Raw genomic sequence first — 57,671 nt, 5'->3', positions numbered from 1 at the left:
ATATATTACTTTAGGCTTAATACTTAGGTCAATTTTTATTATATAATACAAACAAACTACATAAGGTTAATTAACTATATTATTGTTACACAATGAAAGGATTTGAAATAAAATGAAAAGAAGTTCAGTAATAAAAGGAACAATAATATTGACTGTAGCAGCGCTAATTACTAGAGTATTAGGATTTGCTAATAGAATCTATTTAAGTAATCTGATTGGTGCTGAAGGTATGGGACTCTATCAACTTGTGTTTCCTATATATATGATATGCTATACTATATGTTGTTCGGGTATCTTTACAGCAGTTTCAAAACTTGTAGCAGAAGAAAAAGCTAAAAATAATTATTCTAACCTTAAAAGAATTATTCGTACATCTTCAACCATTGCTTTTACTTTGGCTGTTGCCCTAATGTTTGTACTCATATTCAATGCTGAGTTAATTAGTACAAAACTTATCAATGAACCAAGAACAGCACTAGCAATCAAAATTATGGCAATATCAATACCCTTTACCGCTATTATGTCATGTATTAAAGGTTATTTTTACGGGCTGAAATATCCCACTGTACCAGCTATTTCCCAGATAATAGAACAAATTACTAGAATATCGATCATATATTTCTTATCATCATTATTTATACCAAAAGGGCTTACATACGCTTGTGCAATGGCTATAATTGGTATGGTAGGAGGAGAAATAGTTTCTTTTGCAATAGTAGTAATAGCCTACAAATTTAATACATTGAAAGATAGATCCCATTTACCACAAAGTTATTTTATAATACTCAAAAAGATATCCGCTATTGCCGTCCCAATAACTTCAAATAGATTAATTACTACTATACTAACTAGTATTGAAACCATCCTTATCCCTACACAATTACAATTATTCGGCTTATCCCATTCCAGTGCTTTAGGTATATATGGTATTTTAACCGGGATGGCTTTACCTCTGATCCTCTTTCCTACTGTTTTTACTAATTCTATATCTCTCATGTTACTACCAACAGTTTCCGCAGCTTCAGCTAACAAAAATAAATCTATGATTAATTTTACTACCACTAAAACAATGAAATTTACAATTCTTATTGGTATTATAAGTACATTTTTATTTTTGTCATTTGGTAAGACCTTGGGAGTTATAGTCTATCGAGAAGAATATGTGGGAGTTCTATTAACTATTCTTGCTTGGTTATGTCCATTCATCTATCTACAAACAACTCTAGGAAGTATATTGAATGGACTTAATAAGCAATTGATTGTTTTCCGCAACAATATAATTGGGCTTAGCATTAGAATTGCTTTTATCTTCTTATTAATTCCTATCTATGGATTAAAAGGATATCTGTGGGGATTACTTTGTAGTTTTGTCCTTGTTTCTACACTTAACATAATACATCTTGTGAGAATAACATCTATTAATTTCAAAGTTGGCAACTGGTTACTCAAACCAATCTTAGTATGCTTAGCATCTATTTCATCAATTGAATTATTGAGTAGATACATTACTTTACCATTTTCGTTATTAGTAAATACATTAATCAATATTTGCTTATTCATAATAATATTGATTCCACTCCTGCTATTAACAGGTAGTATCAGTTTTAATGAGGTTAATTTTATACTGAATAGGAAAAAGAAGTAATAGGTAAGATTATTTCTTCAAGTAATAAGTCGATTATAAACAACGGTTATATATTAAAACCATAGATAGTGATAATACTCTCGTTATTATCACTATCTATGGTTTATTTATGTTTTGCCACGCTTAAGACAGTTAAAAGAGTAGCTTTAGCCTATAAATGTTTAATTCGTTTTAATGGATTTCGTAGGAACTTTGTAGGGTAATATGTTTACCTGTATTAGATGAATCGTGGAAAGCGTGCATTATATCTAGAACATGGTATATTAAATCTCCGTTGGCTCTATGTTCATGGTTATCTATGATGCTATTTGCCATATCTGATATACCTAATCCTCTGCTATTGTCAGTATATTTTTTATTTATGACAACTTCATGGAATTCTTTGTCATAACTTTTTTTAATATTTACTGGACCTGAGAATGTATTTGGATCGGGGACACTTAGTGTTCCTTTGGTACCGTATATCTCCATAATTGGTAGATTGCTGCCCCATACGTCAAAACTGGTGATAATTGTACCAACAGCACCGTTTTCAAAATCTAATAATCCTGACACATGTGTTGGTACATCTACTTTAATCATTTCACCTTTTTTAGGCTCACTTGTAATCATTCTTTCAGGAAAAGATATTTTTGTTGAACCTGATACACGTTTGACAGCGCCTAGCATTGTAATTAGTGCTGTTAAATAATATGGTCCCATATCAAACATGGGTCCCCCGCCTATCTTGTAATAAAACTCAGGGTCTGGGTGCCAACTCTCATGTCCATGACAAGTCATAAAAGCTGTGGCTCCAATAGGAACACCGATCTCTCCGTTATTAATGAGTTCAATACAAGTTTGGATGCCTCCACCTAAAAATGTGTCAGGAGCACCTCCTATTTTCAGGCCTTTTTCCTTAGCTTTATTAATTAATGCCTTACCGTCTTCTCGTGTTAAGGAAAGAGGTTTTTCCATATATGTATGTTTACCAGCTTCTAGTGCTGCCATAGAAACTTCTTTATGTGCCTTAGGTATTGTTAGATTTACTATGATTTCGATGTCTTTATGATTAATTAATTCGTCAATGGAATATGCTTTTATATTATATTGTTTTGCTTTTTCTTCTGCACGTTCTGCTATAATATCTGCACAACCAACCACTTCTATATTATCAAAGATTTCTGTACAATTCTTTAAATAGATATCACTTATATTACCACAACCCACTATACCAATCTTAACTTTTCTCATTAGCTACACCTCACAATTCTTACTATTTTTTGTACATATATCTTTGCCCTCAGCTACCCACATAAAACCTCTTTTCATCAATTCTATGGCTTCAGGAATATTGAAGATATCTGACTGGTGTCCTAGAGAATTGTAAAAGACTCTACCCTTTCCCCATTTTTTTGTCCATATCACTGGCATATCAACGTATCCATTCAAGGAATGCAACCCATCTGCAATAGGAAAACGAGTGGTTGCTAATACCTCAATAGCTGGATCCACATGCAAATAATATTGTTCACTCGTAACGCTGAAATCCTTAATACCCTCAACTATTTTGCTTGAACTGTTCTTGATGTTAACTTCATATTGTACTAGATCACCACCTGGATGTGATACCCAATTTCCACCTGTCATGAATTGCCAATCAACATTATCTCTAAATGCATCACACATTCCTCCATGACAACCTGCTAGACCAACTCCATCAGCAACTGCCTCAGATATAGATTTCATTTGCTTATCAGTTATTTTCCCCATAGTCCAGATAGGTATTATCAAATGATATGTTTTTAATTGTTCCGTATCCATGAGAATATCCAGTGTATCAGAAACCTCTACTTCAAAATCACAAGTAATTAAGGTATCTTCAAACACCTTAGCTATACCAACTGGGTCATGACCTTCCCAACCTCCATAAATAATTAATGCTTTCTTCATAAAGAACTACCTCCATTTATTATGATAGCTTCATTCTACATAATCATGAATAGATAATCCTGTCATATGTTGCTTAATACTTCTCAAAAATTGCTGTTTTCTATTTCCATCTGTTTCTTTCTATATTCAGAAGGAGTCATTCCTGTATAGTCTTTGAATACTCTATTATATGTCTTTATATTATCAAATCCACTCAACATAGCCACTTCAATTATTTTCTCTGATGACGTTTCTAATAGTTTTTTAGATTTTTCCACTCGATATAGATGAAGGTATTTCAAGAACGTAATACCTGTACTCTTTTTGAAAAATCTAGTAAAATGATAAGTACTAAAATTAGCCACTTTAGCTATTTGTTCAAGAGAGATATTCTCAGCATAATGATCTTCAACATACTTATATATTTTGCTCAACAACATAATTTGTTGATTCTGCTTAGTTTTTTCCCCTTTTGAATAATATTCAACAGGTGTAAATCTAAGCATTACTGCAATTATTCTATATAAACCAGCCATGAGATTCAATTTATAGGCAGGTTTCTTTTGAATGAATTCTTGTTCTAATTCTAAAATTTGTCGTTCTAATTCCATCCTATAATGTTCATCTGATATATTATTACTATCAAAAACAGGAACCATATATTTAAGGTTATTCAAATCATTATATATGTTACTTACCAAGCTCAAATCAAACTGAATAAATATCTTTTTACTCTTCTTGTTATTTGAAAAATGATGTATTTCTTTGCTACCTATCACTATCAGATTACCTTTGTTCAATTTATATAGTGTATTATTCAACCATACTTCACATTCACCCTCCAACATATATATAAGTTCAATTTCATCATGCCAATGGGGAGGAAATATGATGTTATCATTATGATAAAATAATAAGAAAGGAAAATCTTTATCTACAATATGTTCTTGACGAAATGCTCCCATATACTTAACTCCTTACATTCAATTATTTATTATATAACATATATTATAGCATCATTATTAATTTAATTATTTTTTTTATTGAATTTAATTGATATAGTGGTATAATTTAATTACGAAAATAAGTGTAATCCGTTACATTTTATATTTCCAATACTAAAAATATCTACATAAATAATTATTTTATTATTAATTATAGGAGGATTATTAAAGATGAACTTAGGAATTATTGCAGATCCTACACAAGAAAATTTTATAATGGCTAAGAACAAAGGTCTGAATTTCATTGAATTATGTATTAATATCAATGTAGATGTAGACCGATTCATAAGCAGTGTGGATCAAATCAAAGAATGGATTAATACCTATAATGTTGATATTGGTTCGATAGGACGCTGGGGTTCTAACCGCATTGATGAAAAAGGTAATATTTGTCAAGATGAATTAGAAAAAGAATATAAACTAATTGATGCTTGTAAAAAATTAGGTTGTGAAGTATATGTATGTGGATGTAATGAGCAGAAAAGTCTAAGTTACTTAGAAAATTGTCAAGCTGCAATCAGTTTTTTTGAAAAGCTTATAGAGTATGGTAAAGAACGTGGAATCAAGATAGCTACATATAATTGCCGTTGGAATAATTTTGTTTACAGTGAAAAAGCTTGGAATATTATTCATGGACAGTTAGATGAACTAGGAATCAAATATGATGCGTCTCACAGTTATTATGATAATAATGATAATTATTTGAGCGAAATTGTAAAATGGGGTAATCGTTTTTATCATTTCCATATTAAAGGAGCTCTAAAAGTTGATAATCAACGTTATGACGACCCACCTGCTGGAATGGATCAATTGGATTGGCATTCTATCATGGCAATCCTATACAAAGTAGGTTATGAAGGTAATCTAAGTATTGAACCTCATTCAGCTACGTGGAAAGATGAACTAGGTAATAAGGGAGTAGATTATACTATTAAGTATATGAAGAATTTAATTTTATAACAACAAACGAGCTCTCAAGCTCGTTTGTTATTCTCCAACTACCAATAACATAAGGTGTCTGTTGGCATACCTTGTCAATTATTCTAGTTAAATCGTAAGTCTATCAGCTTTCTTAATTTCCCTGTACGCTTATTATAATCTAACTCACTATTAGTACACCATATGATTTTAACAGGTTGAATCATTTTTTTATTTAAGGTATCAGTTAAAAAAGGACACTGACACTTCAGTTCATTAACAACCTGTTCTGTAATATTAGCATTAGATGCAATTTTAATTGTTAATCTATCAAGACCATCTTCCTTAGTAAGTAAAACTTGAAAATTACTATCTCCAAGATTAAGTTTCTTAAGTATTTGCTTAATTTCTTCAATATGTATTGAAACGAAACTAATCCTGGCAACCTCTTCATTTCTTCCCACAAGTTTAAATTTTCTATTAGGTTTACCAGCTGGTTCACTATACATACCCATATCACCAATGGGATAACGAATAAGTGGCATAAGTAATCTATATAAAGAAGTAATACAGATTTTTCCTGGACGGTTTTCTTCAGTTATTACTTCATTGGTATCTGGATCAATTAATTCAAAAATACAGAATTTATCAGATATTCTATGTTCGTTAATACCACAGTCGTCACTAAAATAACCTACAATACCGTAATCATTACCAGCTAACCCAAAAGAACGAAATTCTATATCTCTATGGAGCTTCTTACAGATTAGAGAACGTTGCTCCTTCTGAAGACTTTCCCCAGCAAAGCATATAGTCTCAATATTAAACCCATCAACCTTGTTATCATATACATAATCAATAATCTTTAATATTACTGAGGGTAAACCTGCTAACGCATTAGCATTAGCACTTACTATTGAATCAACAATATCATTAACAGGATTATGCCCACCTATATTTAATAATAAGAATTCTTGTGGACAAAAATAATGCATCATAGTTACATAATCATAACTAGCATATAGATTACCAGCATAGAAGGTATTAGCTATAATATCACCATGTCTGATTGAACTATCAGCTAAATAAAAAGCTGATCCTTCACACATTGTCTCCCACTCACTAGTAGTATAAGGTGAATACTTAGGATGACCAGTTGTACCCCCACTTTTAAAAACTCTACCTTCTATTTGCTTACCTGTAAGAATATTTTGTTTGTCATCCTCCATTGCTTTCCAAAAAGTATTTTGATCAACAATAGGTAGTTCTGTAAAATCCATATTATTGGAAAAATCCCTATATAGATTTTTATAAAATGGCGAATTAGATTTCGCATAATCAATTATATAATCAAGTGGATATACTCTCATAATTTATCAGTTCCTTTCATTAAATAATCTAATGTATTCTAATAAGTTTTTATAATCATACTCTGCTTTTATTACTTCATAATCAATGGAGTGATTAAGCATGTGCTGAACTATAATATAATCACCATTGTCACTTAAAGGCTTAATTCCCGAAAAAATAAAACCTTTGTCAATGGCGGTTTTATAACCATAATTGCAGCTAGGATTTTTCATGTTGATATACATAACTATCATTTCCATTTTATTTACTTTACACGCATCAATTACAGTATCTATCAGATTACTGATGTCTTTACCAACCCAATTAGAAATAATAGTACATATACCCATATTATTGTTAAAACTATAATCAAAATCACTACAAGACTCGATTAACCTATATCTGGATATTTCACATTTTATACCTAGTTTTTTATAAATATTTTTAATAAAATATACATGTTCTTCTGGTGGATATATTTTTGTAACATACTTTTTATTAAGGGGTTTTACACATAAGGCTAAATCAAGTCTTCGTTCTTCACTGAATAATTCAGTTACCTCTTCATTGAGATAATGGAATAGAAAACCGCATGCAACAAATCCTCTATCATAAAAAATTTTTTGACTAATAGAATGAAAAACTACTGGTTGAGCACATAGCCCATTTATTCTTAATCTATTAGCTACTTTTAGAATCCCATCAAGTAATAGGCAAGATAGTTTCAGACCTCTAAAAGCTGGTTTAACAACTATCATAGTAACCTCAGGAAGCAAACGAAAACTATCACTTTTTACTAACGCAGCATGTCCACCTATTTGACCGTGTTCATTTATAATTAATAAGGATTTAATTCTACCTTTATCAATAAGTCTCATGAACTTAACAGGATAGTAAAAAGTTCTATAAGAATAACGATAGCCATATACAGAATATATACACTTAATAGCTTTTATGATATCACTATAATTACTATTAACAATTTTATACTTGAAATTACTATCTAGAATTTGAGTATTTAGTACAGAATTCTTTGATTGATTCATTGTCAAAGGTAAATATATCTGAAAAAACTGCATATCTTTAGTCGATCTCACCAAACTATAATTATCTGGTGATTTTTCTATGTATTCATCATCATTATTATTAATTTTCTTTTCATATATAACTGATCTTTTCATATGTCATTATTATCCTCCGTTTAAAAAAGTATAATATTCAGCTCTACGCAATATCATCTTTTATGTTTATAACTGTTCTATTAAGACCATAAAAAATACTATTTTCATATTTATCTATTCTAATAGTTGATGGAACAGATACTTCATTATCTATATTAAGTACTTTACTATCATTACTTATAACAACAGTTAAATCATCACTTTTATTATTTATGAATATTTTTAATGTATTGTTTCTAGCTAATTGATTAATACTTACGTCTATTATACTAAGGATGTAATTAGTTAAGTTCGTAGATAAGTTTTCTTTAAGGATATATTTTTTTATAATTTTTTTGGTATCTTTATTATAGTTGGTACTATTCGTTTCAACAGATAAACTCAATTCAGATGGAGCATCTGTAAAAAAAATAGATTTACTAGCTTTCTTATTTTTATAATGATTAGCTATTGCTATCCACATAATAAAAGTTAAAATCTCTGCAAAAACAAAACCAAACCAGATACCATTAAGTTTAAATAAAAGTCCGAATATTAATACACCAATAAAAAGAGAAACTAAATTTCTAGATAAAACAATTATTGCTGCAAATTTTTCTTTACCAGTGGACTGGTAATAATAACTCATAATTACATTAATAGTCATCAATACAATCCCTAAAGCATAAATACGAATTGCATATATAGAACTTGTGATAATGCTACTATCTTCTATACCAAACAATGAGATTAAAGCTTGTGGAAAAAGCTCCAAAAGGGCAATAACAATAAAACTAAATATAATACCAGTTTTCAGACCTTTCTTAATAATAATCTCGATATCAGAACTATTTTGTTCTCCATAACTGAAACTGACTAAAGGCTGTATAGTCTGACTTATACCTTCAAAAAGTGTCAAAGAAAGCAATGAGATATTATAAATAACAGTGTATGTAGCCATTCCTATAGTTCCCGATAATGTGAAAATAACATTATTAAGTACAAATAAAGCTATTGATTGATATATAAATGTTGTAGATGTACCAATACCAGTTTTAAATATTTTAATCAAATCTTTAACAGATAAGTAGAACTTTAATTTTAGTGTATTACTAGCAGTCCAGAAATGTGTGGACATAATTATAATACTAACTACTTGAGATAGCACAAGGGCAAGCGAAGCTCCTGCAACTCCCATTTCTAGAGGTCCTACAAATAATAGATCTAATATTATATTTAGTGCTATAGAAGTAAGCATTCCTGCCATTGCAAGCTTAGGCTTACCATCCATTCTTATAAAAAATGCAAAAATAACATTAATCAAAAACACTATTATACCTGCAATTATTATGACTCCATATGCCTTAGTATAATTGAACACCTCTCCTCTTGAACCTAACGCATACATAATATCATCAATAAAAAATAATCCAAGAGAAGTCATTATAAATCCAATAAAAATAACAGAGGATATTACAAGACTAAAAATCTTGCATGAAGATTCCTTATTGCCACTACCTAAATATTGTCCCATCAGTGTAGTTCCTCCAACAGCAAAAATAGCTGCTATTGTGTTAATGATGGTGAAAAGGGGAGCATTAAAAGTCATAGCGACAAGAGCATTTTCTCCTATCATATTACCCAAAATTATAGTATCAGCAAAGGAACCTACTGATGAAACTAAATTAGTCAACATCGTAGGTATCAGTAGCTTGTAATATGCCTTAGAAATTAGTACATCATTTTTCATTAATATTTCTCCTATCAACAACTAATCTTATTTTTCCACCATGCTCGCTTAAAATAAAATCTTTCTTAATGCAATATTTCACAAATATAGTGCCTATCTTTGACTTAATAACATCATCAATCTCATAGTAATTTTCTCTTAAAATACTAATTATATTAGTTATATCCAGACTATTATTAACACATATTGTCATCTTAGGTATACCATCAATACACTCTAGAATTATTTGAAGTTCTCCAGTATAGCTTGACTCTTTATATAAGATATCTTTAATTTTTCTGGCATTAATATAACTAGTAGCAAACCTAAATATATCACCATATCTTCCTAGTAATTCAAATTTTGGGGTTAATCTACCACATTTACAAGGTTCAGTAATTAATCTAGCTAAATCTCCAATCTCATATCTATATATATTAAGGGATTCATCTGATGAACTAATTATGACTCTTCCTATTTCTCCATTCTCAGCAGGCTCATCACAATCCATTTTTATAATCTCAAGATACTTGGAATCAGAATTCAAATGATGTTCATTATTATTACAAAACTCACAAGAATACCCGATAGTACCTAATTCGTTGCAACCGTAAACTAATGATTTAATTAGCTTGATACCGAATTTTTCTTTTAAAAGTTTAACTTGCTGTGGATAGAAATGTTCACCTGCATAAAAGATCTTCTTGATATTATTGTATTTAATTAATCTCTCACCCTGTTCGTCAAACAACCTCATTAAATAGGTAGGCATACCAACAAGAACATCTACATTATTATTAATGATTTCATCAACTACTGAATCTAAATCATCTATAGCAGTCATTGGTAACTGTGTAACTCCTAAATATTTTAATGATTCATATATACTTATAAATCCACCATATAGATAACCTGAGTAGAATAAATTCATGCATATATCTTTCTTAGGATCTAATCCAGCTACAAACATAGCATTTCCACCAGTTATATATGTAGTTTCTGCATCTTCATATTTATGAGGAGCATAGATAGATTTACCTGAGCTACCACCACTCTTTAACAATATATACCCTGGTTGTCCTTGGTAATCTGGATGAGAAAAATCTTCTTTATTCAAAATAGGTGTACCCTCGCAGAAAGGTCTGCTATCTTGCGATGTAATCTCGGAGAAACTCATCATTGCTTTTGGTAATACATTAGATTCAATGCTTACTCTCTTAACATATTGTGAAAGAGCATATACTCCATCATGAGGCTCACCAATATAACCATCAAGCATAGAACCTGGGTTTTTAATGCGGGTAACACCAGCTTTTAATAGTTTATTAGTTAATGTAACTATATCCTCCCGATCACAAGACAAGGCTACTGATTGCATGTATGAACGATATGGTCTTAAAGTTTTAACAATATCTTCTCTACCTAAAGGTTTAACAATAACTGTTCTATATAAAGGTGAAGCTGTAAGGTTATTATCAAAATCCACAAAAATCCTAAAATCATTATCTGGAGAAACAAATACTTTCTTATCACCCATAATCTCACTCATTTTTTCAAGTACCGTTACAGATGTGATTTCCGCAATATTTATATCTGAAATATCGCTAATAATGTATTGGGGTGATACAATTTCAAGAGCATTATATAATTTCTCTGCATAAGATATAAGTTCTTGTCTATCATTAGTATCAAAATAGACTACTTGTGGAGAAGAACACGCTTGTTGATCATTGATGCATATATCAACACATAAATCTTCTAATGCCTTTTTAGTTGCTCCATCCTTAGTAAAATATGCCATACTAATACGATGACCCCATTCAATAATTTTAGTACTACTAGATGCCATTGACTTAACACCATCTATAGCCTTATCAGATCCCCATACAGCAATTCCATCACAGAAAGAAAATACAGTTTTAAGAGATTCCTTTTCTTTAGATGATAATGGTAAAACATAATAATAAGGACTTAGCTCATGCTCTATTTCACATATAATTTCTACTAGCTTCATAACTATTGTCCCTGTATTATTAGCAGGTTTTATAATATTGATGTTACCTGTTATAAGTCCTTCAACAGAACTAAAAAAAGGTAATAGGGCATCATTAGAGCTTGTCACATGACCTAATACTCCAAGTGGCTGCCATCTTTCAAAAACATTTTCATTAGAGCTTATCCTTTTGGTTATACCAAATTTATTTCCTAATTCTCTTGAAATTTTAAGGTTAATAGATTCCTTATTCAAGATAGAATAAGCTTCTTTTTTAGTTAATACAGCTTGTTCTTCACTAAGTCCATATTCCAGAAGCTCTGGCATCAATAGCTGGCTATCGGTAACTAACATTGATCCTAGCTTATCTAAAGCATCAATAATTGTTGAGTACTTCACATTACATCTATCTAAATCTTCTATAAGATAATTATCTACTTTGCTTAAAACATCTGCTATATTACAGTTTCTTTCTAATTTACCTCTTATAATAAAGTCCATTATTTCACTCCTATCTTTTTAATAATTCACTAGCAGTAATGGCACAGCTTTTTGCAACACTAGTACCAGCTCTACCCAAAATTTCCATATAAGGTGTATTAATACCACAACCACAATCTTCTGCTGGATGCATTACAGCCCTATCTCCCATTAGAACAGAAATAGCCGGAACACTTAGTAAATGTGGGGTGATGAAATTAGCAAATCCTACTTCACCAAAGGGAAGTGGTTCTAGAGTTTTGAAGTCACGAATAAACATTCTACTATAAATAGGAATATGAAAATGATGATTTTTACATTCAAAATATGGAACAGAATGTTCAGTTGAACCATAACCATCTCTACAATTTTCTTGTGGTACACCAAGCATTTTTTCACACAAATTATATAATTCATATTTTCCTATCTGCTTATCAGCATATCCTTTCCAGCCGCCACCAAGCATCATTATTGATCTAGTATTAAGCTTAAGAGGTCTCATGTTAAGATCTTGCATTTGTTTAAGTGTAAAATATAAGAACGATGGGAAACCGAATATTCTAACAGGAAGCCCCTGTTTTTCATACTCATATAGCTTGTTAATAACTCCAAAAACGTCAAAATCATGTCCATGTCCGTTATACTTAAGGGCAAAGAATTTATCATTAACAGGCGCATACTGCATAAGTCCCTCATCAGTTTTCGCAGTTCCTAACTTACTCCCCTTAGTTGGCTCATATGTATAAAGAATATAATTTGTTTTTTCATTAGATAAAAACCCATAATATTTAATCATATTTCTAATCATAGACTGTCCAAAATCCCAGCTAGGTTTATCAAAGAACATCTGACTCTTTTGTCCTGCTGTTCCCGAACTTGTTACATGAACAAAAATTTTATCTTTATCAACTGACAGAGATTCATAAGTTTTGAAGAAATTTGCTGGAATACACGGAATTTTTATTAAATCTTCTTCAGTTTTAATATCAGAAGGTTTGAAATTGTTTTCGTCTAATAATTTTTTAAAAAATTTGTTGTTTTGTTCATGATGTTCTAAAACCTCTATTATTGCGTTAATAAAGGTTTTACTTGTTCCATTTTGATCATATACTTTTTCATAAAATTCTAACCTTTCTCTATTAATCATAATATCCTCCATATAAAGTTGTTTTGTATACAATAATATTTTCAATTAATTTACATTCATACATAAAATATAATAGTATAAATAATTAAAAATATATGAATATAATACTACATTATAGAATAAAAAGCTATTAATTATCGTTATAAATTATACGAAACACAATATATCGACATTTATTTTATAGAAAGGGGCTAGATAATTAATTTATTAAAGTTTTTAATGCATTTTAATTAATTTATTATAGCAAAATAATATATTAAGAATTAATAATTATATCACTTTATATTTTAGGTTAATAACACAAAAAAATTAAGCGAGTAATCTATCTCATAGTTATACTATGGCAAATGATTTTAAGAGAAGACAACAGATTTTTGTATAAATTTAATTTTTTTTACATAATTACTGGAATTATAATCCATAAATCATGTATAATAAGAATATAAAGTATTATATAATTATTTTATATGCGAGTGAGTTGTTTATTAAACTTCTCGATAAATTAGAATTTGGAGGTTAATCATGAAAAAATGGTATGATGAGGAGTACAAATTTGAAATTGAGGTAACTGGATTTCTTCGCAGTGACCATACAGAACGGTACTGCCGAAACGGTGAGGAAGTGGGAGATAAGTATACCTGCACCTATGGCTGTCCCACAAATAAGGATGGACAGGGTATCTGTTCCAAGGTTATGATGATTATGTTCCCAATCATGGAATCAGTAAGAAGTGGCGGAGATTTAGAGAATATTGGTGGCAATGGTAAATATAGCAAGAACATCGTATGTCCAGATGGCTGCGTCATATTCAAGGTAACGGCAATGAAACTTGGCAATGAGAATTTTTTTAAGGGGAAGTTTTTTGATTAGTTTTGTCTTTAGTTCTTATTCAAACTCAACTTGAATAGGATATATTTGGGACCACGTAATATGGGTAGCTAACTCTTTCTTTAATGGTGCCATTTTAGCAATCTGCGTATCCTTTACAAAAGCTGTTAGATACTCTCTTGTTTTATCCAAATCTAATCCTATAAATTTCTGCACATAATCAAGTCCTGCTTCATAATAGAGATTTGCTCTAATATACTTGACTCCTGGTAATCTCATAAGATCTGCCATTTTTACGAGCTTTGTTACACAATCTACTGAAACTCCAACTTCTTCTGCCAGTTTCTTTCTATCTTCTTTTGTTTTTCCTATCAGAAGAATCTGATCTGTTTTTTTATAACCTTTATTCAAAAACTTATCAATCTCTTCCTTACTTAAACTCTCTATTTTTTTTATGGGAAATGGTTTGTATTGATTAAATGCTAGTAATTTTGTTAAAGATTGCAGATAAGTGAATGGAATGCTAGTCTTTTGGCATAATTCTTCCATTTTGTTAAGATTGATTTGAATGTCAAATAATTGATGGGTATATTTATAGCCTAATTCATCAAGTTTATTACAGTAATTTACTGCGTTTTCTATTAAATGATAATAACTTTGTGGTATCGTAAGTTCTGTCAATACTATAGGCATCTCTTTGATTGAAAAATTATTAATAATCATAAGTTTGTCGCTTAATAAATCAAGCTGTAATCCCTTCATTTTACCACCTTATTAATAAAATCAATTTCGTACTTCTGTTCACCGTATTTATTTTCGTGGTCAATAATGGTACCTTCTGTGAGGGTTATACGCAGAACAATTGAGTTTGGATTGTCCTCGTCGCCAACCTCATCGAACCAGTCGAAGATTTTTTTGAACTCTGCTCTGATTTTCGCATTCTTCTCGTCCTTGACCCAACCGAGATTTTCAGCCCTGCCCTGGAAAGCATACCAATCCAACCCGCCGACGGAAACTTCGTTATTCTTCTCAATTTGCAAGGTTTTATTTTTTTCTGCGTCCGTGGAAACATAAAATACACCATCTTCATAATAAGCGCAAACCATACGTACAGCAGGACGGGGATTACCGGCAACGTTCGCAGATAATGATATTGTCGCAAGGGCAATAATTACTTCTTTACCGTTTCCGCAACGCTCTTCCATTAGTTTGATTGCATCGTCGTATTTGCTCATCTTTAAAATCCTCCAATATTATTATTTTTCCTTTATCCTAAATTCCATGTCATATTAAATTCGTCATCTTAGCGGTTAACCTACGAGAATTTAGGAACGCTCTTCTATATTGTATCATTTTCATCACACTCTTTCCATAAAATAAGCAAATATTTTTTATGAATTCTCAATATTTCGTATAGTAAACAGACCTCTTAAAATATACTGAAGTCAATACAATATTCTAATTGACCAGAAAAAGTTTATGGCGGTGAAACCTTTCCTGATTCAAAGATTTTCTAATAACTATTGATTTTATTCTTCAAGTAGGTTATTTAAATAATTGTTTATATCAGAATATCTAATATTTAGTTTATAATATCTATTTTTAAACTTGCAATATGCTATCTCTTCGTCTTCTAAGAACCCTAGTATAGATTTATTATCATCTGAATAATACAGTATCATATAAAATGATGGTGCCAATTCTAAACGCCAGTTTCTAACAGTTTTCCATTCTTCAATATTTAAGCAATTAATTATATCTTTTATTACACTTTCATCTCCAACAGTAAATGATTCTGGTCCGTATTCTATAGTTATTTCTTGAATTTCATCACTTTTTAATATTTGTACATCGTTTATTATATTATGGAAATATAAAAATGCTAGTATAATTATTAATAACAAGACTCCTACATAAATATGTTTAATTTTCATCATCCACCTCACCTAACCTATAAATTTGTCTTATTAACCCATTCTTTGACACTTATTTTGTAGTCTATTTGTCATCCAAGTTACTTTTCACATATAATTCCGCTTAATAATTGCCTCCATTTAGTACTATCTTTACCTCCAAATTTGAGCCAAAAGTTATGATAACTTACTATACTTTATGACACTTAGAAAATCTAGCCCCCCCGTAAACCCTAGCTTTCCTCACCAATTTTTTTTCATTAGGTATGGTGTTTGCTGATCTACATACTTAGAATGTAGATCTTTTAATAACTCTCTCGCCTTGGTTTTCCTATTCCTAAATATGTACAGAATTCTTCTAAATTTAACAATATTTTGTCTGTCTCCTTTATCTTCCTCTTCTTCTCCAGCCCCTTCATTCAAATCACAGTCACAGTTACGATTTATTATAAAGATTAATACAATAAATAGTCCTGCTGCGATAGCATGATTACTAAAAATTTTATATGATGTTTACTCATGTTCTGATTTAATCTTATTTAGTCTATTTGCTTTCCCTTCTGAAAATATATTATTTTAGGCTCGCTATACCTATTTTGGTTGACATAAAATTTAATAAAAATGCCGTATTCATAGTGAAGATTATTTTCAGTGCTTGTATAAGCCTTTAATTTTTCAAAGTCATAGTTTTCATTTACTCTACTCGAAGACTTTTTTATCTCAATTGCAATGAGATTCTTATCGTTTCTTCCTCTTTTATGTACAATAATATCTGGTATGACACTTTTTTCTATAAGAATATCTGCATCCTCTATTATATCTTCATTACGGTTAATACTTCTGTGATACTCTCTCCATATACCTTCAAGTATCATTATTTTTTTGCTACCACTTACTTGTTCAATATCTTTATTATATTCACAATCTACATTAAACTCTTTTCCAAATGTATTCTCTAGGTATAGTGCTAATCTATGAGCGATACTTCTTTCACTGACATCATTTTTAAGAAGGTAATTATCATTTACCCTAAGAGTATCCAGTGCAATTTTTATACGTCTTTCTATTTGGTATTTTTTCATGATTTACTCCAATCTGTTGGAAATTATCTCTTATAATTACATGATCTTAATCTTAGAACAAAATTTCAACAATTACCTATTATCAACAAATATCCATCTTCCCAACTCATCCTTACATCCTGTTAATACTATTTTTTCTTTGACAAGTAACTCTATTACATTCTCAATATACACTTTTACCTCTGGATAAAAACTATAAATGATTTCTTTTTCGGTATCACTTAATTCATACCAATCATTTGAAGAAAATTTGCTTGGTGGTACAATACATGCTAGACCATAAGTTATACCTAGCTCATCTAAGAAAGTATATCCTTTGCAATACATATAATAAAATTCTTGGTATATATGAGCTAACTGATCAAAGTTCAAATTTTTATCTAAGCATTTTTCTAGCAATCTTATTAAGTTAATTGATTCATAAACTCCATAATCTACATATTGGTCAATAATTCTAAGTAGATTTCCTCTCGCATATTTATCTATATAGTCATCATAATATACGTATGTCATTATATTATCGTTATAGTAAATCCAATCTTCAAATTTATAAATACTGTTATTATTATAAATAAGATCGTATATCCATTGCTGAAGTTCATTTAGTTCTAATCTCATGTTAGTTATCTCCGTTAAATTTGAATTTTCGTTGTACAATATAGAATAAATGGTTTATAGTAATTTTTTTCTACTTCAACTAGTTAAATTGCTTATGCAATTTTTCATAATCTATTATATTCTCATTCTCACATATCCTAATAAGTTCATCCCTTACTTCCATTAAGGCAAAACCTAATAAATTTTGTCCCTTCCATAACACAGGATTATTTGCATTATCATGGTCTGCGGATAGACCTATCCCCCATATCTTATCATATGGACTTGCTTCTACAAGAATCTTATCCTTTGTTTCCATTAAGAATTGTTTTAGATTTCCATCTTGTAGAAACTTTGCTAGGTTACCATTTAATATAATACTTGGACTGTATTTTTCCCATTTGGTATTATCAAAACCCCTTACTTGTCTTCCAAGTTCTTTTATTTGCTTAGGATTTTTGTTGTTTAATATCTTATCTAATATTTCATGGTCATTAAATAATCTAGCCTTTTCTGCCATCATATATTGCTCCATACAACAATATGTATCTGTTTCAATCGTAAATGAACTTTTCCACCATTGGCTCATGCAACTCTTTATAATTTTTCCATCTGTAGAAGGCTGATGCCCCCAGAAAAAGATATATTTAAGCTTTTTACCTTTTCTAAAATCTTTCTGTATTCGCTGAAGAGTATATTTTAATTTACAATCCTTATCCCATAAAAGTATGTTGTTATCATAAACATCTTCATGTGTATCATTGTACCAACCAAGCCATCCCTTTGGTTCTGGAAACATATTTTCATACTTATTTTGTTCAATATCACTTAAGCTTGTATACCACTGATAAAAGTTATAAGCATAATCTTCACCATATCCCATACGCCATCCTATACTGTATCTGCTTATATGTGGATACATAAACCATAGTGGTGGCATTGGGTTATTTAAGCTATATATTTGTTTCATTGTCTTGCTCTCCTTTTCTCAACTAAAAGAGGACATATTGCTTTAACTTTGTCTATCTAATTATCAATTTTTCCTCCATTATATATCCTCATTGATTCTTAATCTAACTCAATTACAACAATTCCCTTATGAAATTTTAATAAACTAATAGATATTTCTACTCATTTCTATCACTCGCACATCTATAACCATATATTAGAAATGCCCCATCTTGTTCATGATAAAATATATTTAATTTATGTAATAATGCAATGAAATCTTTCGTTTCATCAATTATCTGATCCTCTACATATTTACCAATTTTCTTAGTATATCTCGGTCTAACTTTTACCCATTCAATAGCATGATATGGTCTCATTGTCTCTTCACTCCAGTCACCCCAATACCATACATCACTATTAAATATCTATTATGCATTTCATTAATCTAACTGAACATAATATAAATATTAGATAACACATCTTATCAGCTATAATCAATTGTATAATAGAACAAGACAATATCCAATAAATATTATTATAATAGAACTGACTTGTTTACGCAATTCATCCTTAATCATTATGACGACTTATTAATTCTAGTATTATTTTTTACATATCTCTAATATAAACTTATTGATTATTTTTTGTTGACAGGCTAGTATTGATATATTTGATATATTGAATTTACTATTCACTAAAATTCCTATAGATTAATTGCCATATCTCATGTATCTCATTTTTGATGGGCTGAATATCAATATTAGATAGTTTCCCTTGATGTGCCAAGATCAGGACTTGATTTAAGTTCGTTCCTATCTTTGATAGTTGATGGGTATGCTCCTTTAAGCCCTCATAAATAGTAAAGGCTTGGAGGGATACATATTGGCTCATATTTTGCTTGTAAATTGTGATTGGTAATAGTACCACCTAATTTCAATTTGTAGGAATAATCCTTATGTGTCAATTGACACACAATGATATCAGCATAGAGCAAATATCATAACTTATTATTACTACATGAAACAGCGAACTTACATCACTCTATAAAGTTCTTGATTTTTTCAATAAGGTATTCAGACAATTCAAGTGGGATTATATGAGCAGCTTCTACAGTTTCCTCATGATAATTTTTTATGTTTTCTCTAAAAACTTTACTTGACTCAAAAACATCCTCATAATCCTGATTCCCTATCATGTGATATATTTCATTTTCGAGTTTTGACAGCTGCACATTCACAGGTGGATCAATAAATTTAGGCATCTTATAATTGACTGACTTAGTCAGATTATGTTCTGTTATACTCATAAATAAGTCAATTTTATCTTTTGAAATTTTCTCAAAGCTTCTATTCTCACCTATCAACCACATTTTTGTCCATTCTTCAGATGCCCTTTTGATATCACCACTATATAAAGCATTTTGAAACTTTTCCATTCTATGAAATTTTCTTTCATCTTCCTTTACTCCAAATAAACCTGTTGAAATCAAAAATAATTTATCCACTTTATCAGGATATTGAATCGCAAATTCTAATGCTGTGTACCCACCTGCCGAGAGTCCTAAAAGATTAACTTTCTCAAACTTCATTTCCTCAACCAACATGTGTAAATCTTCATATAAGCTATAGTCTGAATCATTTTGTTCAGTTCTCCCTGAGAATCTAAAATCAAATTGTATAACTTGGTAATGAGTTGACAAATCGTTTGCTAGTAAGTTCCATATTCTTAAATCCAAAAATGCTGGATTCAATAGAATAATTGGCTTTCCTTCTCCCGTTATTGTATAATGTAATTTCAATCCTTCTTTTTCTATAAATTTAGCTATACTTTTTTTCATAACAAATCTCCTTTGACTATTTCGGGCTATTTTATTAACATATTCATTCTACCAATAGAAAAAGGACATCTAGTATGTCCTAATTATAAATTTTATTCATTTTTTTCATCTTATTTCTTACATGTTCCTTTAGAATTTCTGGTTCAATAACTTTTACATCATCTCCAAATGAAAGAATCATAGAGATTAACCACGAATCTATCTTTAAGTATGTCACTACAGTTACATTTTCTTCTGTAATCTCAGTAACTTCATCAACATTAAAAATATCAACTACTCGATAATAAGCTTCTTTATTAAATCTGAGCACTTTCTTTACACCATCTCTCCTTGTAGATTCAACCCTTTGAAGAGATTTATAATCTCTCAAATCAAAATGTCGGTTAGTAATTTCCATAGTTGAAATTCTGTTCACTTTAAATGTTCTTATATCTTTTTTTTGCAGACAATATGAAAACATATACCATCTACCATGTCGCAGAACTAACTCATACGGTTCAATCTCTCTTGAAAGGCACTCCCCATTACTATTGTAATACTCAATACTCAATATTCGAGATTGTCCAATTGCATCTGAAATTAGATTAATTTTTTCTTGAAGTTTTTCATCCTTATTCCATGGGGTAATGTCCACTTTCACTTTCGCATATTCAGAGTTAGCAACAGTGATTAGTGCCGATTCAAGCTTCTCCCACAGACTTTCTAATGACTTATTACTATATACACTACTTAAACTATCTAGCATAGATTTAAGCAGATTAACTTCTTGCGTAGACAACAATTTAGTATCAAATTTATATGAATCAAGTATTCCATAACCTCCCTTTATACCCTTCTTCGAAAAAACAGGAACACCTGCCATATTTAGGGTTTCTATATCCCTTTGAATTGTTTTAATCGACACTTCGTGCTTCTCTGCTAAATATTTAGCTGTTACTAACTCTTTATTTAGCATTATATTTATAATCGATAACAATCTATAAATCTTCATAAACTCTCCTTTCAATGTGAAAATATCTCCATCAAATATCATTGTTGAGTACTTAGAGATCCACTTTCTAAGTAGATATGAACGATATTTTCTTATATATTATTAAAAAACGAGAGCAGCTGATAATTACCAGAAGTTCTCGTTTTCACTTTTAATTTTACTTAAAATCCATTATAAGTCCTGTAAAACCTAGCTTTCCTCACCAATTTCTTCCATTTGGTATGGTGTTTGCTGATATACATAATAATTCAACCAGTTTGAATATATAAGATGAGCATGTGCTCTCCAAGATACCATAGGATATTGATTTTCATCATCATATGGGAAATAATTCTTAGGCAACCTAACATCTACCCCTTTTTCCTTATCTCTAAAATACTCTTGTTTTAGAGTTAATGGATCATATTCTGAATGTCCTGTAACAAATACTTGTTTTTTATCCTTGGACATTACAATATATACCCCTGATTCATTAGATTCAGATAAAAGTTCTAGATTAGAATTATTAATGATATCTTCTCTTCTAACTTCTGTATATCTTGAGTGAGGAACAAAAAAATCATCATTGAACCCTCGTAACAATTTATAATTGGGCTTTAGTACATTATGTTTAAATATACCAAACATTTTATTAGTAAGCAGATGTTTGTTGACACCATAATGATAATAAAGACCTGCTTGTGCTCCCCAACATATGTGAAAAGTTGATGTTACATTAGTTTTGGTCCATTCCATTATCTCTTTCAATTCACTCCAATATCCTACTTGTTCAAAGTCCATATGTTCAACTGGTGCACCAGTTATTATCATACCATCAAATTTTCTATGTTTTATCTCCTTGAAGATTGTATAAAAACTTAGTAAATGCTGATGTGATGTGTTTTTTGACTTATAGGACTCAGGATGCAATAGAGTAATCTCAACCTGTAAAGGTGTATTACTGAGCAAACGTAAAAGCTGAGTCTCCGTAGCTTGTTTTAATGGCATTAAATTAAGTATAGCAATCTGTAAAGGACGTATATCTTGACGCATCGCTCTATCTTCATCCATCACAAATATATTCTCTTGCCTCAGTACTTGTTTTGCTGGTAAATTATTATCAACTTTAATTGGCATTTTCAATCACCTTTTCTAGTAGTAGTAATATAATCATTAATATTAAATTAATATAATGAAGTCAAAATCATTTATTAATTCAATATTATACTACAATAGGCTAAAAAACAAAAGGTGAAATGAACTTTTATACTAATACGTTATAGTTAACTGTGGACTATTTGTATCTTCTCTACTATCAAAAACAATAATATCACCTGATATAGTTTCATCTTTGAAGTATAATGTTATTACTTTATCACCTTGTAATTCACTATTAACAAATTGAGTTACATCAAAAGTATACCATTTGTTTGATTCATCAATATTTAATGTAGTAATTTTCGTAGTCACAGCAGGTTTATTATTATAAGATATACTACTTTCATTCCATGAATCATCTATTACAGCATAAATAGATACTGGTACAACTCCTGTTACTTTAGTTGGATATATTTTCAGTTCAACACTTTTAGCATCTAAACTAACATTAGTCATATCGAATTTCATGATTGTTTCTCTATTATTATTATTAGAATCACCTTTAACTCTTAGTGCTACCGTACCATAATTTTGATCCCCATATTTACCATCTCTAACATAAGTATCTTCAGTAGGATTCAATGTTACCTGTGCAGGAGTTTGACCACTTCCAGAACCTTTTACTAATTCTACTTCTATGTTCTTACCGTCTACACAATCAAATTCAATTGTTGTCTCGTTATTAGAAGCTATAATTCTAGCATCATCAGATGGATTCTTAAGCTGCCATTCTCCTCTTAATGTAAGAGTTGCTATATTCTCAGTACTTGGTACTCTTATGGCATCAGAAGTTATTTCTTTATGTTTATTGAATTTCGGTAATCTAAGGTCTGGATCACTCATACTAAGTATTATTTCATCTTCATTAAGATCTTTAGTCATTACCATACAAGGCACACTTACATTTTTCAAATGTCCATGATTAATAATATCATTTTGATTCATTATTGCATATCCAGTAATACTTAAGGATGAATCAGTAACAATATGTGCATCGCTGTCTTTTTGTAGCACTTGATATGATGGATTACTTATAAATGTTTCCATCTGCTCGGGAGTAACTCCTAATTTTATTGCATATTCATAACTACTTCCATTAGGACTTGTCCCATGATTAATCCAAGCTGTTGTGTAATTCCCTGATGTATCTAATGAATCTCTATTATCTCTAGAATTTTGAACTCCTCTTTGTATTACAAGGCCACTTGCATCTGGTAGATAATATCCATTATTGTACGGGTCAATTAGCCAAGCTGAATTATTGGTAGTTACTTCTTCTGAATAAGTGTCGCTAATAATCTCGTTATTAGAATTATACCAAAATGGCATTGTACTAGTATTCATATAAGATTGGAATAATGTTGTTTCAGTTGAATTAATACTATCGTCATTTTCTATGTCTGAACCTAAACATACTATCTTATCTCCTAAGAAGAAGACTGATTTATTAGCTCTAAAACTTGTGTCATCATGAATATCATGTAATTTCATTCCGAAAACACCATATTGATTTTGTAACGTACTTCCACCTACAAAAGTTTGATCACTAAATCTTCTATGATTTGCATGACTACCAGTAAATATAAGTTCTGATAAAGGTAAATGCTTTGTAGTTGCACCTGGCCATCTATTCCAATCCCAACCATTATCCAGATTATATCCACTTTCTATTGTACCTATTGGATTACCGCTACCATTGATTTGAATACTTCCATATGACTGATATTTACCATATACATTTTCTTTTAACTGAGTTAAAGTCTGAGGATCAAATTTGTTAGATGATTCAAAATCCCATACATATTGGCTATATCCTTTTACTGCTACCATAGCTTCGCCTTGTCTATTAATTGCTAACCCTGAATATGGATACATCCATGTACCTTGTGGTGTATTTTCAGCTTGATAACCACTTTCAGATAATTCAACTGCCAATTGTAATCCACCCATAGTATTTAAGTAATGAACAGAATACGTATTAGCTAATGGAAATAATCCTTCTTTTAAATATGAAGAATCTGGTTTCCATAATTTCATGAAAGCTGATGCCATCTCTTCATCAATACCATTAGAAGAAAGTGCCATGTACGCATATGCTGGAACAAGTTTTGCAACTACTCCAGTAACATCTGGTAATCTACCACTAGCCCCTGCTGGTACATTATATTCATTTGCATAGATACGTGCATTTAATAGAGAATTCTTAATATTATTAGTACTCATTTCTGTTAGAGCAAAATTTGTATCACTTAACAAATAAGCAATTAATGATGCCATATGAATACCATTAACACCATAAGCAGAAAGATAAGTACCTCTATGATGATATAATGAATAATCACTCTTAATTGTATCAGAATATCCTGGTGCAATTGTAAGCGCTATATTATAATAATTGACTAACCCTTTCATATAATGTACCTTCTCTGGAGTATCTTCCATGATAAGTACATATAATAGGTTATACATGAATTTTGTTCTTAATTCATCTGAAGTTACTTCTTCTTGGTCTATATCTTCTTCAAATGTTTTACCAAAAATAGTTTGCCAAAAAATTGTAGCTCTTTCTCTTTCAAGCCTATTAGTTGCTGCTAATTCATCTTTCATCAAATAAATAGCATGGAAATACCCATTATGTTTATTTGTTTCATGGTCCATTGTTCCAAGTCCGCTACCATATGCCCAACCTTGGTCATTCATATAATCTAACGTATCCAAGAATTTATCTTTACTTGAAACATTTCCATTTATTTTATAATCATACACTAACGGTAATAAAACAGCTCTACTTACATCTACACCAAATTTCATTAAATGTGGATCACGAGATGAAAAAAGTGGTTCTCCTGTAATTCTGCCATCAGGATGTTTTACAATACTTAATTTATCATATGCTTGTAATCCCTCTGTTATAAATTGTTGTAAAGCATTATTTCTAATACTTAATGGCTCTTTAGTCAAATCAATATTTTCACCAAATATCCATTTTTCATATTTTGCTTCGATATCATTAAAATCATTAATTTGTTCCTGAGTAATCTCTGTCTCTTCTGGCAAAGATGGTGTCAACCCACTATAATAATAAGCCATATCCCAATACATAGCTGTTTCAATATCTGATACACCTACCTTATGCATTTGATAATCTGCACTACGACTTTTTGGCATTTCGTTAACAAATTCAACAATGTCAAAATACAGACTTCCTGCTTCACTAGGTGCAACTATATCCATGATTTCTACTGAATCATTGTCATTTCCACTATAATCTGGGTTATCCCCTTCTTGTCTAAACTTAACCCATACTGCTCTCCATCCTTTAAAATTAATATTTACATCAAATTTATAATGAGGATTATCCACATCTAAAGTAGACACTACCCCAAATTTAAAAGTAACCTTATCATCAATTGGATTTTCATTATATATCCATATTTTCATTCCACCTCTGCTCTTAGCTCCTGCTTCGCAAAGATATAACGGATTATCTACCCTTAATTTTGAATCCGATACAAAATTCCATAGAAGTGAATTAGTCCCATGTTTATAATGATTATTTGTTACTTCAACAAAACCCCCATTAACCGTTTGCCAATTAACTGGAACATTGGCATTTTCAAAATCTTCACATCTTGAATAATCATCATCTGCTGCCATTACCTTTATTGGCTCGCTATATGCTAATGTACCTACCAACATAATTAAAGCCATAAAAACTCCTACCATTTTCTTCATATAATTTTCCTCCCAAGCCTATAATTTTTATGTATCTATATGTGGAATAAACTGTGGAAATAGATAATTTGCAAATATAGATTTAATCACTTAATATTTTTATGTTCCTCCTTTCTACTTATCCATTTCTAAATACAGTTCACATATAAGCTAAGTAACAAATAACTGTATAACCTTCCCCATAAACAATTAATATGTATTTGTTTCTATTAAAAAATAATTATTTTATATTGAAATATTTATATTTAATATTAGAACCTCGCTTTATTCAAGTAGTATTATATACTTTCAGAAATATTTTACACAACCATAAAATATTAATATTGTTGTTACATCTTAATATCTTATAATTATATAACAATATTAAAATTTTGATATATGGTCGAATTTGAGCAATTACATTCCTGTGATTTTACTCTAATAGTACTTTTATATAAATACTATATTAAGAATATATATTATTTATCATCTTGACATCTACATAAAAGTATATTATACTACATTACATCAGTAATGCAGTATGGAGGTGAAAATAGTATGAAATTGTCCCAGGATAGTTTAAAGCCTATATATATACAAATTGCAGAAGGTATAGAAGATGATATTCTCAATGGTATACTCAGGGAAAACAAACAATCTTACTCTCAATATCAAATTGCCAAACAATTCTGTATTAACCCTGCAACTGCCGCTAAAGGTATTAATTTATTGGTTAATGAAGGAATCTTATATAAGAAAAGAGGTATGGGTATGCATGTATCAGTAGGTGCTAAAAAAATGATTCAAACCAAAAGAAAAGAACTATTCTATTCAACTATGTTAAAGAGTCTTCTTATCGAAGCAAAGAAATTAGGTATTAGTAAAGATGAAATCAAAGTAAAAATGGATAGTATTAATTTATAAATATAAATTTTAAAAATAAGGAGGTTATATTAATGCCTATTATTAATTGTAATAACTTAACAAAAAAGTATGAAAGCAAACTGGCACTTGATAATGTTACTTTTTCTATTGATGAAAATAAGATTATTGGATTAATCGGTAGAAATGGTGCCGGAAAATCTACGTTACTAAAAACTTGTGCTGGCTATATTAAACCATCCAGTGGAAGTATTACTCTTTGGGATGAACCAATATTTGATAATCTTAATGTTTTATCTAGATTGATCTTCATTGATGAAGAAATTCAATATGACACTACATTAAAATTAAAGGATATTTTAACACTAGCAAAGGTTTATTATGAAAATTGGGATGAAAAATTAGCTCTTAATTTATTGCATTACTTTGAACTTAATAGTAAATTAAAATATGCTAAACTATCTAGAGGTATGAAAACACAATTTAATATTATCATGGGAATCTGTAGTCATATGCCTATTACATTATTTGATGAACCTACTCTTGGTCTTGATGCTGCTGTTAGAAAAGAATTCTATAATATATTATTAAAAGATTTCATTAATTATCCTAGAACAATAATCATATCTAGTCATATGCTACACGAATTAGAAAACTTATTAGAAGAAATAATTATAATAAAAGAAGGAAAGTTTCTATTACAAAAACCCATTGAGGTTATTCAAAATTATGGAATCACTCTAAATGGTTCTAGAGAAACTATAACATCATTTATTAGAAATCATAAAATTCTTTATAAAAATGAATTAGGTGATAGCATAACAGTTGGAATAGAAAATACTATATCTGATAAAGATATTAAGTATTTGAAAGAAAAAGGTATTTTAATAAATAAAATAAACACTGAAGATGCTTGTATATATTTAACCAGCCATGGAAAGGAAGGTGAGTTTGATGGTTTCATCAGCTAAACGTTCTTTGAAAGGATTTCTATTAAATTCATTTATTGATTTTAAGCTTACCGCACTAATTGGAATATTAGTAACTTTTGGAATTACAATAATCAACCATATTATATTATTGTCTTCCCTTAATTCAACTGCTGATACAGTTTGGCAGTGTAATACAGTTGGAGTTCTTACATATGGTTATATATCTATGGTTATCACATTTTGCATTGCCATATTTGTTACTACTAATAACACTGAATTTGGTAGATCATTTGTTTTTCCATTAAATAGAAATCTATATGCTATAGGCAATTTTCTATTTATTGTAATTGGTTCATACGTTTTAATGGTACTCACATGTGCTCTTCAAATAGTTGAAATAATTATTAATATAATTTCAGGCAAACTATTTGATAACTTTTACACGATCCCACTCATTAATGTAAAATCATTTTTACCTGGTTTTTTCATTTCACTTAGTTATATGATATTTATTGTATCATTTATATATTTTTTATCTATGTTTTTTCATAAATATAAATTAGTTACGTCTATTGTAATACCTTTACTAATTGCAACAATATATTTTTCTCCTGACATAAAAATTATATCAATGGATATGTATTCATCAATTTTTCATGACCCATCACTAGGATATCTTCTGCTAAAATTATGGGTACTAACGTTAATTTTTCATATAATTGCCTACATACCATTAAAAATTAGGGAGGTTATAAAATGAGAAATAAAATTATTGGTTTATTTCTACTATCATTACTTATCATATGTATGCTAGCAGGACTTATTTCATATAGTAATAAAGATTTAACTAGTTCACTTAAAAAATATGATATAGATACTAACAATACTTTTTACATTAATGCTAATAATTGTAATTATTACCCTATTAAATGGGATAATGATTATGTTGAGGTATATTCAACAACCCTATTTAATGTTATTTATAAAAATAAACCTTATACTATTGGCTGTGATGATAACAAACTTAATTTAGAAAAAACTATTTGTAATAGAATTTCTTTTTTAGGTATATCAACTTGGTCATCCTTAAAACACATAACTAAATATATAACCAATGATACTCAAGTATTGTCTAAAAGAATCGATTTTATAATATACTATCCTAAAAATATTGATATTAAGTTTACTGGCAACAAAACAGAACTCAAGTTTTAATTTTTGAAATAATAAATGTTTCATAAAAAAAGACTGTCTCATATTATAATATTAAACTTATTATGAGACAGCCTTATACAATTATGGCAATAAATCTAATACGCTTTATTTAATATATCAACAACTGCTTCTTTACTTACATTTCTAGAATTAACTATAGCAGCTCCATCATTTATAGCATTTTCAACTATTTTCTCAAAATCATCTTTTGAAACTTTCACGTCTCTAAGGCGAGTAGGTAATCCTCCTACTTCATTTAATTTATCTAACATATTTCTGATTTCTTCAATACAACTTTTCCCACGATCTTTAATTGGGATTTTAGATGTTTCATCTATACCAATAAAACATTGTAAAAGTTCACCATAAAGATTACCAACAGCATCATAGTTATATTCCATACAGTAAGGAAGTAAAATAGACATTGCATATCCATGGGGTACATGACAGACTCCACCAATTGCATGACCTATAGCATGAACAATACCAACCATAGAATTAGAGAAAGCTGTACCAGCCATATATGATGCATTAGCTAAAGCAAGCCTAGCATCTTCATCTTTACCATCAATTACTGCTTTTATTAGATTGTCGCAAATGAATTTTATAGCTCTTATAGCAAACACATCACTTATTGGATTCTTTTGTTTACATGTATATGCTTCAATAGCATGAACTAAAGCATCAAAACCAGTTGCAGCTGTTAATTTTGGTGGTAGTGTCAATGTCATTCTCGGATCCAGTATAGCTACATCTGGTACTAAATTATATGAGATAAATTCCATTTTTACATTTTTTAATTTATCAGCTATTACCGCTACTAAAGTTGCTTCTGAACCTGTTCCTGAAGTAGTTGGTATCATAATCGACGGTACAGTTTTTCTTTGTATAATCCCAAGTCCCATTATATCTAATAAATTATTTGCTCCCGACGATAGTGTCAGATTAACTCCTTTGGAAGTATCTAGAACCGAACCGCCTCCAAGTGCTATCAAGCAATCGCATTCATTATCTCTATATATACTAGCAATAGCATTACACACTTCTACACTAGAATCAGCTGGTACATCATCATATATAAGAGGCTTATCTATATCCCCTTCTTTTAAGGCTTTTAATAATATATTTACATGACCAAATTTAACTAGCATCTTATCAGTAATAATAAGCGGGTTCTTACACATCATATTATTAAGTTCATAAGCTATATGATCAATAGCATTTTTCCCTGAAAGTAATTTCCCACGATTTTGATATTCAAAATACTCTGAATTCATATTCTCTCTCCTCCTCCCTATTTTAACCCGAATATGGCAGCTATATATATGCTACATGTATTAGAATTCAAACTAGGTTTCTCAACAATAATCTTTTTCCAAATGAATTTTGGAAATAAGTAACATTCACATATATAAAACATTCTAACTATTTTTAAAGTTTGAAATATATCACCTTTCACAATCATTCTATTCTGGGCATATGCCTTATCAAGCCCAATCTGCCCTGTAAATATTTCATATACTATATTTGTATATTTGAAGATTATTCTAATATCAGTTTTCATATCATCTTGATATTTCTTTTTCAATAAACTGTTTCCCTGTTTGACAAAACAGATTTTAGGTCCATTCTTATAAGTATCAATTACAATTGTGTAACCATCTTTCCATTTAATGATTTCTTCACGCGCATTTTTATCCATTCTGACTGTTGCTTGCAAACCTCTTCCTATAAACTTAGCTACAAACCAAATAATAATTTTTTTAATCCAAACCACCTCCCAAATTAATTTTTTAATGAAAATATGAATAACACTCAGATATAGAAATTTACAATAGAATAAAAAAAACATATAGTTGAAAAAAAGTTAGGTTTTATTTCAAATATATGTTTAATATGTATATTAATATGCGATTTTTTATAAGCAATATGTTCGGACGTCTATTCCTCTTAAGATTACCATATAATGGATTGTATGTCAATTAGCTATGTACTTTTCTATCTTATACTTATTAATGTTCTGCGATAAATACAAAACTTGCCAAAGGACTAAGCATACCCTCTTTTTTATAATTCTCAAGCATTACACATTGAGATTTTATCAGATTTTTCATCTTCTTTGGTATCTCGTCTATATCATCTACTTCATCTATAACATTATTTAACACATAATCAACTTCCCATTTACCATCTTGTAAATCTTTTGTATAAACTGATTCTGTTTGTATTACATTCCAACTGGATTTATTCATTAGTTCTGCAACATCATTTTTAGTAAATAATGTTCTTATATTAGATACACTACCTTTTTTAAATATTTCTAATTGAGCTTGTATCATAACCGCTAATAAATGAGCATATTGTTTCATATCTACAATAGATACATTACTTTCTGCGAAACATAACTTCCTGCCATAATTTTTTATCTTCTTGAATACCTTCAATAGTTCTTCCTGTGAATTAAAGTACCAGGAACAATGAGATAAAACTATTACATCATACTCTTCTTCCATTAGAATATCATCCAATAATATATCAACTTCAAAATCAATAGATATACGAGAACCTAGTTCAGACTCCAGTAAATATCTAGTTGAATCACCTACTGTTATAGGCCTACCATAAGTAGGACTTGCAATATCAATACCATGTACATGACCGGTATCGCCAACATAATGAGCTAATACTGCAGTAGTATCCCCTTGACCACATCCTATTTCAAGAACTTTATCTCCTTCTTTTATACCCATTGATTCTACTAATTTTATTCTATGTTCTGTTTGCACTTTTTGAATATCAGGATATATTTTTGTTACAGCCATACAATTAAGAATCTTATTTAATATATTATCTGCCATGAATACCTCCAATAAAATTATTATTTCTCTACTTGCTTATATGCTTAGTTGTTTCCCTAATTACTACAGAAACCGGCATTACTATTGAATTTGGAACTTCTATATTCCCTTCGATACATCCTATTAGTAACTTGGATGTTTCTACCCCTTTAGTATATATATCTTGTCGAACTGTGGTTAATGCAGGGATTGTATAATTAGAAAAGCTTAAATCGTCAAATCCAATAATAGAAATATCATCAGGTACATTCTTACCGAACTGGTGTAAAGTCTTTATTACACCATAAGCCATGATATCTGCTACAATAAATAGGGCTGTAACATCTTTATAATCTTTTATAAGACGATACCCAATATTGATACCACCTTTAATAGATACCTCTTCTTCGATGATAGGACAATTTTTAATATCTATCCCTTCTTGAGTTATTGCACTAGCAAATCCTTTATACCTTTGTTTATTTACTGGAGAATAATCAAGTATTGCTGTACCTATTGCAATATTAGTATGTCCAAGAGATAATAAATGTTTTGTAGCAAGGTATGCCCCAAATTCATCATCGATACCTACATTGATTACATCTTTTCTTTCATGATCATAAGAGTCTGTAGTTACAATGGGAACTTCAAGGGTGTAGACTTTATCCCAAAAGTCCTCTTCATAACCACCCAATATAGCAATACCATCAATCATTCTTTTATTTGTCAATTCAATGGCTTGTTCAGCAGAACTAATACATGCGATTAAAATATCATAACCCAACATCCTTGCACTATATTCTATTCCACTAATAATCTCACTATAATAAGGATTCTCTTTCAATATAGTGCCAGGAATATTATTCTCATAAACCTGAGGTATAAAAATCCCAATAAGATTAGATTTTCCTTTTGATAAAGTTCTTGCTGTCATATCCATTCTATAATTGAGTTTTTTAACAGCTGAAATTACTTTATTTCTCGTTGCTTCTGTTGTCTTATGATCATTGTGGTTCAATACATTGGAGACTGTTGCTACAGAAACACCTGCATACTTTGCCACATCTCTCATAGTTATCTTTGCCATTGCCATTCATCACCTTTATCTTAGATATTTTTTATTATAACGTTAAATATACTCTATAGCAATAGTTAATCGGTATACTCTATACTATCTTAATATATAAACAATTGATACTATAACAATTACAAATAATTTAACCGATTAACCTTGCTATTTTACTGCTTTTGTTTTATAATAATAGGGATATTTTAGAAAGGGTGTACATTATGAAGTTACAAAAAAAGCTATTCATACTTATTCTATGTATAACTATTTCATTAACTTGTTGTGGAAATTCTTCACTATCCAAAGATTGGTTTGATGATGCAGTTATCTATGAAGTTAACTTAAGACAATACACCAAAGATGGCACAATATCCGCTTTCAGAGAACACTTACCTCGCTTAAAAGAATTAGGAGTAGAAATCCTATGGTTTATGCCAATTTATCCAATCTCAGAAGTAAAACGTAACGGCACCTTAGGTTCATACTATTCTGTACAAGATTACAAAGCAGTCAACTCAGAATTTGGTACTTTTCAAGAATTTAAAGACCTAGTAGAAGAATGTCATGAAATGGACTTCAAAGTTATTTTGGACTGGGTGCCTAATCACACTGGATGGGATAATCAGTGGATCTATGACCACCCTGAATGGTATACACAAGTTAATGGTCAAATCATTCATCCTGCTGGTACCAATTGGACAGATGTTGCTGACTTAAATTATGACAATCTGGAAATGCAGGATGCAATGATTGATGCTCTTAGCTATTGGGTTACAGAAGCAGATATTGATGGCTATCGTTGTGACGTGGCTGGAAGAGTTCCTGTAGATTTCTGGGCAAAAGCAATTACAGCATTAAATTCAATAAAGCCTATGTTTATGTTAGCTGAAGATGGAAGCAATATGAGTCTTCTGTCAAATGGTTTTAAAGCAAATTACGGATGGTCCTTATTTGGAACTATAAACAACTCATCCGGGGGAAATGGATATGCATCCACCATTAAAAGAGAACTTCTAAAAATACCAGTGATTTATCCAGATGGTACATTACCCATGAACTTTATAACCAATCATGATGAAAATTCATGGAATGGTACAACTGCTGAACGATTAGGTGATAGTGTAGATGCTATGAATGTACTAATATTTACTGCACCAGGAATTCCTCTTATATATTCAGGTCAGGAAGCATCACTTAATAAACGTCTTGAATTCTTTGAAAAGGATGAGATTGATTGGTCTGATTTGTCAAAGCAAGATTTTTACAAAAAGCTTATAAACCTAAAAAAAGAAAATCCAGCACTTTGGTACAATAACACCCAAGGTAAAATGACTTTTCTAAATACCTCAAACAATCATGTATTGATTTACATAAGACAAAAGGACGACAATACTGTTATAACAGTTATAAACCTATCAAACGAGACTGTTAATACCACCTGTGATTTTGGAGATTATGCAGGTGAATATATAGAATATTTTAGTAATGAAAAAACTTCATTGTCAACACAATATTCTATTGACATAGCACCATTCTCCTTCTTAGTTTTTACCAAGTAATAATTAATCCCAAATGATTCATTACTAGCTATTTGGACTTCATTTGTGTTCTTTAAAAAAAGGGCAGCCTATTTCATTCACTAGGCTGCCCTTTATTGACTATTTCAATCTATTCTCAAATATTTTCACATTTCCTGCAGTTACTTCAAACGTACCTGTATCTTTATACTTGGTAGTATTTTTCCCTTCCATCGCATCAAATAAGATTTTAATTGCAATATCTCCCCAAGTAAAATTTCTCTGTGCAACTGCACAAGTTATTATTTCATCAACTACATCTTGTTTTAGAGCTTGTATGTAATCAATAGTGACTATTTTCTTATCTACCTTATATTTTCTTACGTACTCAGCATACCTTTTACCCCAATCATTGTTGGTTGAATAGAACAAATCTACATCTGGATATTTATTCAACATATCTTTAATAATTTTTTCTGTATCCGCTTTGTTAGGTATACTTGGTACAGGAACTTTAATTACTTCAATATCAGAAGTTGCAACTACTTCTTGTTCAAATCCCTTACCCCTATCAATAATGGAACTAATATGAATATCATTCCATTCTCCAAGTATTACTTTTCCCTTACCACCTAATAATTTTACTACAACCTCTCCTGCTTTTTTACCAGCATTGACTCCATTTGTTTCAATAAGTGCTTCATAATCAACACTCTCAAGAGGAGAGTTGAGAAGTACAACTTTTATTCCTCTACCGATAGCTGTATTAAGCTGTTCTTTTATTTTTGGAGTATCGATAGGACTAATGATAATACCATTATAGTTAGCACTTAAAATATTGTCTAATATCTCTTCCATCTCTTTTTTGCCATTTTCTCGTGTTTTTGGTGCAAAGAAATCAACATGAGCATTGTATAAACTTGCAGTTTTTTTAGTTTCTTTAACAGTTGAATTCCAGAATTCACAATCCAAATCATAGACTAAAGCAAATTTCACTTTATTTTCTTCTTGATTATCTATTTTTATTTTCTCAAAATCATTATTTATACCTTGAACTTGTTTATAAAGTTTTGTAGATATATCTTTTACGACATTAGTAGTATTAGACTGTGATAATGTTAAAGAAGCCAATTCTTCAGTAGTAGCAGTTGATTCTTCTATTACTGAAGCCATATTTTCAATAGCCGCAGCAAAATTATCTTTGGACTCATCCAATTCCATAAATGCATTTCCAAATTTTGTTTGCCTATTAATGAATGTGTCTATAAAATTATTAATGGAATTAAAAGATTCAATAACTGTGTTTACTGCTTGATTCTCTTCTTCAAAAACACTTTGTGACTGATCAACGATAGTCTTCAGATAATTGAGTTCTTCTGTTATATTTATTATCATTTCATTAATGTTAGCACTAGCTTCCCTACTTTGATTAGATAATCCTCTTACTTCATCAGCAACCACTGCAAAGCCTTTTCCAGCTTCTCCAGCTCTAGCAGCTTCAATAGCTGCATTTAAAGCTAATAGATTAGTTTGGTCAGCTATATCATATAGTACATCTGTTATGTTTTTAATGTTAGAAGTTTTTTCAACCAACTGGTATATTTCTTCTATTATTTTATTAATGACTTCTTGATTTTTCTTGCTATGCTCAGAAAGATTTTTAACTGTTATATTACCTTGTCTACTTGTTTCATACATTTTATCCGCTTCATCTATAAGCTCTTTTGACATGCTGTTTAACATATTCAATTTATTAGTCAATTCTTCGGTTAGGTTTACACATGAATCAATATCATTTGTTTGATTTACTGAACCACTTGCTATGTATTCAGATGCTTGAGAAATATTATTTGAAGTATCTATTATATTGTTAAGAACTTGATCTAACTGATGTGCAATATTATAAACATCTCTAAACTGCTCATCAAATTGCAGGAAATAATTTTTTAGGTTATTGTAAATAACCCTAACATTTGTTTCAATAATCCCATCGTCATCTAATTCATCTTCAAAATTCCAATCAAGTATTTTATTTGTCAAAGAATCATCTTTTTCTTTTACTTTGAATACGAACTTTCCAGTAATAATAACCCCTGCAAAAGTCCAAACAAAAAGTATAACATAAATAAATAACGGTGTGTCAACGTGAAATACACTTAATATTATTAGCATAGTTATTGGTATTAAGTGTATGACGTACGCAATAAGCCACTTGATTTTACCATTCATAAATCTCCATCTCCCTATAATGTAATATGTACAGCACATTGAAAATAGTAATAAACATTTGTACTTTATGTCAAACAAAGTTATTATTTAACAGCTATATTGCATAAAATTTTATCATATCAATGTTGTTCTGTCAAATAATTGAATATTAAATTTCTTTTGTTTTTAATGTCTTTATTCTAGTCATACATATATATTGATCTTAAACATTTATACACCCATTTCAATCCCATAAACTTTGAATTCCATACTCCATTCATACTTATCGCTTTTGTCATTTTCTTCTTCATTCTTTATATCATACTTATTATCAATAGCTATAATACCATTTTCGTCTAATACCCCACTGTCACATATAGTCCCTCTGTGTCCTCCTACATCCAAGAATAAGTCTAACGTTTCAATTTGCTTAGTGATTTCATCATGTCTTATAGTCCATGTTATTTTATTATTTTCTTTATCCCTATCTACCGCCAAACCAAATGTACCATCAATATCTGCGATATCTTCTTTGGTATCCTCTAATTCTATTGTACCTATTACTTTTTCTTTTTCCTTAATTATCAATTCTACCTTTATTTTATAATTCTTATCAATCTTGTAATAAAAACTGTGACTAAAATCATCGTTGTAAGTTAGTGATATAGTATTACTCGTAATCATATAACACCTATTATCTTCATGTGAATATTTCTTAACTTTCGTATTTTTACATGCTACAACTAAAATAATAATCATTAGTAATACTACTGTAAAATATTTATTTATTTTTGTCATCTATTCTATCCTCACTATTTTATAATAAATAATTAATTAATTTAAAACAAGACAAACCATAAAAGAAATCAAAATAGTACTATACTTGCTTAATAATATCCATATAAATCCCCAAATCAATTGATAACATTCATAATACTAATAACATGAACATCCTCTGAATAAGATGATTATTATGAATACTATTAAACTCAATATGAGTAAAGCTTTTCCAAAATTATTTATACTTGTATTATTCCAAACAAAAGCCAACATTACTACTACTATTATATTAACTATAGGTATAGCTAACAATATTAGTATTATTATCCATTCACCCAAGGTTACATCTTCAGTTCCATTATATACTGCTGAATTCCCGATAGAACTGCTGGAATTAATAGTATCCTCCCTTTTTTTGGCATCCTTCAATGAACTATTACAAATTGCACAATAAATTGCAGACGAACTATTAATTTCACCACAGTTTTTTCATATTTTATGCCCCATATTCTCACCCCATTATAATTAATAATTCATCAAAAAATCCAATCAATCATTACAATAAGCAAAGGTATTATTAAAAACAGAAGTATTAATATCCATAATAAAATTCGTCTTTTGCTACTAGATTTCTTATCTAATTCTTGTAATTGTTCATCTTCATAAGAATTACTATCTTCACTCATATTCTCTATTTCAATATCCCTATTATCTACCTCTTCATCACTTGAATAATCAATAATTTCTTTTGCTTTGGTTAATGCATCAACAGGTACATAGATATCTACTCCTTGATAATTAATACCTGTAGCTACCTGCAGATATTCTCCTGAACCTTTACTCTTATGAAATGTAGGTATGTCATAAGATTCTAATAATGATATTAGGATATTTGCTTCGTTAACTGATCCTACGTTTAATAAAAATTCAAAATTTTGATATTCAACTTTTTCTTTATCTAATTGATCTACGAGTTTAACATTACACTCTTTACACACCTTTACATTATCTTCATATTCACTTTTACACTTTGGACACCAAGCCATTCTTTTCACTCTCCATCTTATATTTAATACTTATTTTAATAGTATCATTATTTATGCGCAGTCATTAACTTGGAATATATGCTTGATAAATTTGTATCACTTTACCGTTCATTAGAACAAAGGTATAATCATCTTCAAAATCAGAATTTATTTCTTGATTTGCTTTGTCAATTAAATCATCCAAAGTACAATTAACTAATCCAATTGTTCCAGTAAAATATACTTGACAATCATTAGATATTTCTATTGTTATTACTTCACTTTCTGTATCATTTAAATAATACCCTGTTTTACCAATTTTAGCTTTAGCATCTTCTTTACTATAACCTTTTTCCTCTATTAGCATATTTATAGCATCCTTGCCATATAATATTTCATTTGGTCTAATATGTAATTTAATTATCTGGTCCTTTACTTCAATGCCTTTAACAACACCTGATAATATATCAATGTTAGGTTGATTAAATATAATATTTTCAACCCTATTGAGATTACTTTCTAAATCTAAGATTTCCTGCTCTATTTCATGCTCATCTAATTCATTAATTTGATCCTCTATACCTATTATATTCTCATTTACATCATCTTTATTGTTACTCATAGTTAATTTTATATTTTCTTCAATATCGTTAAATCTATTTTGAAGAACATTTATCTTATTAGTAATGTTAACTACGCATAGTATTAAGCCTATATTAATTATTAATAAAACACTTATCACAAAATACTTTTTCTTCATAATAAATCCCTCTCAATTACTTAAAATTTTTTTCTATTCCTGTTATTTCTCCATTTTTATAATAGTAGATAAATGCACCTTGATCTTTTATTTTAACAAAGATTCTCTTTTCATTATCTTCGCTTGGATTTGATAACACAGTCATTTCAATAATATCTTCATCATCAATTTTTTGTACATTGGTAAGATACTCACTCAATATACATTCTTGCTTTGTTCTTGTTAAATATGACTTAGGATAAATCATAGTCATAATACCTATTATTATGATTCCAATAATATTTGCAAAAATCATTGCTGTTCTGTCATCTCTTTTATAAACATATCTAAGATTAGTGATAAATGTCATAACTATAAATATATAATTAATTGAAATCATCATTCTTTCATTAATAATCTTGATTGAATAAAATAGTATAATATACAATACTATGAAAAATGAAAAATATAAATAAGTACTTTTCTTGGTTTTTTTCTCTAACAATGCTATTATAAATCCAACTATGATACAGTAAATATTGATGAATATAAAATCGTTTATATAATCAGTTTCTTCATATAGACCATATTCAATTATAATAATAGCTGGAATCAATATAAATATTATACCTAATATCTTTCTATGATTCTCAAATATTTTTAACCTAATTAGGATACAGCTAATTAAAATTACTCCGAACAAAATTATTACAAGTAAGTCCATAATTACTCTCCTAAATCTATTTCAGAAATCTTTATTCCATCCACTTCTATTACTTGTAAATCATTTGACTCAAACCAGAATATATCACCTATTGAATCACATACAGCTATAGTTTTAACCGTTCCCTCTTCTTCATGCGGGAACAAGTTACCCCCAAAGAAGCTTGGACGAACAGCTTTATATGCTCCCAGTCCAGTTCCTAATACTATATATTTTTTATATGTATTTCTATCTCTAACAATAATCATAATAACATCTCCTATAATAAATATTTATTTAACAATTAAATAGTAATGTTGGCTAATATTTTTTACTTCTGCATAGTATAATCTGCCAAAACTTTTGCTTTCATCGATTTCTACAGAATAATTACAGATAGGTAATAAATTGTATTCTATAACCCCTGTTTCCTCATATAATTCTCCTAAATTCAAGTGTCAGACATAATCATTCAAAATCCCTATATAATAAACTTGGTTGTATACCCTTGTTATTTTGGTATTTTCCACTTGTATATTTATCATAATCACCATCAATAGTGTGATAATATATTTGACAGACTTCTACTTCTGGATAAATTCAATTGTTCTTCATTATATGGTTCTATAAAAATATCTTTTCCTAATCTGCTGCTTATTTTCTGTCCAGATAATATCATACTATTCTTCTCCTTTATATACAGTACTATTATAAATAAATATAGTATATCACAAAATAATTACCACATATATAGGAATTATTTAATATCACTATTCTTATATATTAAGACTTGAAATCCAATAAACTATAGTAGATACAAGGATATTTAACTATCCATATATTATCCTTCCTATATTCCCGATTAACTCAAATATAATATCAATCAATTTTAGGCTGATTGATACTATATAATAATAACCATATTTCTATTTCATATCAGGCTGTTTTCTATGTTTAGTACCTTGTTCGTAAGCATATGCCGTTTTTATTAATATACCCTCACTAAACTTAGTACTAGTTATTGTCAATCCAACCGGTTCACCAGATTCTCTATATCCTGCTGGCACAGTGATTGCTGGATAGCCTGCTATAGGGTAAATACCAGATAGATAATTATTAAGAGATATTAAAACATCTACCTTATTATCTTCTAGTGCTTCATCTATTGCTGAACTGGTATTTAATCTATTATGTGATAAAAATTCAATATTTTCTTCTTCTGTCATAGTAATATCTCTTGCTTTTTCAATAAAATATTGACCATAGTAAGCTCTGTTTTCTAAATCTCTGTTATTAAATCCTGTTATTTCTTCTATAGCCTTAACAGGAGCATTATCCCCTATTTCATTTAAGTATTTTTCTACTCCAGTTTTATATTCATAAGCCATTATATCTACATGCTCATCTACTTTAAAAGCTTTTTCATCTAGTTCAATATTTTTTACATCCGCTCCCAGATTAATCAATTCATCTTTGATTCTATTAATGTTGTCATTATCATCATTACGATAACTAGAAGTTACTTCTTTATTTGTTACTATTCCTATACTCATACCTTGCAAACCATTTCCAACCAAATATTTTGAATAATCAGTTTTACTTGGTGCATCACTAGTAGCAATATCATTTTCATCTTTTCCTACTAATTCACCTAATAAAATAGCAGCATCTTTGACTGTTCGTGCAATAGGACCCGCTGTATCTAAGTCAATGGCAAGAGGAATAATTCTATCTCTACTCCAAAGACCTACGGTAGGTTTGATTCCTACTACGCAGTTTTGACTAGAGGGAGATATAATTGATCCTGCTGTTTCGGTACCAATAGCTAATGCTGCAAAATTAGCAGAAACTCCTGCTCCTGAACCAGAACTAGACCCTCCAACATCAAAATTACCATAAGGATTATGAGTTTGTCCTCCAAGCGCAGAATAACCATTCGATGAATCGATACTCATAAAATTAGCCCATTCGCTTAGATTAGCCTTTCCTAAAATGATTGCTCCTGCTTCCCTGAGTTTTTTAACAATATAAGCATCTCTATCACTAGATGAATCTTCTAAAACTTTGGCTCCAGCAGTATTATTAAGTCTATCCCCAGTTCCAATATTATCTTTCAATAATACTGGAATACCCTGTAAATTACCAAGCTTCACACCATTATTTTTCTTTTCATCCATTTCTCTAGCAATAATTATAGCATCTGGATTCAGTTGTAGAACCGTATTCAATTTATTATTATCCATTTCTTTAATTCTTTTAATATAGAATAATGTTAGTTCTTCATAAGTTAAATCTCCTGATTCAACACTTTTTTGTATCGATGTAATATCTGATTCAACAACTAATTTTTCAATCATTTTGTATCTTTTATCATCTAATTTATCTAGACTTGTATCAAATGCGGAAAAATCAAGAGATCTTTTTGCTGTGGTTTTAATATCTTTTTCTTGTTTCTCTACTTGCTTTTTTGATTGATTATTAGAATTTGATATCTTTTTAATTTGTGTATAGAGAATAACTGCTGCAACTGCTGCAAAACTAATTACTACTGCCATAATTGTCTTTAACGATTTCATAGTAACCTCCTGGTTATAAGCTTATTATTTCTTACTATTATTATCTCTTTTTTACAATAACGTATGCAAATAATTGTTGGCTCTATATCTATTCTTAAATTCAACGTATGTATAATGCTTTATAATAAGTATAATTACTTTAGCCAACTTCAATATCGTAATGATCTGTTTGATTATATTTTACTATTTTATATTCATCATCCATTATCTCAACTTCATTAAGACAAGTTGAATACATGAAATGATCTTCAAACAATTTTTCCAATGGTCTATTCTCAAAAAAACTCATAACAACTTTCAGTACTAGAGCATGAGCCACTATTAAAATATCTTTACCTTTATTGCTCTCAGCAATATCCAGAACTGTTCCTACGACCCTTTTTTTAAATTCACTGAAGCTTTCTCCTGGAAACTCTTTTACTAAGTGAGGTTTGTTCCAAAAAGTATCATACATCTCTTCATTATCTTCTTTTATCACTTCAAAAGTTTTACCTTCCCATATACCCAGGTTCATTTCCTTCAAGCCATCCATCTTGATTACTTCTATATTTCTATTACCAGCTATTATTTTTGCAGTATTATAGGCTCTACCACTGGAACTTGAATAAATCACATCAATATCAGTGTTCTTTAGATATTTACCTAGTTTTGTTGCTTGCATAATGCCTTTCTGTGTTAAATTGGAATCTCTACTACCTTGAACTTTTTTTATAAGATTCCATTCAGTTTCTCCATGTCTTGTTAAATATAATCTTGTCATTTTTTCCTCCAAATATTATTACATGCTAATTTATAAATAGGTACTAAGAACAATTTTTCATAAGATATCTAAATTATTTACTTACACTAAATTTATATCTTATGTAACCAATGTTGTCTTGATATTCAAATAAATTAAAATTGCCCTTCAAAATTTGATATATTTCCTTGAGAGTTTCATGTGACTTAGTTTTTTGATAAGAAAAAACTATAGTTCCCATATTCTCATTATTCAACACATCACGTCGAAAATCTCCTAATCTAGGTTTCATTACTTCTTTCCTTGTAAGAGTAATTAATTCCTTAACTTTTTCATCTTTTATATCCTTAACATCTTCCTTAATGAATTCTAAATCCACATAATTACCAGAATAAGGATTCGGAAACATTAAGTACGCATAGGTAATGATTTTCAAATAATCATTTGGATAGTATAAAAGGGTATAATTCTCATCACTCTTAATAGAACCCTCAGGATTAATCTTCACTCCTGTATTAACTGCGAATGTTGGTAATCCAACTTCACCTGCCCATCTAACAGCTATATCTTCTGTATCCGGATAATCAACAGAACCTTTAAATGGTATTTTATCTTTATAGATACGATACAGTATTGAAGCTATTACTTTTCTATCTATTTCTACCGTAAGCTCATCTTCCATTATATAACCATCTTTAACTAACCTATCAATCCTAAGCATTCTCTCTTGATGTGTATCCAAAAATGGAATCTGTTCACCATCACTACTAACAACTTTGCCTTCATTTAAATATTTATCTGAATCTTCATAAAGAGCTTCATATAAACACAGCATAAATCCTTCATTAGAATGCGCAAATACATGATCAAAAGAAGAATTCATAAGTCCATCTACATATTGACGTGCTTTTGAAAGAATAGGCTCACTCAATTTAACATAGACATCCTCATTTTCTTCAAAACTATTTTGTATATCTTCAGCAAAAACAGTTGATGTCATTAACATAAAAACAAATACTAAACTAATTATTGTAGTTGTCTTTTTCATTTATACTTCCCTCCGTAACAAACTAACTCAATTACTATTTTCTTGAATCATATTTTTTATAACTTGTTCCAACTTATTATCAACAGCTATTTCACCCTCAACCCCTTCAACGTGCATATTATATTTTTGATTCTGCCAATAATATGCTTTAATGGTTTTACCATCCTTATAAAATTTCAATTCATAATTAGCTTGGGGTCTTTTTGGTGTAATCTCTGTATCGATTTTACCATTATTTATTGTATTGATAATCTTAAATAGCTTCTGTTTTTTTGTAACCAAAACCTCTTCACCATTTTCATGTTTTTGTTCTTTTTCATTATATGTTATAGTAATAATCCCTATCTTTTCTGCTCCTGAAATTCCGTTCAGCATATTAATCCTAGATGGAACATTCAATAAGCAAAGAACTGCAATAACTATCATTAAAACAATTGGTATATTTAATAATTTCTTATTTAACTTCATCTTTTTCTCCTATATGAATATTTATCATTCTAGTATATTAATTAATAATTTTATTACTTGAGTAGACATATATAACCTATAACATTATACCATTAATTGCTAAGGTTAACAATTTATTATCTTTTTATATTTGGTTGGTTTAATTTCATATGTTAAAAGTAATACTTTCCTATAAAAATATAAGATACTAATGAAATAATATATCATTAGTATCTTACATTGTTTGATATTCACCTAAGCCTCATAGAATTCTAAGCTATTATAATATTTCGTCCATTACTTTTAGCATTATACATCTTTTCATCCATACATCTAATATAATCTTTTATGTTTTCTCCAGTATATTCAGCAACACCGCCACTAATTGATATGCTTTTTTCAAGAGGCTTTATCTTCAATCCAGCAACTTCTTGTCTACATTTTTCAGCTATCATATATGCTTCATTCACTGAAGTATTTGATAGTATGACCATGAATTCTTCACCACCGTACCTACCTATAACATCATCTTCTCTTACTATTTTCTGTAAACATTTGACTATCTCCTGCAAAGCACAATCCCCTTCAACATGACCATATGTATCATTAATACTTTTAAAATTGTCAACATCAAATAGTATTGCTGCAAAAGGAGTATTTTCTTTATGGAACAATTGCTCATTTTTTTCTAATTCTTTCATTAAATATCTATAATTATATATTCCAGTCATTGAATCCGTAATTGATAGTATCTCAAATTCCTTCTTTTTTATTGCATCATGTAGTAATTCATTTGTTTTATTGGTTAATAAATATATTATGACATATGATATTATAACTAACATTGCATAAGTAGTATAACTGATAATAAAATCTTTGAACAATCCTCCAATACGTTGTGATATCAAGTTATTTTGCAATCTTTGATAAGATCTGTAGTAACTTGTTAATCCTAACACAACCACATCTAAGATTACTGTAATAGTATTTAGTTTATTAGAAAAATACATACAGCTTATCAATAATGGAAATATCCATAGAATCAATACCATATAATCATATTCTATATATATCATAGGTAACATCATCACCACTAGAAACAATAGTAAATACTTGAACCACTTTTTTTTATGAACATGTACTATGGTCAGTATTCTAGGCATAATCAATAGAATAAAAGCAGTCACCATTGCCATTATTGCATCTACCATATAATATATAAATACTCCAAGTAATTGTAAAACTATTACTAACGGAATAACTATTATAGCAAAATAAAATAAAACTTTTGCTATACGATAGTTTACTTTTACTTCATTATCAAATAATAGCTTTTCTTCACTATAATAAAAATTATCTTGCATCTATATTCCCCCAGTACTCGTTACTTGCCTCAAAAGATGTTTGGAATATATTATTTCATTAGTAACTCGTTACTTTTAATATTAACATAATTATTAATTATCATAAAGAGAATTTTTATACTTAATTTAGTTATTTTGTAATTATTAGGTAAAAGAACCTGAGCTGAAAATATATTGCAGTCTATTAAATTAATAAAAAAGAGTAACCTTAATTAATATTTCATTAAGCTTTACTCCTTTTATTAATCATCCTCTTACTATTATTTCAGAATTATTTCTTTTATTTTCTTTTTCAATAAACTTCTTGTGTAATAACAGTGATCCTCCCGTTAAAGCAATTGTAATAACACATGCTACTATGAACACAGGCGAAGTAGGTTCTGTTAAAGTTGAACCAAAACATGTAGCTGCTACCATCCTAGGCAATAAGCCAACTATTGAACCCACAATATATTTTTTATAGTTAATACTCATAGCTCCTAATGACATACTAACTATATCTCCAGGTAGAATACCTATCATTCTCAGAATATAAGGTAAAAACCATTCGTTCTTAGTTTTCATCGTCTTTAACTTTTCTATGTTTTTATATCTTACTGATAATCTATCCAACAAATCTTTTCCGCAAAATCTACCTAACAAATAAGGTATAGATAAACTAATAAACAATCCAACTAGATTTACGATAATACCCCACAAAGGTGGAAATATCATTCCTGAACTAATATAAAGAGCCATCAAAGGTATTACTACACTAAATGATTTTATTAAAAACATTCCAATAATAGTAAGTGCAGCTAAAAAATAATTATCAGGAACATAGTTAAATATATCTTCTGGCGTAATTTTCCCCCAATAATAACTTACTATAGCCGCAATAAGCACTATGTAAAAAACGGAAAATAATTTTAAAATAAGTAAAATCAAATTAATTCGCCTGTCTCGTTCCAAAGTATCTTCCTCCTAAAATGATTTGAAACATCCATTAACTAGTCACTGTAAATATAGATACTTTACTTACTGGATATATATTTAACTATTATTTATTGTGAGGTATTATATAACATTTATTTGTTTTGTATTAAATTATTGATTGGCAACTTTGCAATTAATGCATCCATGAGATTCTTGCCAAAGTTCTTCTGCTACTGGTGCCCACTTTTCGGCAACTTCTTTAGTTTTGTTAGTAAGTTCATCTACATCTTCTCTATCCATTGGTTGTGTAGAAAGAGCACCTGAATCATGTACCATTTTTTTAAGCATCTCTGGGTTATCAAGTAGTGGACAAGGTCTAAGCATATTATCGTTAAAAGGTTGATGTCTCTTATATTGTTTGAATAAAGGTTGCTTAAGTGCTTCTAATAGGCTTACTTCTTTTATATTAGCATTTGAATAATGAATGAATGCACAAGGTTCAACATCCCCATTTGCATTGATATGAAGATAATTTCTTCCTCCAGCGATACATCCATCAACATATTCTCCATCATTCCAGAAATCCATAGTAAAAATGGGTTTTGTTTTTCTATATTCACGTACTTTATAGTACATATCTTTCCTCTGTTCAGGTGTTGCTAAGAGATCTAATACAGCATCTTTTCCTAATGGCATATATGTGAATATCCATCCAAAATAGCAACCTTTTTCAATCATAAAATCCATGTATTCTTCTGAAGATACTATCTCTTCATTTTTATTATGATAACAAGTAGAAAAACCGAAAGGAATTCCATGTTCCCTCAAAATATCCATTCCCTTAATAACTTTTTTATATGTACCTTTTCCTCTTCTCATATCTGTTTGCTCTTCATAACCTTCAATACTTATCGCAAATGTAACATTACCAACCTCTTGAAGTTGTTTTGCATATTCTTCGTCAAAAAGAGTACCATTAGTGAATGCCAAGAATACACAATCATTATGTTCTCTTGCAAGCTTGATTATATCATCTCTTCTAACCATAGGTTCTCCACCAGAGTAAATATACATATGTGTACCTAATTCTTTACCTTGTTTAACTATATTACTTAATGTATCATAGTCTAATGAATCATTTTTCTTATACTCTGCTGCCCAGCAACCGATACATTTTAGATTACATGCAGATGTAGGATCCATTAATATTGCCCATGGTATGTTACAATCATATTTTTCTTTATTTTCGTTCAAAAGTTTAAGTCCTTCTATTCCAGCATTAATAGTAAAGTTCATTAAAAGTGTCTTTCTAATGTTAGGATGAATCCTAGTCAATATTCTTTCTATAAAATCATGCCATATACAATCTTTATCTTGCCACATATCAATAACAGCCTCATATTGATGCCTTTGGCTTGGTAACATTGGAATTTTACCAGCCCAATCAATAAGTTTTGGAAAATTAGCTACAGGATCTTTTTCTAAATATTTTATTCCTTCTTTTATTGCAACCTTACTTAAAAATGATTTTGGTGATTTCATAAAAATGACCTCCTTTAATTTTATGAGATAATTGCATATTTATGAAGTTAAATCTGCAAATCATCTTCTATAATTTAAAAAGACTTTTATGACAACTGCAAATTTTTTCGTCTGCATTTTGTCATAAAAGTCTTGCTTTCCATTAAGGACTATAAAGCCAGGTATAATATACCGCGGTTGTTGACTTTATAACTTTGAAGCTACTCCCTTTTAACAACATTTATCTATGTAATATTATTAACTCTACACTAATATATATAATACTTGTATAAATTATTACAAAACTCGTTGAGTATTTAAAAAGATGATATAACTGATAGTATACTTTCACTCAAAAATCCTTTTTCTAGTGATACTTGATTCAATATAGACATGATCATCGAGTATTCAATCAATTGTTTTTTATCTCTCTTAGAATTAACCATATATTTTGCTTTTTCTACAACAATATTATTAATGGACTTATTCATTTCAGCGATTCTTTTTTTAATTCTATCAAACATTTCTCCTTCTTCTCTCATTAGGGCAAACCACATTTCAATTAGAAGTAGTAAAATATTATTATTATTAAATTCATTATCCCATTTATTAGTTAGATATTTTATTTTTTTAATTAAAGTCATCTCTTCATCCTTAGATATATCTATGATATCTCTTTCAAGAGTTCCTATAACATATAATACAGTATGTTCAAATATCTCATCCTTATTTTTAAAATAATGATAAATTGTTGTTCTCTTCATATTACAACTTTTGGTAATATCAATCATACTTGATTTGTAATAACCTTTTTTCACAAAAATATCAAATGCTTTTTTTATTATTAGAGTTCTTATAGCTTCTGTATCGACTATTTTAGGCATAATCATTTCCCTTTCTTTGACCTAAAAATAATGCAAATAATTATTACGGACACTAATGACTAAAATAATTATATACTATTATAGTCACTAGTGTCAATATAAATTACTAAAATTATTGAAATAATTATTTAATTTTTATGCTTTATGATTTAAATTATCTGCATTGCGACTTGTTGTATCTTTAGAGTTTTTAATCTTACCATTTACACTCCTATTATTATTATGACTTTTTGATAACCCACCAAGAGTTCCATTTTTATCTTTTACTTTTTCTTTTGCCATTATAGCCCTCCATGTTTTTTAGTATTGTCAGTTACAATACTACTTCTATTTCATATGCTTTAAAAGTAGTACTTTCCTATAAGTAAAGCTAGTAACCTATTACGATTACTAGCTTTATTACTTATAAATGCCGATATAACCCATTACATCTAAAACAGTTACGTTAAATAACATCAATTAAATGTACATTGGCTCTAACACCTCACTTATAAGTCAGCGTAAAGTTAGTGAAATGAATCACTAACTTCACAATAATATTTTATCCATAAATATAAATTATATTCATTATTATAAATTTTTTATCCTACTCTAAGCTCTAATCTTAGCTTGTCCGCTATTAAAGCTATGAATTCGGAATTAGTTGGTTTGCCTTTACCATGATTTATTGTGTATCCAAATAATTTATCAATGGTATCCATTTTTCCTCTTCCCCATGCTACTTCTATTGCATGTCTGATAGCCCTCTCAACTCTGCTAGGTGTTGTATTGAATTTCTTTGCTATAGATGGATATAATAATTTGGTTATAGAATTAAGTATGTCCATATCGTTAATAGCCATTATTATTGCCTCTCTAAGGTATTGATAACCTTTTATATGTGCGGGTACTCCTATTTCATGAATTATATTGGTTACTTCAGCCTCTAGACTTCTTGCTGAATAACCTTTTTCTGTTTCATGAACAAAATCATTTCTTCTATCACGTTTAATTATCTGCATTTTACCTCTTAATTGTCTTATTCTTTTAACTATTGTCTCATTATCAAAAGGTTTCATTATATAATATTCCGCTCCAAGATTAAGTGCACTAGATGTTATTTTTTCTTGTCCCACTGCTGTTAACATTATAAACATGGGAATTTTTTTAATGTCCTTATCTTCGTACATTCTCTCTAATACTCCTAGCCCGTCTAGTTGTGGCATAATAATGTCAAGTAAAACAACATCAGGTTCTTTTTCCTTAATTTGTTTACATGCATCTTCTCCATTATTAGCAACTCCAACTACAGTGATATCCTCTTTCTGGTTTAAATATTCAGATAGAATAGTACACATTTTAACACTATCATCTGAAAGCAAGACTTTGATTGTATCGCTCAACCTTTTTTCCCCCTTCTCTTCCCTGAAACGATATTACGTTCCAATTTATTATCTTATGATATCCTGTTTATTCATTTATATAGAGAATACGTTACCATATGACATGTTATAATTATAATACTATCTATATATTAATTCAATAAATAATATTCGCAAGATTCGACATACACCTAATACATATTCTCTCTATATATTATTCTTCAATTAGCATATTTTCTATAAAAACACCATATCCTTTTTTAGAATCTTGAACAAACACATGAGTAACTGCGCCTATCAATTTATCATCCTGGATAATAGGACTTCCACTCATTCCTTGAATAATTCCATTAGTTTTTTTTATCAACTCTTCATCAACAACCTCAATTATCATTCCTTTATTAGATTCATCACCTAAATATATTTTTTTAATCATTATCTCATAATCCTTTAATTTACCGCTAACATCACTTCTTATGAAGGCTTTTCCTTCATGCACATCATATCTAAAACCTATTGGAACTATATCATCTTCTAGAACTTGGTCGATTCCTTCATTAGATGTTTCTCCAAATATACCGTGTGATGTATTCTTTTTTATTTCTCCCAAGCAATTTCCTTCGCCACCAACAATGATTCCAGATATCTCTCCTGGGACACCATTTTCCCCTTTTTTTATTGTTGTAATCATTGTATTTACTACTTCACCAGTCTCAATTTCTATCAATTGCTTTGTGTCAACATCTGTTATACCATGTCCTAATGCCCCGAAAGTTTTTTTATCTAAATCTATATAAGTCATGGTTCCAATTCCTTGAGTATCATCTCTGACCCAAATTCCAATTTTATATTCATTATTTTCTATAGTTTTGACAGGGGTTATGTCAATTTTTTGTTTTTCATTATTTCTTGTAACTTCTAATTTTATCGGTTCTCCCTTATTTTCCTTCACAATTTCTATTAATTCTTTTTTTCTTGATATTTCTTTTCCATTTACTGCCTTGATATAATCACCTGTATACAGTTTGCCTTTTGCAGGATTATACTTTTTTCCATCTTCACCATATACTAAACCAGTTCCAAGGACTAAGATTCCATCTGTATATACAGTAACACCTATGGTTTTACCTACTGGTACGACTCTTTTTTTATCTATTACATCAACTTTTACTCTTTTTATAGGCAATATACCAAATAATTTTAGTTCTACATCAATGATACCTGTTTTTTTAGGTTTAATTGTAAAAGATTTTTGTAGATTAAGTACAAGATTATCTTTGACAGGTTCCCTATTAACCATTACAACGCCTTCTAAATTTCCATTTATTTTAGCATCTAATGGAACATTAAATAGGAAGTCTCGTTCTTCATTAACTAAAATTTTTATTTCACCTGGTAAATACCTGTTTATAAGTAGATTTGATCCAACATTAATTACTAAAATGATTAATAGACTAAAAAATAGAAAAATTCTAAATCTGTATCCTTTGCTTCTCATCTTTTCACATCCTATTTACTATTTCTTTTGGGATTTTTAATATTCCTCATTATTTATGTACTATTAAAATTCCCTTACGCAAATTTTATTATGCTAGCAAATAGAATCAATATATGAAATTATTAACTATCCAAACAAACCAGAATTTCTCTATGTTTTTACTAAAAAATATGATTTACCTTGCATAAAAAAATCAAGAATTAAAATTCTTGATTAGGATATGCATTATTATGTAATTTAATTATAATCTGTATAATGTTGAATGGATTCTTATGAGTCTATATAATTAATTCATATTAATTTATTTTTTTATTTCCTTAGCAAAATTTTTCATTTCCTTAGCATTCGCAATAACAGCTTCAGTTATTTTAACACCACCAAGTAATCTTGCTAACTCATTAATTGATTTATCCTTATTTAATTTGTTTATTAAAGTATGTGTAACATTGTCTTTTACTTTCTTTTGAATAATAAAGTGAGCATCTCCCATGGCAGCAATTTGCGCCAAATGGGTAATACATATAACTTGATGTTGTTTTGAAATCTCAACCAATTTTTCTGCAACCAAACCAGCTGTTTTTCCACTGATACCAGTATCGATTTCATCAAAAATTAATGTTTCAATTTCATCACTATTAGCTAGTACAGATTTGATAGCTAACATAATTCTTGATAACTCTCCACCTGATGCAACCTTACTTAATGATTTTAAAGGTTCTCCTACATTAGTGGAGATCAAGAATTCTATTTCATCCCATCCATATGCATTAAATTTATTAGAATTATTAACTTCTATCATAAAATTAGTATTTATTAGATTAATGTGCCTTAGTGCATCTAGAATCATTCTACTAATATACTTTGCTTTTTCTTTTCTAATTTTGGTTAAGCCAGTACAATAAACTTCGATTTCCTTTTTCAATTTATTGATCTCACTATTAACTTTATTTATATGCTCTTCATAATTTATTAATTCTTCTAAATGTTTATCTTTCTCTTCTTTGTACTGTAGTATTTCTTCTATAGTATTTCCATATTTCATTTTTAAATTATTAATTATATCAATTCTATTTTCAATTTCTATATATCTTGTTTCATCTAGTTCAAAATTACTTATATAATCATTAATATCTCTATTGAGATCACTTATCATAATTTCAATACTTGAAATTTGTTGTTGCATATTCAAGATGTTTTTATCTAAAGTCATTATCCCAGATAGTAATCTTACTGCTTCACCTACTTGATCTACTGCACCAGCTGTATTATTACTATCTCCATTAATATAAGTATATACTTCTGACATTGATTCAATTATTTTTTTGCCATTTGAAAGCAGTAAATACTCTTCTTTCAGCTTTATATCTTCGCCAATTATTAGATTAGCTGAGGTTATCTCATTTATTTCGTATTCCAAAAAAGATATTTCTTTTTTTCTAGTTTGTTCATCCAGCATAAAATGATCAATTTTACCATCCAATTCCACGTAATGGTTATATTTTCCTCTTAATTTTTCTTTTAAATCAAGAACATCCCCACCGCAAAAAGTATCTAGTATTGATAAATAATTCTTCTTATTCAACAGAGATTGATGCTCATGCTGTCCATGAATATCAATAAGTTTTGTAGAAATAACTTTTACGATGGATGTAGTTACAACTTGTCCATTCATTCTAAAAACACTTCTACCATTAATATTAATTTTTCTAGTAATTAAGAGTTCCTTGCTATTATCCATGTTAATATCGTATTCATGCAATTTATTTAAAACAATAGTGTTATCAACAAAAAATAGTAGCTCAATCAAAGCACTATCACAGCCTGTTCTTATCATATCCTTGCTTACTTTTCCACCAAGGACAGCATTAATAGAACCAATGATAATAGATTTTCCTGCCCCTGTTTCACCAGTTAGTATATTCAAGTTATCATCAAAATCAACGTTGATTTCATCAATTAGAGCAAAATTTTTCACATGAAGATGTATTAACATATCAATTTCCTCCCTTGACAGAAAGTTAGTTTAATGGCATCATGCCTGATTGAATCTATATATTATTGTTGACCAATTTATTCATTTTCTCCATAATTCTAATAGCATCATTTTCTGTTCTTACAGCACAGAAAATAGTGTCATCACCAGCTATACAACCAACTATATCGTCAAAATTAAGTGCATCAATAGCCGCAGCTACAGCCATAGCCATACCAACTAGTGTCTTTAGGACAATAATGTTACCTGCACGATCCATAGATGAGAAACCATCCTTAAATACTCTAATAAATTTTTCATTCAATTTGGTTTCTTTATTTTTTAATACAACATACTTTTGCTTTCCATCTGATGTAGCAATCTTAGTTAATCTTAATTCTCTGATATCTCTTGATATAGTTGCTTGGGTTACTATAAACCCTTCCTCAATAAGTTTACCTGCTAAATCTTCCTGAGTCTCAATATCATATTGATTAATTAATTGAAGAATTTTAGTTTGACGTTCAATTTTCATCTATTCTCCTCCTAGTTTAATAATAATTAGGAATACCCTTCCCTATAAATATAAGATGAATCTATAATAGCTGTCTAAACTAGCAATTACCTAGTTTTTTTCTTAGAATTGTATAAAATCCGTTTTTATTACATGTAATTAGTTTAGCACTTCTGTAAGAGTTTGATATAATGATTTTATCTTTTTGATCTACTTTAAAACTTTCTTGACCATCAATAGTAATCATAGTATCGTCATTCCAACTCTTCCTGTTATTTTCTAGTGATATTTTAACCACATCATTATTAGAAAGCACAATACTTCTTGACATCAATGTGTGAGGGCATATAGGTGTTATAACCATCATTTCATTCTTAGGGTCCAATATAGGACCTCCAGCAGACAAATTATAAGCTGTAGAACCAGTAGGTGTAGAAACAATTATTCCATCTGCAGAATAGTTATTAACATGTCCATCATTAACATAAATACTGTATTTCATCATTCTAGATATAGACGTTCTAGCTATTACAATGTCATTTAATGCAACTCCTATTAAATCTTCTTTATCATTAATTAATCTTTTTACATCCAACATCATTCTCTTTTGGATATAATAATCACCTTTAATGATTTTTGATAGAGTACTCAATGCATCTTTTTTTTCTACCTCTGCTAAAAAACCTAGATTACCTAGATTTACACCAAGTATAGGTAAATCATATTTAACTAGATTTCGTGCTGCATTAAGAATGGTGCCATCTCCTCCTAATACAATAGCACAATCAGCATCAGTATACATCTCATCTTCTGATAAGCTATATTGCTCTTTATTAATACAATTAGCTACATCAGCAGGTAAATATATTTTACAATCATTTTTTTCTAACCAATCAACAATTAACTTTGTTGTCTCTAGTTTTTTATCCTTGGTTAGATTAGGTATTATTACAAATTTATTCATAAAACCATCCTTCTGTAATTAAGGTAACACTTATTATACTATTTTTATAAAATCCAGTATACGTTCCCTAAATAATGGCACATTTATATTTTATAATTTTTCGTGAGCTTTATCAACTATTGTTTTCACAATATTGTTAATTTCTTCATCATTTATTGATGGTTGCTCTTTTGTAGTCAAGTAAAGCAAATATTCAATATTTCCCTCCGGACCTTTTATTGGCGAAAAACTCACATCTTTTATAAAGAAATTTATTGATAAAACATATTTCATAATTTTTATGATAACCTCTTCGTGAACAGCACTATCTCTTACAACACCTTTTTTACCAACTTTTTCTCTACCTGCTTCAAATTGAGGTTTTATAAGACAAACCATTTCACTATTAGTACTCATCAATTTTTTAACAGGCTCTAATACCTTGGTTAAAGATATAAAAGAAACATCAATAGAAACAAAATCCACTTCATCTTGTAACATATCTTTTGTAACGTATCTAACGTTTGTTTTTTCCATACAGACAACTCGTTCATCTTGTCTTAACTTCCAAGCAAACTGTCCATAACCAACATCTATGGCATATACTTTTTTTGCACCACTTTGAAGCATACAATCTGTAAATCCTCCAGTTGAAGCCCCAACATCTGCACATATTTTGTTTTCAAGTGTCAAACCGAATTCTTTTACTGCTTTGGCTAGTTTTAATCCACCACGGCTTACATATGGATTAGGATTTTTTTTAACAATTATATCCGACTTAATATCAAATTTAGTACCTGGTTTATCTTCCCTTTGATTATTAACAAAAACATTTCCAGTCATAATAATTGATTTTGCTTTTTCTCTTGAATCAGCAAGACCCTTATTAAAAAGTAATATATCAAGTCTTTCTTTTTGTACCATAATTATATACATTCCTTCCGTTAAAAACAAATTATCAGTATATATATTATTTATTGATGTATGTCATAATTCTATTATATATACTTTCTTCGTCTAACTTACATAATTTTATTAATTCATCTCTTGTTCCGTGCTGTACAAAATTGTCTTCTATACCTATACATACGACTCTTGTATTAATTTGTGTATCAGATATATATTTTACAACATTATTTCCATAACCACCAGAAATAACATTTTCTTCTATAGTAAATATATAATCATGGTTTCTGGCAATCTCTTCAATTAATTCCTTATCAATAGGTTTTACAAACCTAGCATTAATTAATGAACATTTAATATCCTTTTCTTCTAGCAAAGCTGAGACATTGTATGCTGTTTGTGTCAAGGTACCAACACCGATAATGGCTACTTCACTACCTGCTTTAATCATTTCGCTCTTCCCATAGATTATATCTTCATCATATTCCTCTAATTCCTGAGAAGCTTTTCCCTTAGGATATCTAATCGCTACTGGTCCGTCATAGTCTACTGCAAACTTTATCATTGATTGTAATTCACTTTTATTTTTTGGTGTCATCACTGTCATATTAGGCATATGGCTCAAAAATGATATATCAAATATACCTTGATGTGTTTCTCCATCCTTACCTACCAAACCAGCTCTATCA

Annotated in this window: 56 protein-coding genes (1 of these 56 only partly in view); 9 read left to right on the top strand and 47 right to left on the bottom strand. The window is 29.4% G+C overall.

All coding sequences use genetic code 11. The features are described from left to right. The first annotated feature begins 112 nt into the window (after positions 1–112). Entirely contained in the window at positions 113–1,645 is a 1,533-nt protein-coding gene (gene spoVB, locus ACX6CF_RS11235; protein ID WP_458785419.1) for a stage V sporulation protein B, read from the top strand. A gap of 171 nt (positions 1,646–1,816) precedes the next feature. Here the strand turns inward: spoVB and ACX6CF_RS11230 are convergent, their stop codons facing one another. The 3 genes from ACX6CF_RS11230 to ACX6CF_RS11220 form a co-directional block, all read right to left on the bottom strand. After that, on the bottom strand, positions 1,817–2,878 hold the full coding sequence (locus ACX6CF_RS11230; protein ID WP_458785418.1) for a Gfo/Idh/MocA family protein: 1,062 nt from the start codon (positions 2,876–2,878) through the stop codon (positions 1,817–1,819). A gap of 3 nt (positions 2,879–2,881) precedes the next feature. Then, positions 2,882–3,577, bottom strand: a complete 696-nt coding sequence (locus ACX6CF_RS11225) for a ThuA domain-containing protein (protein WP_458785417.1) — start codon at positions 3,575–3,577, stop codon at positions 2,882–2,884. Between the two features lie 83 nt (positions 3,578–3,660). After that, positions 3,661–4,521: a helix-turn-helix domain-containing protein gene (locus ACX6CF_RS11220; protein ID WP_458785416.1), complete on the bottom strand. Its 861-nt coding sequence runs from the start codon at positions 4,519–4,521 to the stop codon at positions 3,661–3,663. Between the two features lie 210 nt (positions 4,522–4,731). Here ACX6CF_RS11220 and ACX6CF_RS11215 point away from each other — a divergent pair, with 210 nt between their 5' ends. Beyond that, entirely contained in the window at positions 4,732–5,520 is a 789-nt protein-coding gene (locus ACX6CF_RS11215; protein WP_458785415.1) for a sugar phosphate isomerase/epimerase family protein, read from the top strand. Positions 5,521–5,603: 83 nt separating this feature from the next. Here the strand turns inward: ACX6CF_RS11215 and ACX6CF_RS11210 are convergent, their stop codons facing one another. The 5 genes from ACX6CF_RS11210 to ACX6CF_RS11190 are packed head-to-tail and all read right to left on the bottom strand — an operon-like array spanning position 5,604 to position 13,337. Continuing rightward, positions 5,604–6,848, bottom strand: coding sequence for a phenylacetate--CoA ligase family protein (locus tag ACX6CF_RS11210; protein ID WP_458785414.1), 1,245 nt, complete (start codon positions 6,846–6,848; stop codon positions 5,604–5,606). Positions 6,849–6,854: 6 nt separating this feature from the next. Beyond that, positions 6,855–8,009 (bottom strand): GNAT family N-acetyltransferase, encoded by a 1,155-nt coding sequence (locus ACX6CF_RS11205; protein WP_458785413.1) that lies wholly within the window; start codon positions 8,007–8,009, stop codon positions 6,855–6,857. 43 nt (positions 8,010–8,052) lie between these two features. Beyond that, positions 8,053–9,738 (bottom strand): MATE family efflux transporter, encoded by a 1,686-nt coding sequence (locus ACX6CF_RS11200; RefSeq protein ID WP_458785412.1) that lies wholly within the window; start codon positions 9,736–9,738, stop codon positions 8,053–8,055. Beyond that, positions 9,728–12,211, bottom strand: coding sequence for an aldehyde dehydrogenase family protein (locus ACX6CF_RS11195; RefSeq protein WP_458785411.1), 2,484 nt, complete (start codon positions 12,209–12,211; stop codon positions 9,728–9,730). Before ACX6CF_RS11195 ends, ACX6CF_RS11200 begins: the two co-directional genes overlap by 11 nt. Positions 12,212–12,221: 10 nt before the next feature. Continuing rightward, positions 12,222–13,337 (bottom strand): LuxE/PaaK family acyltransferase, encoded by a 1,116-nt coding sequence (locus ACX6CF_RS11190; RefSeq protein WP_458785410.1) that lies wholly within the window; start codon positions 13,335–13,337, stop codon positions 12,222–12,224. Between the two features lie 522 nt (positions 13,338–13,859). Between ACX6CF_RS11190 and ACX6CF_RS11185 the strand changes: the two genes are divergently transcribed. Next, the gene (locus tag ACX6CF_RS11185) at positions 13,860–14,207 is read left to right on the top strand and encodes a TIGR04076 family protein (RefSeq protein ID WP_458785409.1); all 348 of its coding nucleotides are present in this window, start codon (positions 13,860–13,862) and stop codon (positions 14,205–14,207) included. A 15-nt stretch (positions 14,208–14,222) separates the two neighbouring features. Here the strand turns inward: ACX6CF_RS11185 and ACX6CF_RS11180 are convergent, their stop codons facing one another. The 12 genes from ACX6CF_RS11180 to ACX6CF_RS11125 form a co-directional block, all read right to left on the bottom strand. Further along, complete coding sequence (locus tag ACX6CF_RS11180; RefSeq protein WP_458785408.1) at positions 14,223–14,927, bottom strand: DUF4332 domain-containing protein; 705 nt, start codon at positions 14,925–14,927, stop codon at positions 14,223–14,225. Then, on the bottom strand, positions 14,924–15,400 hold the full coding sequence (locus ACX6CF_RS11175; protein ID WP_458785407.1) for a pyridoxamine 5'-phosphate oxidase family protein: 477 nt from the start codon (positions 15,398–15,400) through the stop codon (positions 14,924–14,926). The genes ACX6CF_RS11180 and ACX6CF_RS11175 overlap by 4 nt, the downstream gene beginning before the upstream one ends. 294 nt (positions 15,401–15,694) lie before the next feature. Continuing rightward, positions 15,695–16,102: a hypothetical protein gene (locus tag ACX6CF_RS11170; protein WP_458785406.1), complete on the bottom strand. Its 408-nt coding sequence runs from the start codon at positions 16,100–16,102 to the stop codon at positions 15,695–15,697. A 515-nt stretch (positions 16,103–16,617) separates the two neighbouring features. Next, a complete protein-coding gene (locus tag ACX6CF_RS11165) occupies positions 16,618–17,160 on the bottom strand; it encodes a hypothetical protein (protein ID WP_458785405.1) in 543 nt (180 codons plus the stop codon). 72 nt (positions 17,161–17,232) lie between these two features. Then, positions 17,233–17,778, bottom strand: a complete 546-nt coding sequence (locus ACX6CF_RS11160) for a hypothetical protein (RefSeq protein WP_458785404.1) — start codon at positions 17,776–17,778, stop codon at positions 17,233–17,235. Positions 17,779–17,857: 79 nt separating this feature from the next. Continuing rightward, positions 17,858–18,727 (bottom strand): NADAR family protein, encoded by an 870-nt coding sequence (locus ACX6CF_RS11155; RefSeq protein WP_458785403.1) that lies wholly within the window; start codon positions 18,725–18,727, stop codon positions 17,858–17,860. A 157-nt stretch (positions 18,728–18,884) separates the two neighbouring features. Next, on the bottom strand, positions 18,885–19,133 hold the full coding sequence (locus ACX6CF_RS11150; protein WP_458785451.1) for a DUF6678 family protein: 249 nt from the start codon (positions 19,131–19,133) through the stop codon (positions 18,885–18,887). Positions 19,134–19,395: 262 nt separating this feature from the next. After that, the gene (gene mobC, locus ACX6CF_RS11145) at positions 19,396–19,599 is read right to left on the bottom strand and encodes a plasmid mobilization relaxosome protein MobC (RefSeq protein ID WP_458785402.1); all 204 of its coding nucleotides are present in this window, start codon (positions 19,597–19,599) and stop codon (positions 19,396–19,398) included. 145 nt (positions 19,600–19,744) lie between these two features. Further along, positions 19,745–20,545 carry an alpha/beta fold hydrolase gene (locus ACX6CF_RS11140; RefSeq protein WP_458785401.1) on the bottom strand — a complete coding sequence of 267 codons (801 nt, stop codon included), beginning with the start codon at positions 20,543–20,545 and terminating at the stop codon, positions 19,745–19,747. Between the two features lie 79 nt (positions 20,546–20,624). Further along, complete coding sequence (locus tag ACX6CF_RS11135; RefSeq protein ID WP_458785400.1) at positions 20,625–21,536, bottom strand: helix-turn-helix transcriptional regulator; 912 nt, start codon at positions 21,534–21,536, stop codon at positions 20,625–20,627. Positions 21,537–21,725: 189 nt separating this feature from the next. Continuing rightward, complete coding sequence (gene metA, locus ACX6CF_RS11130; RefSeq protein ID WP_458785399.1) at positions 21,726–22,652, bottom strand: homoserine O-acetyltransferase MetA; 927 nt, start codon at positions 22,650–22,652, stop codon at positions 21,726–21,728. Positions 22,653–22,784: 132 nt separating this feature from the next. After that, positions 22,785–26,408, bottom strand: a complete 3,624-nt coding sequence (locus ACX6CF_RS11125) for a chondroitinase family polysaccharide lyase (protein WP_458785398.1) — start codon at positions 26,406–26,408, stop codon at positions 22,785–22,787. Between the two features lie 537 nt (positions 26,409–26,945). Between ACX6CF_RS11125 and ACX6CF_RS11120 the strand changes: the two genes are divergently transcribed. The 4 genes from ACX6CF_RS11120 to ACX6CF_RS11105 are packed head-to-tail and all read left to right on the top strand — an operon-like array spanning position 26,946 to position 29,416. Next, entirely contained in the window at positions 26,946–27,311 is a 366-nt protein-coding gene (locus ACX6CF_RS11120) for a GntR family transcriptional regulator (RefSeq protein WP_458785397.1), read from the top strand. 32 nt (positions 27,312–27,343) lie between these two features. Next, positions 27,344–28,240: an ATP-binding cassette domain-containing protein gene (locus ACX6CF_RS11115; protein WP_458785396.1), complete on the top strand. Its 897-nt coding sequence runs from the start codon at positions 27,344–27,346 to the stop codon at positions 28,238–28,240. Then, complete coding sequence (locus tag ACX6CF_RS11110; RefSeq protein WP_458785395.1) at positions 28,224–28,961, top strand: hypothetical protein; 738 nt, start codon at positions 28,224–28,226, stop codon at positions 28,959–28,961. The genes ACX6CF_RS11115 and ACX6CF_RS11110 overlap by 17 nt, the downstream gene beginning before the upstream one ends. After that, entirely contained in the window at positions 28,958–29,416 is a 459-nt protein-coding gene (locus ACX6CF_RS11105) for a hypothetical protein (protein WP_458785394.1), read from the top strand. The genes ACX6CF_RS11110 and ACX6CF_RS11105 overlap by 4 nt, the downstream gene beginning before the upstream one ends. Positions 29,417–29,511: 95 nt before the next feature. Here ACX6CF_RS11105 and ACX6CF_RS11100 read toward each other — a convergent pair whose 3' ends face one another. From ACX6CF_RS11100 to ACX6CF_RS11085, 4 genes are all read right to left on the bottom strand, one after another. Continuing rightward, positions 29,512–30,693 carry an iron-containing alcohol dehydrogenase gene (locus ACX6CF_RS11100; RefSeq protein ID WP_458785393.1) on the bottom strand — a complete coding sequence of 394 codons (1,182 nt, stop codon included), beginning with the start codon at positions 30,691–30,693 and terminating at the stop codon, positions 29,512–29,514. A 17-nt stretch (positions 30,694–30,710) separates the two neighbouring features. Further along, a complete protein-coding gene (locus ACX6CF_RS11095) occupies positions 30,711–31,136 on the bottom strand; it encodes a hypothetical protein (RefSeq protein ID WP_458785392.1) in 426 nt (141 codons plus the stop codon). Positions 31,137–31,428: 292 nt separating this feature from the next. Further along, on the bottom strand, positions 31,429–32,274 hold the full coding sequence (locus ACX6CF_RS11090; RefSeq protein ID WP_458785391.1) for an SAM-dependent methyltransferase: 846 nt from the start codon (positions 32,272–32,274) through the stop codon (positions 31,429–31,431). A gap of 28 nt (positions 32,275–32,302) precedes the next feature. Continuing rightward, positions 32,303–33,340, bottom strand: coding sequence for a LacI family DNA-binding transcriptional regulator (locus ACX6CF_RS11085; RefSeq protein WP_458785390.1), 1,038 nt, complete (start codon positions 33,338–33,340; stop codon positions 32,303–32,305). Positions 33,341–33,543: 203 nt separating this feature from the next. Here ACX6CF_RS11085 and ACX6CF_RS11080 point away from each other — a divergent pair, with 203 nt between their 5' ends. Further along, positions 33,544–34,881, top strand: coding sequence for an alpha-amylase family glycosyl hydrolase (locus ACX6CF_RS11080; RefSeq protein ID WP_458785389.1), 1,338 nt, complete (start codon positions 33,544–33,546; stop codon positions 34,879–34,881). A gap of 99 nt (positions 34,882–34,980) precedes the next feature. On the opposite strand, the gene ACX6CF_RS11075 is transcribed toward ACX6CF_RS11080, so the two are convergent. Continuing rightward, positions 34,981–37,068: a methyl-accepting chemotaxis protein gene (locus ACX6CF_RS11075; RefSeq protein ID WP_458785388.1), complete on the bottom strand. Its 2,088-nt coding sequence runs from the start codon at positions 37,066–37,068 to the stop codon at positions 34,981–34,983. A gap of 210 nt (positions 37,069–37,278) precedes the next feature. Next, positions 37,279–37,845, bottom strand: a complete 567-nt coding sequence (locus tag ACX6CF_RS11070) for a hypothetical protein (protein ID WP_458785387.1) — start codon at positions 37,843–37,845, stop codon at positions 37,279–37,281. 175 nt (positions 37,846–38,020) lie between these two features. Between ACX6CF_RS11070 and ACX6CF_RS11065 the strand changes: the two genes are divergently transcribed. Then, positions 38,021–38,281: a hypothetical protein gene (locus ACX6CF_RS11065; RefSeq protein ID WP_458785386.1), complete on the top strand. Its 261-nt coding sequence runs from the start codon at positions 38,021–38,023 to the stop codon at positions 38,279–38,281. Positions 38,282–38,363: 82 nt separating this feature from the next. Here ACX6CF_RS11065 and ACX6CF_RS11060 read toward each other — a convergent pair whose 3' ends face one another. The 21 genes from ACX6CF_RS11060 to dxs form a co-directional block, all read right to left on the bottom strand. Next, a complete protein-coding gene (locus ACX6CF_RS11060) occupies positions 38,364–38,873 on the bottom strand; it encodes a putative signal transducing protein (RefSeq protein ID WP_458785385.1) in 510 nt (169 codons plus the stop codon). 64 nt (positions 38,874–38,937) lie between these two features. Then, the gene (locus ACX6CF_RS11055) at positions 38,938–39,612 is read right to left on the bottom strand and encodes a hypothetical protein (protein WP_458785384.1); all 675 of its coding nucleotides are present in this window, start codon (positions 39,610–39,612) and stop codon (positions 38,938–38,940) included. Between the two features lie 16 nt (positions 39,613–39,628). Next, complete coding sequence (locus ACX6CF_RS11050; RefSeq protein ID WP_458785383.1) at positions 39,629–40,315, bottom strand: hypothetical protein; 687 nt, start codon at positions 40,313–40,315, stop codon at positions 39,629–39,631. Positions 40,316–40,317: 2 nt separating this feature from the next. Then, positions 40,318–40,563 carry a hypothetical protein gene (locus ACX6CF_RS11045; protein WP_458785382.1) on the bottom strand — a complete coding sequence of 82 codons (246 nt, stop codon included), beginning with the start codon at positions 40,561–40,563 and terminating at the stop codon, positions 40,318–40,320. A gap of 284 nt (positions 40,564–40,847) precedes the next feature. Beyond that, the gene (locus ACX6CF_RS11040) at positions 40,848–40,973 is read right to left on the bottom strand and encodes a hypothetical protein (protein ID WP_458785381.1); all 126 of its coding nucleotides are present in this window, start codon (positions 40,971–40,973) and stop codon (positions 40,848–40,850) included. Between the two features lie 247 nt (positions 40,974–41,220). Further along, the gene (locus ACX6CF_RS11035) at positions 41,221–42,870 is read right to left on the bottom strand and encodes an amidase family protein (protein ID WP_458785380.1); all 1,650 of its coding nucleotides are present in this window, start codon (positions 42,868–42,870) and stop codon (positions 41,221–41,223) included. Between the two features lie 139 nt (positions 42,871–43,009). Then, positions 43,010–43,630 carry a histidine phosphatase family protein gene (locus ACX6CF_RS11030; protein ID WP_458785379.1) on the bottom strand — a complete coding sequence of 207 codons (621 nt, stop codon included), beginning with the start codon at positions 43,628–43,630 and terminating at the stop codon, positions 43,010–43,012. Positions 43,631–43,703: 73 nt separating this feature from the next. After that, a complete protein-coding gene (locus tag ACX6CF_RS11025; RefSeq protein ID WP_458785378.1) occupies positions 43,704–44,657 on the bottom strand; it encodes a hypothetical protein in 954 nt (317 codons plus the stop codon). A gap of 27 nt (positions 44,658–44,684) precedes the next feature. Then, positions 44,685–45,125: a hypothetical protein gene (locus ACX6CF_RS11020; protein ID WP_458785377.1), complete on the bottom strand. Its 441-nt coding sequence runs from the start codon at positions 45,123–45,125 to the stop codon at positions 44,685–44,687. Positions 45,126–45,376: 251 nt separating this feature from the next. Continuing rightward, complete coding sequence (locus tag ACX6CF_RS11015) at positions 45,377–46,468, bottom strand: GGDEF domain-containing protein (RefSeq protein ID WP_458785376.1); 1,092 nt, start codon at positions 46,466–46,468, stop codon at positions 45,377–45,379. Between the two features lie 246 nt (positions 46,469–46,714). After that, on the bottom strand, positions 46,715–47,419 hold the full coding sequence (locus tag ACX6CF_RS11010) for a TVP38/TMEM64 family protein (protein ID WP_458785375.1): 705 nt from the start codon (positions 47,417–47,419) through the stop codon (positions 46,715–46,717). Between the two features lie 135 nt (positions 47,420–47,554). Then, positions 47,555–48,925 carry a radical SAM protein gene (locus tag ACX6CF_RS11005; protein ID WP_458785374.1) on the bottom strand — a complete coding sequence of 457 codons (1,371 nt, stop codon included), beginning with the start codon at positions 48,923–48,925 and terminating at the stop codon, positions 47,555–47,557. 296 nt (positions 48,926–49,221) lie between these two features. After that, entirely contained in the window at positions 49,222–49,788 is a 567-nt protein-coding gene (locus tag ACX6CF_RS11000) for a TetR/AcrR family transcriptional regulator (RefSeq protein ID WP_458785373.1), read from the bottom strand. Between the two features lie 135 nt (positions 49,789–49,923). Then, the gene (locus ACX6CF_RS10995) at positions 49,924–50,070 is read right to left on the bottom strand and encodes a hypothetical protein (protein WP_458785372.1); all 147 of its coding nucleotides are present in this window, start codon (positions 50,068–50,070) and stop codon (positions 49,924–49,926) included. Between the two features lie 299 nt (positions 50,071–50,369). Next, positions 50,370–51,125, bottom strand: coding sequence for a sporulation transcription factor Spo0A (gene spo0A, locus ACX6CF_RS10990; RefSeq protein WP_458785450.1), 756 nt, complete (start codon positions 51,123–51,125; stop codon positions 50,370–50,372). 238 nt (positions 51,126–51,363) lie between these two features. Further along, positions 51,364–52,647 carry a SpoIVB peptidase gene (gene spoIVB, locus ACX6CF_RS10985; RefSeq protein ID WP_458785371.1) on the bottom strand — a complete coding sequence of 428 codons (1,284 nt, stop codon included), beginning with the start codon at positions 52,645–52,647 and terminating at the stop codon, positions 51,364–51,366. 301 nt (positions 52,648–52,948) lie between these two features. Continuing rightward, positions 52,949–54,640, bottom strand: coding sequence for a DNA repair protein RecN (gene recN, locus ACX6CF_RS10980; protein WP_458785370.1), 1,692 nt, complete (start codon positions 54,638–54,640; stop codon positions 52,949–52,951). A 55-nt stretch (positions 54,641–54,695) separates the two neighbouring features. Further along, entirely contained in the window at positions 54,696–55,154 is a 459-nt protein-coding gene (gene argR / locus ACX6CF_RS10975) for an arginine repressor (protein ID WP_458785369.1), read from the bottom strand. A 79-nt stretch (positions 55,155–55,233) separates the two neighbouring features. Further along, on the bottom strand, positions 55,234–56,097 hold the full coding sequence (locus tag ACX6CF_RS10970; protein WP_458785368.1) for an NAD(+)/NADH kinase: 864 nt from the start codon (positions 56,095–56,097) through the stop codon (positions 55,234–55,236). Between the two features lie 90 nt (positions 56,098–56,187). Continuing rightward, entirely contained in the window at positions 56,188–57,000 is an 813-nt protein-coding gene (locus ACX6CF_RS10965) for a TlyA family RNA methyltransferase (protein ID WP_458785367.1), read from the bottom strand. Positions 57,001–57,046: 46 nt separating this feature from the next. Beyond that, positions 57,047–57,671, bottom strand: the 3' portion of a protein-coding gene (dxs, locus tag ACX6CF_RS10960; protein WP_458785366.1) for a 1-deoxy-D-xylulose-5-phosphate synthase. Its footprint extends 1,244 nt past the window's final position; the window shows 625 of its 1,869 coding nt (coding positions 1,245–1,869); its start codon lies off the right edge, out of view; its stop codon occupies positions 57,047–57,049.

The organism is Vallitalea sediminicola (genome assembly GCF_054408565.1).
Note: the sequence above shows the minus strand (reverse complement) of the source record. Positions and strands in the feature narration are given on the sequence as shown.

Coding starts and splice junctions, on each gene's coding strand:
- argR (WP_458785369.1), bottom strand. CDS start 55,154: ATGAAAATTGAACGTCAAACTAAAATTCTTCAATTAATTAATCAATAT.
- ACX6CF_RS11180 (WP_458785408.1), bottom strand. CDS start 14,927: ATGAAGGGATTACAGCTTGATTTATTAAGCGACAAACTTATGATTATT.
- ACX6CF_RS11045 (WP_458785382.1), bottom strand. CDS start 40,563: ATGATTATTGTTAGAGATAGAAATACATATAAAAAATATATAGTATTA.
- ACX6CF_RS11115 (WP_458785396.1), top strand. CDS start 27,344: ATGCCTATTATTAATTGTAATAACTTAACAAAAAAGTATGAAAGCAAA.
- ACX6CF_RS11065 (WP_458785386.1), top strand. CDS start 38,021: ATGAATACTATTAAACTCAATATGAGTAAAGCTTTTCCAAAATTATTT.
- ACX6CF_RS11220 (WP_458785416.1), bottom strand. CDS start 4,521: ATGGGAGCATTTCGTCAAGAACATATTGTAGATAAAGATTTTCCTTTC.
- ACX6CF_RS11035 (WP_458785380.1), bottom strand. CDS start 42,870: ATGAAATCGTTAAAGACAATTATGGCAGTAGTAATTAGTTTTGCAGCA.
- ACX6CF_RS11155 (WP_458785403.1), bottom strand. CDS start 18,727: ATGAAACAAATATATAGCTTAAATAACCCAATGCCACCACTATGGTTT.
- ACX6CF_RS11185 (WP_458785409.1), top strand. CDS start 13,860: ATGAAAAAATGGTATGATGAGGAGTACAAATTTGAAATTGAGGTAACT.
- ACX6CF_RS11215 (WP_458785415.1), top strand. CDS start 4,732: ATGAACTTAGGAATTATTGCAGATCCTACACAAGAAAATTTTATAATG.
- ACX6CF_RS11160 (WP_458785404.1), bottom strand. CDS start 17,778: ATGAGATTAGAACTAAATGAACTTCAGCAATGGATATACGATCTTATT.
- ACX6CF_RS11140 (WP_458785401.1), bottom strand. CDS start 20,545: ATGAAAAAAAGTATAGCTAAATTTATAGAAAAAGAAGGATTGAAATTA.
- ACX6CF_RS11075 (WP_458785388.1), bottom strand. CDS start 37,068: ATGAATGGTAAAATCAAGTGGCTTATTGCGTACGTCATACACTTAATA.
- ACX6CF_RS11125 (WP_458785398.1), bottom strand. CDS start 26,408: ATGAAGAAAATGGTAGGAGTTTTTATGGCTTTAATTATGTTGGTAGGT.
- ACX6CF_RS11195 (WP_458785411.1), bottom strand. CDS start 12,211: ATGGACTTTATTATAAGAGGTAAATTAGAAAGAAACTGTAATATAGCA.
- ACX6CF_RS11205 (WP_458785413.1), bottom strand. CDS start 8,009: ATGAAAAGATCAGTTATATATGAAAAGAAAATTAATAATAATGATGAT.
- ACX6CF_RS11225 (WP_458785417.1), bottom strand. CDS start 3,577: ATGAAGAAAGCATTAATTATTTATGGAGGTTGGGAAGGTCATGACCCA.
- ACX6CF_RS11050 (WP_458785383.1), bottom strand. CDS start 40,315: ATGGACTTACTTGTAATAATTTTGTTCGGAGTAATTTTAATTAGCTGT.
- ACX6CF_RS11070 (WP_458785387.1), bottom strand. CDS start 37,845: ATGACAAAAATAAATAAATATTTTACAGTAGTATTACTAATGATTATT.
- ACX6CF_RS11020 (WP_458785377.1), bottom strand. CDS start 45,125: ATGAAGTTAAATAAGAAATTATTAAATATACCAATTGTTTTAATGATA.
- ACX6CF_RS11170 (WP_458785406.1), bottom strand. CDS start 16,102: ATGATGAAAATTAAACATATTTATGTAGGAGTCTTGTTATTAATAATT.
- ACX6CF_RS11090 (WP_458785391.1), bottom strand. CDS start 32,274: ATGGCAGATAATATATTAAATAAGATTCTTAATTGTATGGCTGTAACA.
- ACX6CF_RS11165 (WP_458785405.1), bottom strand. CDS start 17,160: ATGAAAAAATACCAAATAGAAAGACGTATAAAAATTGCACTGGATACT.
- mobC (WP_458785402.1), bottom strand. CDS start 19,599: ATGAGCCAATATGTATCCCTCCAAGCCTTTACTATTTATGAGGGCTTA.
- ACX6CF_RS11105 (WP_458785394.1), top strand. CDS start 28,958: ATGAGAAATAAAATTATTGGTTTATTTCTACTATCATTACTTATCATA.
- ACX6CF_RS11005 (WP_458785374.1), bottom strand. CDS start 48,925: ATGAAATCACCAAAATCATTTTTAAGTAAGGTTGCAATAAAAGAAGGA.
- spo0A (WP_458785450.1), bottom strand. CDS start 51,125: ATGTGTACTATTCTATCTGAATATTTAAACCAGAAAGAGGATATCACT.
- spoIVB (WP_458785371.1), bottom strand. CDS start 52,647: ATGAGAAGCAAAGGATACAGATTTAGAATTTTTCTATTTTTTAGTCTA.
- spoVB (WP_458785419.1), top strand. CDS start 113: ATGAAAAGAAGTTCAGTAATAAAAGGAACAATAATATTGACTGTAGCA.
- ACX6CF_RS11175 (WP_458785407.1), bottom strand. CDS start 15,400: ATGAGCAAATACGACGATGCAATCAAACTAATGGAAGAGCGTTGCGGA.
- ACX6CF_RS11055 (WP_458785384.1), bottom strand. CDS start 39,612: ATGAAGAAAAAGTATTTTGTGATAAGTGTTTTATTAATAATTAATATA.
- ACX6CF_RS11200 (WP_458785412.1), bottom strand. CDS start 9,738: ATGAAAAATGATGTACTAATTTCTAAGGCATATTACAAGCTACTGATA.
- ACX6CF_RS11120 (WP_458785397.1), top strand. CDS start 26,946: ATGAAATTGTCCCAGGATAGTTTAAAGCCTATATATATACAAATTGCA.
- ACX6CF_RS11060 (WP_458785385.1), bottom strand. CDS start 38,873: ATGGCTTGGTGTCCAAAGTGTAAAAGTGAATATGAAGATAATGTAAAG.
- ACX6CF_RS11030 (WP_458785379.1), bottom strand. CDS start 43,630: ATGACAAGATTATATTTAACAAGACATGGAGAAACTGAATGGAATCTT.
- ACX6CF_RS11085 (WP_458785390.1), bottom strand. CDS start 33,340: ATGGCAAAGATAACTATGAGAGATGTGGCAAAGTATGCAGGTGTTTCT.
- ACX6CF_RS11210 (WP_458785414.1), bottom strand. CDS start 6,848: ATGAGAGTATATCCACTTGATTATATAATTGATTATGCGAAATCTAAT.
- ACX6CF_RS11080 (WP_458785389.1), top strand. CDS start 33,544: ATGAAGTTACAAAAAAAGCTATTCATACTTATTCTATGTATAACTATT.
- ACX6CF_RS11135 (WP_458785400.1), bottom strand. CDS start 21,536: ATGAAGATTTATAGATTGTTATCGATTATAAATATAATGCTAAATAAA.
- ACX6CF_RS10965 (WP_458785367.1), bottom strand. CDS start 57,000: ATGGTACAAAAAGAAAGACTTGATATATTACTTTTTAATAAGGGTCTT.
- ACX6CF_RS10995 (WP_458785372.1), bottom strand. CDS start 50,070: ATGGCAAAAGAAAAAGTAAAAGATAAAAATGGAACTCTTGGTGGGTTA.
- ACX6CF_RS11110 (WP_458785395.1), top strand. CDS start 28,224: ATGGTTTCATCAGCTAAACGTTCTTTGAAAGGATTTCTATTAAATTCA.
- ACX6CF_RS11025 (WP_458785378.1), bottom strand. CDS start 44,657: ATGAAAAAGACAACTACAATAATTAGTTTAGTATTTGTTTTTATGTTA.
- ACX6CF_RS11015 (WP_458785376.1), bottom strand. CDS start 46,468: ATGCAAGATAATTTTTATTATAGTGAAGAAAAGCTATTATTTGATAAT.
- metA (WP_458785399.1), bottom strand. CDS start 22,652: ATGCCAATTAAAGTTGATAATAATTTACCAGCAAAACAAGTACTGAGG.
- ACX6CF_RS11190 (WP_458785410.1), bottom strand. CDS start 13,337: ATGATTAATAGAGAAAGGTTAGAATTTTATGAAAAAGTATATGATCAA.
- ACX6CF_RS11040 (WP_458785381.1), bottom strand. CDS start 40,973: ATGATATTATCTGGACAGAAAATAAGCAGCAGATTAGGAAAAGATATT.
- ACX6CF_RS11000 (WP_458785373.1), bottom strand. CDS start 49,788: ATGCCTAAAATAGTCGATACAGAAGCTATAAGAACTCTAATAATAAAA.
- ACX6CF_RS11100 (WP_458785393.1), bottom strand. CDS start 30,693: ATGAATTCAGAGTATTTTGAATATCAAAATCGTGGGAAATTACTTTCA.
- ACX6CF_RS11230 (WP_458785418.1), bottom strand. CDS start 2,878: ATGAGAAAAGTTAAGATTGGTATAGTGGGTTGTGGTAATATAAGTGAT.
- recN (WP_458785370.1), bottom strand. CDS start 54,640: ATGTTAATACATCTTCATGTGAAAAATTTTGCTCTAATTGATGAAATC.
- ACX6CF_RS10970 (WP_458785368.1), bottom strand. CDS start 56,097: ATGAATAAATTTGTAATAATACCTAATCTAACCAAGGATAAAAAACTA.